The sequence below is a fragment of the Aeromonas sp. QDB39 genome (assembly GCF_027707585.1).
GTDB classification, from domain to species: Bacteria; Pseudomonadota; Gammaproteobacteria; order Enterobacterales; family Aeromonadaceae; genus Aeromonas; species Aeromonas hydrophila.
On the sequence record NZ_JAPCIV010000005.1, the window covers coordinates 1 to 57237 of the forward strand.

The window sequence follows — 57237 nt, forward strand, 5'->3', positions numbered from 1 at the left end:
TGTAAGCGCGGCGACGTGTTGAGCTAACCCATACTAATTACCCGTGAGGCTTAACCATACAACACCCAAGAAGTGTTTCGAGCCTTGTGACAAATACGAAACTACTTACATCAGCTTTCACAGATTGAAGAATTTGCCTGGCGGCCATAGCGCCGTGGAACCACCTGAACCCATGCCGAACTCAGAAGTGAAACGCGGTAGCGCCGATGGTAGTGTGGCATTCGCCATGCGAGAGTAGGACACTGCCAGGCACCCAATTAAACGGTGATGTGAAGAATCACATTACTGGCTGCGAGGATGACACCTCAATGAAGCGGCAGACAATTTAGCAAAAAGCTAACCAGACAGCGGAGCGGTAGTTCAGTCGGTTAGAATACCGGCCTGTCACGCCGGGGGTCGCGGGTTCGAGTCCCGTCCGCTCCGCCACTACTTAAGAAGCCCAGTCTAACGACTGGGCTTTTTTTCGTTTCCGATACCGCACTCATTTTCCCTCACATCAACACCGCCATCATCCGATCATCGCCCCTGAGAGAGGTTGCCGCTATAATGGCCGCCCTCAAGCAAGGTGGTGGTATGAAAGCAGAGTATCTACAGCGATTCGGGGGCATTGCCCGTCTTTATGGTCAGAGTGCGCTGCATTCTTTTAGCCAGGCGAAAGTCTGTGTGGTCGGGATAGGTGGCGTCGGCTCCTGGGCGGCCGAGGCGCTGGCTCGGGCCGGCATCAACCAGATCACCCTGATCGACATGGACGATATCTGCATCACCAACACCAATCGCCAGATCCACGCCATGCAGGGGACGGTCGGTCGTCTCAAGACGGAGGTGATGGCAGAGCGCATTCGCGCCATCAATCCGGATTGCGAAGTGATCGAGGTGGATGATTTCGTCACCGCCGACAACCTGGCCGAGTATATCAAGCGGGAGTTTGACTATGTGGTGGACGCCATTGACTCGGTCAAGGCCAAGGTGGCGCTGATTGCCTTCTGCAAGCGCAACAAGATCCCGGTGATCGTGGCCGGCGGTGCTGGCGGGCAGATGGACCCGACCCAGATCACCGTGGCCGACCTGGCCAAGACTATCCAGGATCCGCTGGCCGCCAAGGTGCGCTCCGATTTGCGTCGGTTGCACAACTTCAGCAAGAATCCGGCACGCAAGTTCGGGGTGGAGTGTGTCTTCTCAACCGAGCAGCTGAGTTATCCGGATGGCAATGGCGGCACCTGTCAGGCCAAGGCGGCCAGCGACGGCAATATGAAGATGGATTGCGCCTCCGGCTTCGGCGCCGTGACGCCGGTGACGGCTACCTTTGGCTTGGTCGCGGCTTCCCGGGTATTGAAGAAGATTGCCGAGCGGGGAGCCCGTGCCGATAAAGAGGCCGGGAATGAAGGCGCAGGGTCGATTGGCGAAGCCTAATCGACCACTGGGCAAGGCGGGTTAGACGGCCTGCTCCCGGATCGCCAACACGATAGCTCTGAGCCCGTTGCCCCGCGACGGGCTCAAGTGTTTCTCGAGTCCCAGTTCGCTGAAATAGCCCTCCATGTTGAAGGAGTGGATCGCCGCTGCGGGTTGGTGGTTGAGCGCCGCCAGCACGATGACGATAAGGCCCCGCACGATGCGGGCATCTGAATCGCAGGCAAAGTGCCAGTTACCATCCTCGCCTTTCTCCCCCTTCAGCCAGGCCTGGCTTTCACATCCCTTAAGGCGAAATGCCTCCTGCTGCCATTCGCCGGGCAGGGCAGGCAGCTGCTTGCCGAGCTGGATGATGAGCCGGTATTGGTTCTCCCAGCCGTGGGCTGCGGCAAATTGCTGACGGATGCTATTTGCGTCGGGCTCAACGCCTATCCGGGTATAGGTTGCGAGGCTGTTCATTGGATTGTCTGCCTTAGAAGAAGTCACTGAGTTTGTGCAGGGCGGCCAGCAGGGCGTCGACATCGTCCCGATTGTTGTAGCAGGCCAGCGAGGCGCGCAGGGTACCGCCGATACCGAGCGATTCCATCAGCGGCATGGCGCAGTGATGGCCGACCCGCAGCGCGATCCCCTGCATGTCGAGCAGGGTGGCGGCGTCCTGCGGGTGGATCTCGTCCAGCAGAAAGGAGACGGCGCCGGCGCGCTGGCCGGGTTCGCCGACCAGACGCAGACCCGGCACCTGTTGCAGTCCGGCAACCAGATAGTCGGCCAGTGCCGCTTCATGGCTGGCCAGTGAGTCCCTGTCCTGCTCCATCACAAAGTCGATGGCAGCGGCGAGGCCGATGGCGCCGGCAATATGAGGGGTACCGGCTTCAAACTTGAAGGGCAGGGTGTTGAAGGTGGTGCCGGCGAAGCTGACTCTGTCGATCATCTCGCCCCCCGCTTGCCAGGGTGGCATCCGCTCCAGCTGCTCGGTGCGCCCCCACAGCACGCCGATCCCGGTCGGGCCATAGAGCTTGTGACCGGAGAAGGCGTAGAGGTCGCAGCCGATGGCTTGTACATCCACCTCGAGATGGGCCACTGCCTGGGCACCGTCGATCAGCGTCACGGCGCCAACCGCTTTGGCGGCCTCTACCATCCGGGCGACCGGATTGACGGTGCCAAGGGCATTGGATACGTGGGCCACGCTCACCAGCCGGGTACGTGGCCCCAGCATGGCGCGATAGGCCGCCAGATCGAGATCGCCCCGCTCATCGAGAGGGATGACCCGGATCACGGCACCGGTACGCTGGGCAATCAGCTGCCAGGGGACGATGTTGGCGTGGTGCTCCAGGGTGCTGAGCACTATCTCGTCTCCCGCCTGAAGTTCGCTCATGCCCCAGCTCTGGGCCACCAGATTGATCGCCTCAGTAGTGCCACGGGTCCAGATTACCTCGCGACTGTGAGGCGCATTGATAAAGCGGGCAACCGTCTCGCGGGCGGCCTCGAAGGCACGAGTGGCACGGCCGCTCAGGGCATGGGCGGCGCGGTGTACGTTGGCGTTGTCGGTGCTGTAGTAATGCGCGATGGCGTCCAGCACCACCTGGGGTTTCTGGGTAGTGGCGGCGTTATCCAGATAGATCAGAGGGTGGCCGTTGACCTCTTGCGCCAAGGCCGGAAACTGGCTGCGCAGCCGGGCGTGCTGTTGCTGGTTCATGCTCCCCTCATATCATCTGGAAAAGTCGGCCATGATCCGGAAAATGGCGGTCAAACACAAGGCGCAGTGACGGGATATTGCCTGCGGTTTCGGCTGCCTGCGGGATCTCTGTTACAATGCCGCCCCTCATCATAAGCCAAGAGATCCGGCCCATGAAGCTCAACCCCAATCAGAACGAAGCGGTCAAGTTTGTCTCCGGCCCTTGCCTGGTGCTGGCGGGTGCCGGATCGGGCAAGACCCGCGTCATCACCAACAAGATTGCCTATCTGGTACAGCAGTGCGGCTACAGCGCGCGCAACATCGCCGCCGTCACCTTCACCAACAAGGCCGCGCGGGAGATGAAGGAGCGGGTCGGCCAGACCCTGGGTCGCAAGGAGGCACGGGGGCTGATGGTCTCCACCTTCCACACTCTGGGGCTCGAGATCATCCGCCGCGAGCACAAGAGCCTGAATCTAAAGGCCAATTTTTCCCTGTTCGACGACACCGACCAGCTGGCGCTGCTGAAAGAGCTGACCGAGGCGGAGCTCGACAACGACAAGGACAAGCTCTCGGCCCTCATCAGCCAGATCTCCAACTGGAAGAATGACCTCATCCTGCCGGCTCGCGCCATGCGCATCGCCCGCGGCCCGGAAGAAGTTTTGCTGGCCCAGCTCTATGAACGCTATCACCGCCAGATGGTGGCCTACAACGCGCTGGATTTTGACGATCTGATCGTGATGCCGACCCTGTTGCTCAAGAGCAACGAGGAGGTGCGCACCCGCTGGCAAAACAAGATCCGTTATCTGTTGGTCGACGAATATCAGGACACCAACACCAGCCAGTACGAGCTGGTGAAGCAGATCGTCGGCGAGCGGGCCCGTTTTACCGTGGTGGGGGACGATGACCAGTCCATCTACTCCTGGCGCGGTGCCAAGCCGCAGAATCTGGTGCTGCTGAACGAGGATTTTCCCAGCCTCAAGCTCATCAAGCTGGAGCAGAACTACCGTTCCAAGAAGCGCATCCTCAAGTGCGCCAACATCCTGATCGCCAACAACCCCCACGTCTATGACAAGGCCCTCTTCTCTGAGCTCGATGAAGGGGTGAAGCTCAAGGTGCTGTTTGCCAAGAATGAGGAGCACGAGGCGGAGCGTATCGCCGCCGAGCTGATGGGCCACAAGTTTATGAATCGCACCCGGTTCAAAGACTACGCCATCCTCTATCGGGGCAACCATCAGTCGCGCATCTTCGAGAAGGCGCTGATGACCAACCGCATTCCCTACCGTATCTCGGGCGGCACCTCCTTTTTCTCCCGCACCGAGATCAAGGACATCATGGCCTACCTCAAGCTGCTGGTGAATCCAGATGAGGACACTGCCTTCCTGCGGGTGGTCAATCTGCCGCGCCGCGAGATAGGCCCCACTACCCTCGAAAAACTGGGCCAGTATGCCAACCAGCGCGGCAAGAGCCTGTTTGCCGCCAGCTTCGAGCTGGGGCTGGAGCAACACCTCTCTGGGCGCGGTCTATCCGCCCTGCAGGCCTTCACCAACTGGCTGGTGCGGCTCGGCGATCAGGCGCTGCGTGGCAATCCGGTGGAGGCGGTGCGGGACATGATCAAGGAGATCCACTACGAGGAGTGGCTCTACGAGACCTCTCCCAGCCCGAAGGCAGCAGAGATGCGGATGCAGAACGTCTCCACCCTTTACCGCTGGATCACCGAGATGCTGGAGGGGGATGAGCTGGAGGAGGCGATGACCCTGGCTCAGGTGGTTACCCGGCTCACCCTGCGTGACATGATGGAGCGCAATGAGGGAGAGGACGAGGCTGACCAAGTGCAGCTGATGACCCTGCACGCCTCCAAGGGGCTGGAGTTTCCCTATGTCTACATGGTGGGCATGGAGGAGGGCTTGCTGCCGCACCAGACCAGTATTGACGAAGACAACGTGGAGGAGGAGCGGCGCCTCGCCTATGTGGGCATCACCCGGGCCCAGACCGAGCTGACTTTTACCCTCTGCAAGGAGCGGCGCCAGTACGGCGAGTCGGTGCGGCCGGAGCCGAGCCGCTTCCTGCTGGAGTTGCCGCAGGACGATCTGGAGTGGGAAAACCAGAAGAAGGTGACGGCCGAGGAGCGTCAGCAGAAGGGGCAGGTCGGGGTCGCCAACCTGAGAGCGCTGTTCAAGAAGGATTGAGTGGTGGTTAGCCGCGCTCATTCTTGGTCTGGGTGAGCAGGGGAGTGATATCGGCTCCGGGCATGGGCGGCGAGATATAGCGCCCCTGGCCCATCAGACAACCGAGATCGATCAGTTTCTGTAGCTGTTGCTGGTTTTCGATGCCTTCCACCACTAGGGTGAAGTCCAGATCCTGGCAGATGTCGCGCATGGCACGGATGAGGGCGAGATCTTTGGGTGACTGCAGCATGCGATGAGTGAAGCTGTCATCCACCTTGATGTAGTCCACCGGAAAGTGGAACAGGGCGTTGAGGGACGAAAACCCGGTCCCAAAGTCATCCAGACTGATCTGGATACCCTTGGCTCTCAATTCGTGCAAAGAGGTGAGGGCATCGGAGTCCTGCCGTGACAGCTCCCGCTCGTTGAACTCGAAGATCAGATAACCGGGGGCTATCCCCTCGGATTCGATGATTTCAACCAACTTCATGATCTGCTCATGGCTGACCAGATGCTTGCCGGACAAGTTGATGGCCACCTTGAACTTGCTCTGGCCTGACAGCGGCAGCCACTCCTTCAATTGTTGGCAGGTGTGGCTCAGGATCTGGTAGTCCAGCTCCTGAATGAGACCACACTGCTCCGCAAGCGGGATAAAGTCGAACGCATCCTTGAGTACCCCCTCTTCGGTGATCCAGCGGGCCATCACCTCCAGCCCGGTCAGCCGGCTGTCCTTGAGCCGGATCACCGGCTGAAAATAGGGGACGATGCGCCCTTCACGCAGCGCTCTTGCCAGCATCTCTTCCGGTGAGGCCCAGGTCTGGACCGAGCACTCTTCCGAATAGCTGACGATGCGACTGCGGCCGTTGCGTTTGGCCTGGTACATGGCCAAGTCGGCCTGATGAAGCAGCTGGCTGATGTCGGAGGTCTGTTCCGATACGCTGGCCACCCCCAGACTGACCGTGATGCCCAGCTCGTTGCCCATCAGTCGAAAAGGGTAGGAGAGGCGGCTGATGATGCGGTTGAGAACCGGGCTGATATCCTCCTCGGTCTTGCTGTTGTCCAGATAGATGACGAATTCATCCCCGCCTAGCCTGGCCACCATGTCGTTTTGCCGAATGCAGGTCTGCAGGCGGCGGCTCATCTCCTTGAGCAGCTGGTCGCCGGCGCTGTGACCCAGGGTGTCGTTGACCTGCTTGAAGTGGTCCACATCGATGAAGATCAGCGAAAAACCGGGCGACTTGTAGCGGTGAAAGTGGGTCATGGCGTGGTTGAGGTGATTCATCAGCAGGGCCCGGTTGGGCAGCTGGGTCAGCGGATCGTGCAGGGCGTCGAACTGCAGCCGCCGTTCCAGTTCCTGATGCTGCTTGAGCTGCTTTTGCAGCCGGAGGTTGGTCTGACGCAACTGCTGCAGGCGCTGGTTGATGGAATCTTCCGAGTTGATGTCGTGCAGCTGCTGGCGGATCCGCCTCAGCTCCAGCAGCAGGGTGAGCTGGCTGCGCAGGAAGTCGAGAAACAGTCGGTCATCGGTTTCCAGCGGATGCTGCAGGCTGATGAGAAAGTGGGCGAAGTACTGCTGCTGCAGGCGCAGCGGTTGGCTGTACCAGTAGAGCTGCTCCTTGTGCTGCTCCATGTTGTTGGTGCTGTGGCACAACCCGGTGATGAACTCGTCGCTGTGGGGAGGCTGCTCCGGATAGATCTTCTCGAGCCGGTGGCTGTCGATGCGCACCAGCAGCATGTCCTGAATGGCCAGCATCTGGCGCAGGACTGCCTCGAGCTGGGAAAACAGCGCCTGACTGGGCAGAGTATTGGCCAGCCGGATGATGCGGTTGATGCTCTCGATCTTCTTCTGCCAGTCAGGGTCTTTGCGGATCAGCGGTGAGGCCAGCTCCGACAGCTGGGAGCCTGCTTGGGTCTCGTTCAACCGCTTGGCCAGGCACTCCAGCAGCAGGCGCAGGGTTGGCAGCTCCTTGGGCTGGCAGCAGGCCAGCAGCCACTGGACCTGACCATGCTCGACCGGCAGCGAGCACCAGCCATCGGCTTCATCGAGCTGGGTCAGTTGATCGGTGATGCGCGACTCCTCCAGCCCCAGCTGCAACTTGAAACTGTCGGAGATCTGGTATTCGCATACCCACTGCAGGCCGGCTTCCGACAAGCCGAGCATGCCGAAATGCTGCAGCGGGCAGAGCTGGTTCAGCTGCTGGATCAGGGTGTCATAATCTTTGGAAGTGGCGGCGGAGGGGGCGGGGAAATCCATAATAGCGGAGACCAACGCCAGCAAGGGAGTCGAGTAATGGGGTGCTATTGGTTGCGCTGACATGAGTAACTCCCGGTTTGCCTACCCTACAAAGAGTAGCCGGAAGTCATCAGATTGAAAGGGCCGCAAATGCGGCCCTTTCAAACACTTAGAGCTTGTCGATCATGTAGTGAATGGCGTTTTCGATCTCTTCATCGCTACAGGTGGCGCAAGTTCCTCGTGGCGGCATCACACCGGTCTTGCCTGCGAAGCCGGCAATGGCGTGTTTCTTAAGTGTTTCAATGCCTTGGGCGATACGTGGTTCCCAGGCGGCCTTGTCGCCACGCTTGGGGGCACCGGCGATGCCGGCATCGTGGCAGGCGAAGCAGGCGCCCTTGAACACGGCTTCGCCGTCGCGCGGACCAGATGCCGCTGCCGCCGCAGGGGCTGCGCCTGCGGTCGCAATCCCTTCCAGATCCTTGGCGGTATAGACTTGACCGACAGGCTTGATCCGCTCGGCAATTGCCTCCGGTGACATATCATCGGCAGCAAGCACCACGCCGGACAAACTGGCGGCCGTCATCCCGACCGCCAGCAAATAGCTCAGTTTTTTCAACACGCTCATGTACTCCCAGCAGGCTTTTATTATCCCTAGAAAACGACTGGATTATAACCGAATAGTTACAGCCATTTAAACGCTTGTGTGTGAAGTGTTAAGCACTCTGCGTGCAAAGTTTCTTCGTCAGATCACAAACTGGCGAGGCTGGCCCGAAAAAAAGAAACCCGGTTTTCACCGGGTTTCATCTCATGGGCGGGCCGAAAGGCTTATTTGCCCCAGCTGAGGATTACCTTGCCGGACTGGCCTGAGCGCATGGCATCGAACCCTTGCTGGAAGTCGTCGACGTGGAAGCGGTGGGTGATGATGGGGGAGAGATCCAGCCCGGACTGGATCAGACTGGCCATCTTGTACCAGGTCTCGAACATCTCTCGACCGTAGATCCCTTTGATAAACAGTCCCTTGAAGATCACCTTGCCCCAGTCGATGGCCATGGTAGCGGGGGGGATGCCGAGCATGGCGATTTTGCCGCCGTGGTTCATCTTGTCGATCATGTCCTGGAAGGCGCTAGGCACGCCGGACATCTCCAGCCCCACGTCGAACCCTTCGGTCATGCCGAGTTCACTCATCACGTCGCTGAGCTGCTCCTTGGCCACGTTGACGGCGCGAGTAGCGCCCATCTTGCGGGCCAGCTCGAGCCGGTATTCGTTGACGTCGGTGATCACCACGTGGCGGGCACCCACGTGGCGGCAGACGGCGGCGGCCATGATGCCGATGGGGCCGGCGCCGGTGATCAGCACGTCTTCACCGACCAGGTCGAAGGAGAGGGCGGTGTGCACCGCGTTGCCGAACGGATCGAAGATGGCGGCCAGTTCATCGGGGACGTTGTCCGGCAGCTTGAAGGCGTTGAAGGCCGGGATCACCAGATACTCGGCGAAGGCGCCGGGGCGGTTGACGCCGACGCCTATGGTGTTGCGGCACAGGTGGGTGCGGCCGGCACGGCAGTTGCGGCAGTGGCCACAGGTGATGTGGCCCTCACCGGATACCCGGTCTCCGACCGCGAAGCCGCGCACTTCCTGGCCGATGGCGACCACTTCCCCGACGTATTCGTGGCCGACCACCATGGGCACCGGGATGGTCTTCTGTGACCACTCGTCCCAGTTGTAGATATGGATGTCGGTGCCACAGATGGCGGTCTTGCGGATCTTGATCAGCAGGTCGTTGTGGCCGAGTTCGGGGGCCGGTACGTCCGTCATCCAGATGCCGACTTCTTTGTGCAGTTTGGAGAGCGCTTTCATGGTTGTTCCTTCACGATGAATGCAGAAAGAAGGGGCGCCAGGCCCCTTGATTCAAATCAGATGATGTCGAGTTCGTGGCCGATGCGAATGAAGGCATCGATGGCCTTGTCCAGTTGCTCACGGGTGTGGGCAGCGGACATCTGGGTGCGGATGCGGGCCTGGCCCTTGGGCACGACCGGGAAGGAGAAGCCCACCACGTAGATGCCGGCAGCCAGCATGCGGCTTGCCATCTCGGCGGCCAGTTTGGCGTCACCCAGCATCACCGGAATGATGGCGTGATCGGCCCCGGCCAGGGTGAAACCGGCGGCGCTCATTCGCTCGCGGAAGTATTGGCTGTTCTCCTTGAGGCTGGAGCGCAGCGCATGCCCTTCGGCCAGCATGTCGATCACCTTGATGGTGGCGGCGACGATGGAGGGGGCCAGCGAGTTGGAGAAGAGATAGGGGCGGGAGCGCTGGCGCAACCAGTCGATCACCTCCTTCTTGCCGGAGGTGTAGCCACCGGAGGCGCCGCCAAGCGCCTTGCCCAAGGTGCCGGTGATGATGTCGACCCTGTCCATCACGCCACAGTATTCGTGGGTGCCGCGGCCGTTCTCGCCGATGAAGCCGACGGCGTGGGAGTCGTCCACCATCACCAGGGCGTCGTACTTGTCGGCCAGATCGCAGATGGATTTGAGGTCGGCAATGACGCCATCCATAGAGAAGACGCCGTCGGTGGCGATCAGCTTGAAGCGGGCGCCGTCGGCGTCAGCCTGCTTGAGCTGGGCTTCCAGCTCGGCCATGTCGTTGTTGGCGTAGCGATAGCGCTTGGCCTTGCACAGCCGGACCCCGTCGATGATGGAGGCGTGGTTGAGGGCATCGGAGATGATGGCGTCTTCGGCACCGAACAGGGTTTCGAACAGACCGCCATTGGCATCGAAGCAGGAGGAGTAAAGGATGGTGTCTTCGGTGCCCAGGAAGGCAGACATCTTCTGCTCCAGCTCCTTGTGCTGATCCTGGGTGCCGCAGATGAAACGGACCGAGGCCATGCCGAAGCCGTGGCTGTCCAGCCCCTGATGAGCCGCTGCGATCAGGTCAGGGTGGTTGGCCAGCCCCAGATAGTTGTTGGCACAGAAGTTCAGCACCTGCTCGCCGCCCACCGCAATCCGGGCCTGCTGGGCCGAGGTGATGACGCGCTCCTGCTTGTACAACCCTTCAGCCTGCACCTGCTCAAGCTGCTCGGTCAGGTGACGATAGAATCCGTTAGACATCCTCGATCCTTATTGGCTATTTCAGCTGATTATCAACAATGGGCAGTATTTTACTGCAATCTGTTGCGGTGAATTCAAATGATTGTGCTGACATTCAACAATTGTGAAACAGATCTCACCCGGCTGGTTGGGCCAGTTGACGATAGTGCTGTTCCAGCTGGCGGATCTGGTCGGCCACCTGGGGCTGCACATAGGGGCGCAGCAGGAACAGTACCCGCAAGACGCCCTGATAGAGCAACGGCTTGGTGATGCGGGTGTTGGGGGCCTGGGCAATCTGGAACGGGATCCAGCAGGTGACCACCATCTTGATGGTCTGGCCCAGATCCGGCAGATCCTCGTCGCTGACATTTATGATGCCGCCCTCGCGCAGGCTTCTGAGCAGGGCCACCACGGCGGCGCGCAACTGCTCCTGGGCCTTGAGGTATTTTTGCTGCAGTGGCTCATCGCGGCTGAGGATGTCCGGCAGATTGGCGTAGAAGAAGCGGAACTGCCACATCAGATAGAAGATGGCATCCAGATAGCCCATCAGGTTTTCCAGCTTGATCTCGTCGCTGCGCGCCGGCGTGAAGCTCTCGCTCAGGTGGCGGGCGTACTGGTCGAAGATGGAGTGGATGATGTCTTCTTTATTGCGGAAGTGGTAATAGAGGTTGCCCGGGCTGATGCCCAGATGAGCGGCAATGTGGTTGGTGGTGATGTTGCGCTCACCCTGATCGTTGAACAGCTCGGTGGCGCTGTGAATGATCCTGTCTCTGGTTTTCATCGCTGTTCCCTCTGCCGGGCCCCTGGCCGGTGAAATCGTCAAGGTCGAATCCCCTTGCGGCCCGTGATAAACTTTTCGGCAATTTCAAATTGGCTCACTATACACAGCTTTAACAGGCAGTCACACGTGGCCATCAACGTACGCGAGGCAAACTCCATGATCGTAGTAACTGGCGGTGCTGGCTTTATCGGCAGCAATCTGGTCAAGCAGCTGAACGCTCAAGGACGGACCGATGTGGTGGTCATCGATGACCTGACCGACGGCACCAAGTTCGTCAATCTGGTCGATCTGACCATTGCCGATTACATGGATAAGGATGAGTTCCAGGCGCGGATCGTCTCCGGCGACGAATTTGAAGAGTGGGATGGCGGCATCGAGGTGATCTTCCACGAAGGCGCCTGCTCCGCCACCACAGAGTGGAACGGCAAGTTCATCATGGAGGTCAACTACGAGTACTCCAAGGATCTGTTCCACTACTGCATCGAGCGGGAAATTCCGTTTATCTACGCCTCCTCTGCCGCCACCTATGGCGGGCGCAACGACAACTTCATCGAAGATCCGAAGTTCGAGCAGCCGCTCAACGTCTACGGCTACTCCAAGCAGCTGTTCGACCAGTACGTGCGTCGCTGGATGCCGGAGATCAACTCCCAGGTAGTCGGTCTCAAGTACTTCAACGTCTATGGCCCGCGCGAGCAGCACAAGGGCTCCATGGCCTCGGTTGCCTTCCACCTCAATACTCAGGTGAAGAAGGGCGAGAATCCCAAGCTGTTCGAAGGCTGCGACGGCTTCCCCAACGGCGGCCAGATGCGCGATTTCATCTATGTGGATGACGTCTGCAAGGTGAACCTCTGGTTCTGGCAGAATCCGCAGCACTCCGGCATCTTCAACTGCGGTACCGGCCGGGCCGAACCGTTCCAGAACGTGGCCGAAGCGGTGATCAAGCATCATCAGAAGGGTGCCATCGAGTACATTCCCTTCCCGGATCACCTCAAGGGCCACTATCAGAGCTTCACCCAGGCAGACATGACCAAGCTGCGCGGCGTCGGTTATGACGCCGAGTTCAAAACCGTGGCCGAAGGGGTCGCGGATTATATGGCGTGGCTCAACCGTTAACGGGTGAGTTTTACACAGCCATGTGCAGACAAGCCGGAAGCAGGCCATACCTGCTTCCGGCGCTGTTGTTTGTCACGGTTTTTCTCAGTTTCTACCGGGTAACCACGCAATGAACATATTGATGGCACTCTCCCAGCTCGAAGTGACGGGCGCTGAGGTCTATGCCACCACGGTCGGTAACGAACTGACCCGGCGTGGCCACCAGGTTTTCTACGTATCGGACACCTTGACCAAGCCCACTCTGGGTGAGGTGTTCAAGCTGCGATTCAACAAGCGCAGCATTCTGCGCCGCTTCTGGCACGTCTTCTACCTCATCTATCTGATCAAGAAGCATCATATCCAGCTGGTGCATGCCCACTCCCGCGCCTCCGGTTGGAGCAGCTATGTGGCCTGCAAGCTGACCGGCACCCCCATGATCACCACGGTGCACGGCCGCCAACCGGTGCATGCCTCCCGCAAGGCCTTCCATGCTCTCGGCTTTCGAGCGGTGGCAGTGTGTGAGGATATCGCCCACCAGATCATCGACAATCTGGGGGTGGATCCGGCCATCGTGCAGGTGCTGCGCAATGGCATCGAAACCGACAAGTTCCAGCCTGTGCCTGCCCCGACCAATGCCAGGCCGGTGATCGCCATCGTAGGCCGGCTGAGCGGCCCCAAAGGTGAGCTCTGCTATAGGTTGCTGGATGAGGTGCTGGATCTGGACGCCTGCCAGGTGAAGGTGGTGAGCGGCAGCCAGCTGCCGGCGCGTTTCCAGCGTTTTCAGGAGCGGGTCGATTTCGTTGGCTACGTGGAGGATGTCCCTGCGCTGATAGCGCAATGCGATCTGGTGATCGGGGCCGGTCGGGTGGCGATGGAGGCCCTGCTGTGCGGCCGTCCCGCCTTTGCCATCGGTGAGGCCAAGGCCATCGGGCTGGTGACCGAGCGCAATCTGGATGAAGCGCTGGCCAGCAACTTCGGCGATATCGGCCCCCAGGACCTGGCGATCGATTTTGCCGCACTGAAAGCGCAGATTACCCCGGCCCTGGCCAGTTGCACCGTTTCAGACACAATTCGTCAGCGCATTCAGGCCGAATATGGCTTGGCGGGAGTGGTCTCCGACCTGGAATCCATCTATCAGGATGCGATGGTCGAAACCCTGCGCCGCGAGATGCCGGTCATCATGTACCACCGCTTCATCGAGCATGATAGCGAGAAGGGGGTACACGGCACCTGGATGCCGATCGCCATGTTCGAGAAGCACCTGCGCCTGCTGAAGTGGCTCGGCTATGAGACCCTGACGTTCCGCGATCTGGCGGACAAGGGCTTCATTCACCGGCTGCAGTACGGCAAGAAATACCTGATGATCACCGCCGACGACGGCTATCAGGACAACCTGACTCGCATGCTGCCGCTGCTGGAAAAATATGGTTACAAAGCCGTGGTATACGTGGTCACGGGGGAAGGGTATAACCGCTGGGATGTGGAGCATGCGAGCAACCCGGACACCCGGGTGGACTTGATGAATGGCGAGCAGCTCAAGGCGCTGACGGCCTCCGGTCATGTGGAGATCGGCGGGCATACCCTGACCCACCCCAGGTTGAGCAAGCTTGCACCCGAGCAGCAAGCTCATGAAATCCAAGAGAACAAACGACAACTCGAAGCCCTGCTCGGCCACTCTCTGCTGTCGTTCGCCTACCCTTATGGCGATATGGATGAGAGTGCCAAGGCGCAGGCGATGGTGGCGGGCTACCGTTTTGCGGTTGCCACCAACAGCGGGCCCAGAGCCATGCACCAGGACCCTTTTCGGATCCGCCGCATTGCCATTTTCCCGCGTACCGATGTTTTTGGCCTGTGGCGCAAAATCCGGGGTAACTATGTGTTCAGGAAATCTTGATTGATGCCCAGTAAAAGAAGCATTGAATTGTTAGATAGAATTACCGCTGCCCTGTTTGGGCTGACCATCATCTTTTCTTTTTGTGGCCTGTTTCTGGCCCCTTTCGGCCAGAGTATTCAATCCAATCTGCTGGCCGTGACCGGTATATTCGGTTTGTTGAATTACTTTGTTGGCAAACAACGGGATGTGGGGCTCAAAGATCGTCGCATTCTCTGGGGGCTGCTGGTCTATGCTGCCATGATCTTCGTCAACCGGTTGATCCACGGTGATCAATACGGAGTCATGCGCGGGCTGTTCTATGTCCTCATCTTTGCGCTGATGATGCCGCGCAAGCCGATTCTGTTGATGCTGGGTTATCTGGCCATCGTGCTGGGCGGGATGGGATTGGGTATCCTCAGCATCTGGCAATACCAACACGGCATTGCCAGGGTGGAAGGTTTTACCAATGCCATTCTCTTTTCGCAGGCCGCGCTGACCTTAGTCATTCTCAACTGGTTCGTCTTTCAGCAGGAACGGCTGCCTGGATGGTTGAGGGGGTGGGGGCTGGTTGGTTTGATGGCAGCCCTGTTTGCACTTTATCTCTCCCAGAGCCGGGGGGTCTGGCTCGCCTTCGGGGTCATTCTTGCCTACGTCATCTGCTACAAAGCCTACTTCAAGCCGTGGAAATATGTTGCGGTAGCCATGCTTTGCGTGGCTTCAATTGGAGTTATTTATCATACCAATCAGCTGGTACAGAGCAGGGTTCACTCTGCCGTGTCGGATCTCAAGTTGGTAGAGGAAGGCTCATATGATTCATCTTGGGGCTTGCGCGTTGTGGCATGGCAGAGCGCTTGGCTAGGATTTTTGGATGCACCCTTGGCCGGGGTGGGGACAAATGGGTTTGATGCACTGAAGCGAAGCCAGGCTGAGAGCGGGGTGCTATCTCCATCGATTCTTAGCCCAGAGCTGGCCCATGCCCATAACCAATATATGCAGAATCTGGTGATCCGCGGCAGCATAGGATTTATTGCACTGGTGATCTTTCTTGGTCTGCCGCTCTATCTGGCGGCGAACAATATAAGCAGGATTTCGGCGGGTGTGCTGGTTCCCCTCGCATTTGCCATTAACTCCCTAAGCGATGTGCCGTTTGAGCATCAAGGGGTGCTCTATCTGTACACGCTCAGCCTGGTTTTCATCTGGTTTGCCCATGAGTCTAAAAAGGATACCTGTACGTCATGATTCCGGTTTTGGTCATCAGTTTGGCTCGCAGCGTTGAGCGACGGGCGATGGTTGTTCAGCAGATGGCGCATCTGGGCATAGATTTCGAGTTTGTTGATGCTACCGACGGGAAGGCGCTGAGCAGTGCCGAGCTGGCCAAGGTGGATCTGGAGCTGGCCAAAGAAGTATGTGGCCATGAACTGAGTTTTGGCGAGATTGGCTGCGCCATGAGCCATATCCGAGTTTATGAGCGCATCGTCGCCGAGGGTATTGAGCGCTGCGTGGTGCTTGAGGATGACATCTACCTGCACATGCACAGCAAGGCGATCATCGAGACGATAGTACACTCCTGCCAGTCCGAGATCGTCTTCCTGCATCATGGCAAAGCCAAGCGCTGGCCATTCCTGTCATCCCTGCCCGGTGGCTACCGGCTTGCCAGATACCTGACGCCCAGCCGCTCCTCCAAGCGAGGGGTACTCTCTACCGCTGGGTATGTGCTGACCCTGGCCGGGGCGAAAAAATTATTGCAGTGCGCCTATCCGCTGCGGATGCCCTCCGACTATCTGACCGGCCGCTTGCAGCTCAATGGCCTGTCTGCCTCCGGGGTGGAACCCTGCTGTCTGGATGTAGATCTGTTCACCACCACCATCGATGACAGAGCCTACGGCCACTATCTGAAATAGCACTGGGCGTGCCGGCAGCGGCTGTTGGTTGGCAGCCCTGTCAGCCTTGCCGACGCTGCCGGTCATACATGCTGGATAACCCATGAATCTCAAGACGTTGCTTACCCACTCCATTGCCAGATGGCTGATCGGCAGAGCGCCTGACGCCGCCCCATGCCCCGCCGGGGCGAAGGTGAAGCGGGTACTGGTGGTCGGTTATGACGCCATCGGTGATTTCATTCTCACCCTGCCCGCCATGGCCCGGCTCAGGGAGATCTACCCCGCCGCGCGCCTCGAGCTGGTGTGCAGCCAGCGCAACCAGCTGCTGGCGGCGTCGGTCGTCGGGATCGATGAGTGTCACGTGATCACCCTGAACGACACCCTGTGGCCGGCGAGCATGTGGTGCAAGCTGCGTGAACTCAGGCAACGGCAGTATGACCTGGTGATCAATCTGTTTGACGAGCCCGACGATATCGCCATGGCCAAGTTGCTGTTGCTGGCCAACGGGCGCTTGCAGTCGCTGCCCCTGCGCTTCAAGAGCGACGGGCAGCAGAAGTTGCTGCCGCTGTTCAACCAGAAGGCGACCATAGTGTCATCACGCCCAGTCCGGGATCACTTCGTCTATCGCATGCTCAGCGTGGCAGGTGATGCGGCTGGCGTGCCGGCCACAGTACCGTCACCCTGCAATGAGCAGCTCGATACCAGCGCGTATGGCCGCTATCTGCTGGTCAACCTGACGGGCAGCCAGGTTGGCAACTCGATGACGGAGGCGCAGATCGACGAGATCCTGGCCCAGTTGCCGACCTATCAGGGGATCTCCTACCTGGTATTCTCCAGGCAGCCCGTGGCGTGCCCGAGGCAGGACATGAGAGTGCTGTTTCCCGACACCATTCTCGATGCCGCCAAGATTATCAAGGATGCGCAAGGGGTCATCTCGACCGATACCTCCATCATCCATATCTCCTCTTCCTTCGGGGTGCCCACCCTGGTGTTGATGAACAACGAGCGCTGGCGCGATGCGTTCATTCCGCTGGCGGGTCGCAATATCATCCTGCGCTCGACCACGGACAATCTGGCGGCCCTGTCACCGGCGGAGATCAGCCGCCAGGTCGATGCCCTGATGGCGCTCTAGTCGCGTCAGCCTGTTATCATCCTTTTTCCAACTCAACGGCCCTTCTGGTGGATTCATGTCATTAATCAACGATCTGCAACTCCAGCGTGACATTCTTCGCCGCAAGCTGGGGCAGCTGCTGTTCGATCGCAAGCGGCCGGCCCCGCTGCATGAGCGCAAGGGGAAAATAGTGTTGCTGCGCTGGGATGCCAAGCTTGGCGATGCGATCGTCTCGTCCTGGGTGGCCCGCGAAATCAAGCGCGCCAGCCCGGAGCGGGAAGTGTGGATCGTCACGACTGCTGCCATGGCTCCCCTGTTTCGCGATCATTTCGGCATGGACAAGGTGATAGAGGTGCCCAAGCGGCCGGGTTATGGCCAGCTCAAGCGGCTGGCACACTCGCTGGGGGAGGTGGAGTGTCTGGTGCACTTTGGCAAGATGCTAAAAATGAAGGACATCTACTTCATCAGTCAGGTGAGGGCGGATTGGGTTGCCGGCATGGACGACGCCCTGCAGGCGGTCAACCTCAAGCTGGGCAAGGCTTCCAGCGGCATGCACTTCTCCGACAAGTTCGCCCTGCTGTTGCAGCGGCTCGGCGTGAGTAATCCGGACCAGCAATACATAGTCCCGACCATGAGCCCGCCCGATGCGCTGGCCAGCTGGTGGCCGGCAGAGCCGGTCCTCTGTTTCAACCCGTACGGCAGCGGCAGCTCTCGCCGCCTGCGGCCCGAGCTTATCAGCCAGATGCTTGAGCAGATGCTGGCGGCGGGCTCTTGCGCCATCTGCCTGCTCTATCCGCCGGGTATGGAGGAGGAGGTGACCGGGATCCGGGCCGGCTTGAGCCGACCGGAGCGCCTGCTGCTGTCACCGGATGCGCCCTCGCTGGCCGGGCTGTTCGCCCAGCTGCGCCAGTGTCAGGGGCTGATCTCGGTGGACACGGCGACGGTGCACATCGCCGCCGGGCTGCACAAGCCCATTCTTGGCCTCTACAACCCGGACATAGGGGGCGGCAACGAGAACTTCCTGGAGTGGCACCCCAACTCCCCGTCAGCCACCGTGCTGTTCTCGACCAATACCCGGGAGCAGGATATCAACTCCCTCGACCTGGCCGAGTTCGAGCGTACCTTCAGGGCGTGGCTGCTTGCCAACCAGGCAGCGCTGTCAGCCGTTCAATCACCAGCTCGGGCGTGATGGCGCGCAGCAGGGCTTCGTCGATGAAGTCCTTTTCCGCGTTTTGCGGCAGCTGGAAATCGGGTCCCTTGGCATCGAACACATCGATGGCCTGATAACGGGGATGGTTGACCGGGTTGGCGATGATCTTGTCGCCACCCGGGGCCACTATGGTCAGCAGGGGCAGGTCGATGGCCTGCGCCATGTGGCGGGGGCCGGTGTCATTGCCGACAAACAGCCGGCAGTGGGCGAATAGCCCCACCAATTCCCGTACCGAGCGGGTCTTGATGTGGTCGAAGACGCTGGCTTGCAGGGCGGCGGGCAGCAGCGGTTTCAGGCCGCGGTTGTACTCCTCTTCCCCCGGCCCGCAGTAGATCAGGATCTGGGCGTCGTGCTGCTCGATCAGCCACTGGGCGACCTTGGCAAAGCAGTCGATGGGCCAGCGCTTGTAGTGCCCGAGCGAGTTGACGCCCATGGCGATCAGCGGGCGGCTCAGGTCGACGCCGGCGGCCAGCAGGGCATCCTTTCCTTGTTGTTTCTCTTCTTCACTGAGCCAGAGGTAGTAGTTGCGATCCTCGCTGGCCAGCTTGAGCGGCTTGAGCAGCGAGAAGCGATCGTCAACCAGGGTGCTGTTGCCCTGGAATTCGGTGTCCTTGCGAAAACGCACGATGCGGTTGTGGCCGAGCCGCCAGGGGAAGGAGTCAAACCCGATGCGCAGGCGGGCGCCGGAGAAGAGGCAGCTGAGCAGGCCGATCATCTGGCCCTGGCTGTTGACCACCACATCGTAGCGCTCGCGGCGAATGGCCAGCAGCAGATCCTTCATGTAGCGCCACTGGTTGCGCCTGGCCTTCTCGATGATGATGAGCCGATCGATATTGGGATTGCCCTGCGCCATACCCGCGCAATAATCCATGACCAGATAGTGAACCTCGCCGCTTGGGTCATTCTGCTTGAGGTTGTTGCACAGCGCGGTGGAGATCAGCACATCCCCTATCTGTTTGGTTTGAACTACAAGGTATTTCATAAGGCAGGCCTCAACAGAGGTCATGGTTGATCGTCAGCGTGACAGCATACCGCACAAGTGAGTCAGATGCTGTCGGTGCAACGTGAAAATCCGATCTGGCGCAGGCCGCCAACCGGGCGCGTCGTCAAATGAAAGAAGCCCGTCGTTGACGGGCTTCTTGTATCGATTACTCGATGTTCTGAATTTGCTCGCGCATCTGCTCGATGAGCACCTTCAACTCGACGGCGGACTGGGTCACTTCGGCGTTGATCGACTTGGAACCGAGGGTGTTCGACTCGCGGTTGAACTCCTGCATCATGAAGTCGAGACGACGGCCACAGGCGCCACCCTTCTTCATGATCTTGTTGGTTTCGCTGATGTGCATCTCCAGACGATCCAGCTCTTCGGCTACGTCGATCTTCTGGGCCAGCAGCACGATCTCCTGCTCGATGCGGGCCGGATCCAGCTCCACCTTGGCTTCGGCCAGCCGGTCGGTGAGCTTCTGGCGCTGCCACTCGATAATCTGCGGCAGGTGCACGCGCACCTTCTTCACTTCTACCTGAATGCCCGCCAGACGCTGTTCGATCAGGGCCTTGAGGTTGGCCCCTTCGCTGGCGCGGGAAGCGAGGAAATCTTCCATGGTCAGGTCAAACCCGCCGAGCAGCTCGGTGGCGACCGCATCCATGTCCTGCTCGGCGGCAGCCATCACGCCCGGCCAGCGCAGCACGTCGACCGGGTTGAGTTGGCCCTGGCCCGCCTCTTTCATCACCCAGTTGGCGCTGTCGATGATCAGCTTGGCCAGCTCTTCATTGATGTGTAGCTGGCTGGCAGCGGCTTGGGCGGCCTCAAAGCGCAGGTTGCACTCCACCTTGCCGCGCTGCAGCTTGGCGCGGAAGCGCTCACGCAGAACCGGCTCCAGGCTGCGCAGTTGTTCCGGCAGGCGAATGTAGGTCTCCAGATAGCGCTGGTTGACCGAACGAATTTCCCAAACGGCTGTGCCCCAGTCGCCCTTGAGTTCCTTGCGGGCGTAGGCGGTCATGCTGTGAATCATTGATTGTTCCGGGCTTGATGAAGTGTGGGGCCAGTATACTCAGCCAGCCCTGCTCCGTCAGCCGACAGCGTGGTTTTAGCGGCTGATATTTGGGCTGGGATCACTTATACTCCTGCGCCAATTCAGCCAGCCCAGAGGTCCGTCCCATGTCACGTCCCAGCGATCGCACTGCCGCGCAGCTTCGTCCGGTCACCATTACCCGCCACTTCACCAAGCATGCTGAAGGGTCCGTGCTGGTGGAATTCGGCAACACCCGCGTGCTCTGCACCGCCAGCGTCGACACCAGCGTGCCGCGCTTCCTGAAAGGGAAGAATCAGGGCTGGGTCACTGCCGAATACGGCATGCTGCCGCGCTCCACCCACTCCCGGATGAACCGCGAAGCGGCCTCCGGCAAGCAGAGTGGCCGCACCCTGGAGATCTCCCGGCTGATCGCCCGCTCCCTGCGCGCGGCGGTAGACCTGACCGCGCTGGGCGAGCACTCCATCACAGTTGACTGCGACGTGCTGCAGGCCGATGGCGGCACCCGTACCGCCGCCATCACAGGTGCCTGCGTGGCGCTGGTGGATGCGCTGAACTGGATGGTCGAGAAGGGCATGCTCAAGCAGAGCCCGCTCAAACAGATGATCGCCGCCGTCTCCGTCGGTATGTATGAAGGGGAAGCCATCTGCGATCTGGAGTACATCGAAGACTCCGCCGCCGAGACCGACATGAACGTGGTGATGACCGAGGATGGTCGCATCATCGAGGTGCAGGGCACCGCGGAGGCCGAGCCCTTCACCCATGAAGAGCTGCTGGAGATGCTGGCGCTCGCCAAGGGCGGCATCGCCGACATCATTGCGCTGCAGAAGCAGTCGCTTTCATAATTTTAAAAACGCGGCATTGACCGCGTTTTTTTATACCCCACGAAAGTAAACGACAAGCCAAGCAAGGAGCCAGAATGAAAGCCTACCAGCGTCAATTTATCGAGTTCGCCCTGGAGAAGCAGGTCCTCAAATTCGGTGAATTTACCCTGAAATCCGGTCGTAAAAGCCCCTACTTCTTCAACGCCGGCCTGTTCAACAGCGGCCGCGATCTGGCCCGTCTCGGCCGCTTCTATGCCGCCGCCCTGATGGATGCCGGCATCGCGTTCGACGTGTTGTTTGGCCCGGCCTACAAGGGGATCCCCATCGCTTCCGCCACCGCGGTGCAGCTGGTGGAGCAGTACGACGTGGACGTGCCCTGGTGCTTCAACCGGAAGGAGGCCAAGGATCACGGCGAGGGCGGCAATCTGGTGGGCAGCCCGCTCAAGGGGCGCATCATGCTGGTGGACGACGTCATCACTGCCGGTACCGCCATCCGCGAATCCATGGATCTGATCCAGGCCAACGGTGCCTCCCTGGCTGGCGTACTGATCGCGCTGGACCGTCAGGAGAAGGGCAAGGGCGAGCTCTCCGCTATTCAGGAAGTGGAGCGTGACTACGGCGCCCACATCATCGCCATCATTCAGATGAGCGACCTGATTGCCTATCTGGAAGAGAAGCAGGCCGAGCAGCCGGAGCTGGCAGCGCAACTGGCCGCCATGAAGGCTTACCGCGCCCAGTACGGTATCTGAGTCGCAGTTCACACCGCGCAATAGTTGAAGGCGGCGCCCGTTGGCTCTCTGGTAGCAAACGGGCGCCGTTTTTTTCATCCGCAAAAAGTGGATCATGTGGCTTGAGCTTACCCTTACAGTAAAGGTTAGGGTTTGTTGGTCGGCGCTCATTCTGGCCGACTGGTTCCGGGGAGGAACAACATGACCACTCATCTTCAATCACCCATTCATCTGCAGTTGCCGCTCAGCGGCATGAGCTGCGCCAACTGCGCCGGCCGCATCACGACCGCCCTCAACAAGCTGGAAGGGGTCGAGGCGACCGTCAACTTCGCACTGGAGCAAGCCACCATCGACCTTGCCAGCCCAGATCATTTGCCGGCGGTGCTGGAGAGCATCAAGGCGCAGGGTTACGACTACGGCAGTGAGACCATACTGTTTCAGATCACCGGCATGACCTGTGCCGGTTGCTCGGCCCGCCTGAACAAGATGCTGGCGGCGCTGCCCGGCGTCATCTCTGCCGACGTCAACTTCTCCATCGAGCAGGCCCGTATCGTGCTGGTACCCGGGATGCAGACGCCCGCTGGCCTGCGCGAGCAGATCGAAGCGCTCGGCTTTGGCGCCCAACTGGCGCAGGGCTCAGCCAGCGGCCGCCGCCAGCAGTTGCTGGAGCGGGAAGCGCAGGAGGCCGCCAGCGCCCGTCAGGCGCAAACCCGGGTCATCGTCTCGGCCCTGCTGACCCTGCCGCTGCTGGCGGGCATGCTGGCCATGGCCGGTCTGCTGCCCTGGCATCTGCCCGCCTGGCTGGAGCTGGTGCTCGCCACCCCGGTGCAGTTCTGGATCGGCGCCCGTTTCTATCGCGGTGCCTGGCTCGCCATCAAGAACCGCTCCGCCAACATGGATGTGCTGGTGGCGACCGGTACCAGTGCGGCCTACTTCTACAGCCTCTATCTGCTGCTCAACCTGGGGATGGCCGCCAGCGGCCAGCTCTATTTCGAGGCAAGCGCCATCATCATTACCCTGATTTCCCTCGGCAAGTTGCTGGAAGCCAGGGCCAGACGCAGTACCCAGTCCGCCATTCGCGAACTGATGGCGCTGCGGCCGGAAACGGCCACCGTCTGGCGTGGCGAGAGCTGGCAGAGCGTCGCCATCGACGAGGTGCTGCGCGGCGATCGGCTGCGGGTGCTGGTGGGTGAGCGGGTGCCGGTGGATGGCAGAATCGTGAGCGGCGCCAGCGAGCTGGATGAGTCGATCCTCACCGGCGAGAGCCTGCCGGTGCCCCGTGGCGAGGGTGACAAGGTGCTGGGCGGTGCCATCAACCGCTCCGGCGTGCTGGAGATCGAAGCTACTACGGTGGGAGAGGATTCCAGCCTCAGCAAGATCATCGCACTGGTGGAGAACGCCCAGATGGGCAAGGCGCCGCTGCAACAGCTGGTGGACAAGGTCTCCGCCGTGTTCGTGCCGGTGGTGATGGCCATTGCCCTGTTCACCCTGCTGGTGTGGTACGCCATCAGCAACGACTTCGGTCAGGCGCTGCTGGCGGCGGTGGCCGTGCTGGTGATTGCCTGTCCCTGTGCGCTGGGGCTGGCGACGCCGGCGGCCATCGTCACCGGTACCGGGGTGGCGGCGCGCCACGGCATTCTGATCAAGGATGTCGATACCCTGCAAAAGGCCCATGCCATCAAGGCGCTGATCTTCGACAAGACCGGCACCCTGACCCAGGGCCGGCCGGTACTGGCCAGCTGGAGCGGCAACGACGAGCAACTGCGTCTCGCCGCCGCTCTGCAGCAGGCGAGCGAACACCCGCTGGCGCTGGCCATGCGCGAGGCAGTCGGCAAGGAGGCTACGCTGCCCCAGCCGGAGGCGGTGGAGGTGCGGGTCGGGGCCGGTATTGTCGGTCAGGTCGCCGGTCACATGGTCGCCATCGGCAATGGCTCTTTGCTGGTTCAGCTCGGCATTGAGGTACCACAACAGGATGAACAAGCCGCCGACGGCGCGACCCGGGTCTGGGTGGCCATCGACGGGGTGGTGGCCGGCATAGCCGCACTGGCCGATACCCTGCGCCCCGAGAGCCCGGATGCCATCGCCACCCTGCGCCAGCGCGGCATCGCCAGCTGGCTGGTGAGCGGTGATGCGCCGGCGCCGGTGGCCCATATTGCCGCCAAGCTGGGGCTGGACGGGGCCTTCGACTCGGTGCTGCCGGCCGGCAAGGTGGAGAAAGTGGAGGCGCTGCGGGCGCAAACTCGCGGGCTGGTGGCCATGGTGGGGGACGGGGTGAACGATGCCCCGGCGCTGGCGGCGGCGGATGTCGGCATCGCCATGGGCTCCGGCTCGGACGTGGCGATGGAGACCGCCTCCATCACCCTGATGCGGTCTGACCCGCGGCTGGTGGCCGATGCCATCGACATCTCGGCAGCCACCTGGCGCACCATCCAGCAGAACCTGTTCTGGGCCTTCGTGTTCAACATCATCGGCATTCCGCTGGCGGCGCTGGGTTATCTCAGCCCCGAGTTGGCGGGGGCGGCCATGGCCCTGAGCAGCATCACCGTTTTGAGCAATTCCCTGTTATTGAAACGCTGGCAGCCGCGGGCACTTGCCCAGGTCAGCCACAATGTCAGCACAGAATCGAACCGTTAAGGAGTCATCCATGAACATCAGCAAGGTAGCCAAGGCGACGGGACTGACCGCCAAGACCATTCGCTACTACGAGAGCATCGGCCTCATCTCGGCGCCGGTCCGCAGCGACAACGGCTACCGCAGTTACACCGAGGGGGCGCTGCGCGAGCTGCGCTTCGTCAAGCGGGCGCGGGAGACCGGCTTCAATCTGGAGGAGTGCCAGGAGCTGCTGGCGCTCTATCGGGACGAGCACAGAACCAGCGCTCAGGTAAAGAAGCTGGCACAGGAGAAGATCGTCGATCTGCGCGCCCGCATCGCCGGCTTGCAGGCCATGCTCAGCTCCCTCGAGGGGCTGGTCGGCTGCTGCCACGGGGATGAAAACCCCGAGTGCCCGATCCTCGACGAGCTGGAGCGCGGCTGAGCCGCCTCTGCCGGCAGGCTGAGGCCTGGCATCATCGACTGACTAACCGCTTAATAACGGACGGTTTATTGTTGGCTCCGAAGGGGTAGTGGTAGACTGTGCGGCTCTTGTACAGGGAGTACGCAGTTGACCCAGAGTGTGACACGTCAGGTGAAGCAGGCCATCATGGCCCAGCTCTATACCCACGCCTCATTCAGCCTGCCTTGCCTGGGTCTGCTGGCGCTTGGCTGGAGCCTGCTGTTCCACGACTACCTGCCCGCCGCCGAGGCGCTCGGCTGGCTGGCCGGGGTGTTGCTGCTGCTGATCTGCCGAGGCTGGCACCTGCGCTGGCGTCAGCCCAGGCTGGCGCAGATCCCGCTGCCGGTGCTGGAGCGTGAGCTCTTCATCGGGGTGACCATCACCTCCATCATTTGGGCGCTGGGTGTGCTGCTCTACATGGACAAGCTGCCCGACACCTATCGTGCCGCCATGATGATGCTCTCCAGCCTCATCCTCACCGGCAGCGCCATCATGCTGTTCGGCAGCCGCCGCTCGCTTTACGGCGCCGTCTTGCCGCTCGGGCTGGCCATGCTGTTCGAGCTGGGGGCGGGCAACGAGCAGGAGCGGATCGTCTCCTGCATGCTGGCGGGCTACCTGTTCGTCTTCCTGCCGACCCTGCTGCGCCGCCTGCGGCGGGATAAGGTGGCCTCGCTTTATCACCGTTTCTCCAACGCCGATCTGGTGGCCGAGCTGAAGGCGGTCTCCGAGCACCTCAAGCTTACCTCCCGCTTGGACGGGCTGACCGGCATCGCCAACCGGGCCCACCTCGACTACTGCCTCGAGCGCGCCTGGCGTCGCTGTCACCGGGCCCGGGCGCCGCTGTCGCTGGTGCTGGTGGATGTGGACTACTTCAAGCAATTCAACGACCTCTATGGCCATCAGCTGGGGGACGAGTGTCTGCAGCAGGTGGCGGGTCTGCTGGCCGAGGTGCAGCGGCGCGAGGACGATCTCGCCGCCCGTTACGGCGGGGAGGAGTTCGCCCTGCTGCTGCCCTGTACCAGCATGCAGGGGGCGCTGCAGATCGCCGAGAACGTGCGGGTGGCGCTGAAGGATTTGAGCATTCCCCATCAGAAATCCCTGGTCTCCGGCCGGGTCAGTTGCAGCTTCGGGGTGGCGACCCTGGTGCCGGATCAGAGCCTCTCCATCAGCGAACTGATTCAAAAAGCGGATGCGGCCCTCTACCAGGCCAAGCATAATGGGCGGGATCGTATCGAAGTAGCCTTGATGGGTAAGGTTGCCTGAGTTTCACAAGACAGATTAAAGAGGTCGTCTATGCAATGTCATCGTATCGAAGAGCTGCTGGAGTTGTTGCAGCCTGCCTGGATCAAGGAACAGGATCTCAGCCTGGTGCAGTTTGTTGCCAAACTGGCCAAGGAAGCGGGATTTGAAGGTCCTCTGTCCGAGCTGACCGACGACATGCTGATCTATCACCTCAAGATGCGGGAATCCGACAAGCAGGCGATGATCCCCGGCCTGGCCAAGGACCACGTGCCCGACTTCAAGGAAGCCCTGCTCAAGGCCCGCGGTATCAAGTAAAGATTGCTCCAGCTGGAGCCTTTATTGGTGTTCAAAAGAATCTCTCAAAAAGGCGTTTCGTCAACTGGCGATACGTCTTTTTTGTTGCTTGAAATTGCGACGCCACTCGAACATTAGATACATTTTACCCACACAATTAGCAGGCTGTTTAAGATATAATCCGCTCCATAACAATTAATGAGTGGAGCGAAGTGTTGCAATGGCCGACCAGGACAAGATCGATATCAAGGATGTCACCGGCGATGTAACGGGGACATACAACCCCAATACCTTCAAAGCGAGCGATGACAGGTTCAATCCCGGCAACCGCATCTACGTGAGGGCCCAGACCGGCTACTGGCAGCGGGTGCGCAAGGCCATGGGCTGGTTCTTCGTGGTGCTCTTCGTCGCCATTCCCTGGTTGCGCTATGACGGTCGCCAGGCCGTGCTGTTCGATATCGGTCACCAGCAGTTCCACATCTTCGGTGCCACCATCTGGCCGCAGGACCTGACCCTGCTGGCCTGGATCTTCATGATTGCCGCCTTCGGGCTCTTCTTCGTGACCACCTTCCTCGGTCGGGTCTGGTGTGGCTATCTCTGCCCGCAGACGGTGTGGACCTTCATGTTCATCTGGTTCGAAGAGAAGCTGGAAGGGGCGGCCAACAAGCGCCGCAAGCTGGACGCCTCGCCCTGGAACGCCGAGAAGCTGGCCCGCAAGGGGGCCAAGCATCTGGCCTGGATCCTGCTGTCGCTGGGTACCGGCCTCACCTTCGTCGCCTACTTCCAGGATGTGTTCCAGCTGGTGCCGGACTTCTTCACCCTGCAGGCCAGTGGCTGGGTCATCTTCTGGGTGGTGCTGTTCGCCGCCTGTACCTACGGCAACGCCGGCTGGATGCGCGCCATCATGTGCATTCACATGTGCCCGTATGCTCGCTTCCAGTCCGCCATGTTCGACAAGGACACCTTCATCGTCGGCTATGACGCCAAGCGCGGTGAGACCCGTGGTGCCCGTGCCCGCAAGGCCGATCCCAAGGCGCTGGGGCTGGGGGACTGCATCGACTGCGACCTCTGCGTGCAGGTCTGCCCGACCGGCATCGACATCCGCGACGGCCTGCAATACGAGTGCATCAACTGCGGTGCCTGCGTCGATGCCTGCGATCAGACCATGGAGCGGATGGGCTATCCGAAGGGGCTCATCAGCTACACTACCGAGCACAAGCTGGCCAACGACTCCACCCACGTGGCGCGGCCCAAGCTGATTGGCTATGGCCTGGTGATGGCGGTGATGCTGGGGGTGTTCGTCTACAACGCCATGTCCATCATGCCGATGGGGCTCGATATCCTGCGGGATCGCAACCAGCTGTTCCGCGAGAACAGCGAGGGGCTCATCGAGAACACCTACACCCTCAAGATCCTCAACAAGACCCTGCATCCCCAGACCTATCAGCTGGATGTGGAGGGGCTGCCGGAGCACGAATGGTTCGGCCCGCGCGAGGTGACCTTGAAGGCGGGCGAGATCTTCACCCTGCCGGTGAGCGTAGCGGTCGACCCCTTCAATCTGAAGAAGCCGACCCTGGACATCCGCTTCGTGCTGAAACGCGAAGGGGCGGCCGCAGACGACAGCAAGGGGATCCTGCGCCAGCCCAGCAAGTTCATCAGCCGGCTGTGACCGTCGCCACCATGGCCGGTTTTAGCCGGTCATCGGGCGCGGCAATGATAAGCAGTAGTGATAGAATGGGGCGCAACGGCGCCCCTTTCTCATGGTGGATGACATGCGTTTCAACTATTCCGACCTCAATCCCGATCTCATCATGGATGCGCTGGACCTCAGCGGCCTGCGTATCGACTCCGGTCTCATCGAACTCAACAGCTACGAAAACCGGGTCTACCAGTTTCAGGATGAAGATCGTCGCCGCTACGTGGTGAAGTTCTACCGTCCCGGTCGCTGGAGCCGGGCACAGATCCTCGAAGAGCACGACTTCGCCGCCCGCCTCAATGAGGCGGAGATCCCGGTTGCCGCTCCCATCGCCTTTGCCGGTGAGACCCTGCTGGAGCATCAGGGCTACCCCTTCGCCATCTGGCAGAGCGTGGGGGGCCGCCAGTTCGAGGTGGACAACCTCGACCAGCTGGAGTGGGTGGGGCGCTACCTTGGCCGCATCCACCAGATAGGTGCCAGCCGTCCCTTCCACCACAGAGTCCGGCTCGATGTGGAGAGCATGCTGCACGAACCGCGTCAGCTGCTGGCGTCCGGCGAGTGGCTGCCGAGCGGGCTGGCCAAGTCCTTCTTCGGGGTACTGGACGAGCTGATCAAGCATGTCAGTGACGCCATGACCCTGGACGTGGCCCAGATCTCCCTGCATGGCGACTGCCACCCGGGCAACATCCTCTGGCGCGACGGCCCCATGTTCGTCGATCTCGATGACTGTCGCAGCGGCCCCGCCATCCAGGATCTCTGGATGATGCTGAGCGGCGAGCGGCACGAGCAGCTGATCCAGCTCGATACCCTGTTGGCGGGCTATGAAGAATTCATGGAGTTCGACCCGCGCGAACTGGCGCTGATCGAGCCGCTGCGGGCCATGCGCATCGTTCACTACATGGCCTGGCTGGCCCGGCGCTGGGAAGACCCCGCCTTCCCGCGCCACTTCCCCTGGTTCAACACCGATCACTACTGGCGCCAGCAGATCGCGACCCTGCACGACCAGCTGGAAGCGCTCAAGGCACCGCCCCTGACGCTGACGCCTGGCTGGTGATGAGGGAAAGAGAGCGGGCGGCAGACGGGACTCGCGCACCCAGCTTGACCATTGACTGCGCAGTGGTGACGCAATAGGCTTGGCACTGCTTCGGTTCGCCGGGCGTGCCTCACAGTGATCCCTTAACAGGAAACGTCATGAAAAAAGTACTATTTTTCCTTGCTGCCATGCTGATGATCCCCATGGTTCACGCCGCCCCCGAATTCAAGGAAGGCGTCAACTACGATGTGGTCAAACAGACCGGTAGCGCCCAACCGGAAGTGCTGGAGTTCTTCTCCTACTACTGCCCCCACTGCGCCAAGTTCGAGCCGATTGCCGAGGATCTGAAGAAGAACCTGCCGGAAGGCGTGCCGATGAAGAAAAACCCGGTGGCCTTCCTGGGCCGCGAGATGGGTCCGGAGATGCAGCGTGCCTACGCCGTTGCCAGCCTGCTGAACGTTGAAGGCAAGCTGACCCCGGCCATCTTTGACAAGATCCACACCCAGCGTCAGTACCCGCAGAGCCGTACCGACGTGAAGCAGATCTTCGTGGACAACGGCGTGCCGGCCGAGGAGTTCGACGGTGCCGTCGACAGCTTCGCCGTCTCCGGCATGGTCTCCCAGTTTGACCGTAACACCGAGAGCTACAATATCCGCGGTGTGCCGGCCTTCCTGGTCAACGGCAAGTACATGGTGAAGATCGAATCCATTACTTCCCAGGAACAGTTCAACCAGCTGGTGAAATTCCTGCTGGCCAAGAAAGACTGATCCCGCCAGACCCGATGAAAAAAGCCCGCCGGTGCAAACCGGCGGGCTTTTTGTTTGCCTCAGATTGGCCGAAGTCAGACCCCGACGTGGAACGCCTGCTTGAGGTTGCGGATGAAGTCCGCATCCCGGCACAGGGTCTTGCCGGGGCTGTCGGAGATCTTGGCGACCGGGCCGCCGTTGCACTCCATCAGCTTGAAGACGATGTTCATCGGGCTGACGCCGGGCAGATCGCAGGTGAGCTTGGTGCCGATGCCGAAGCTGGTGTTGATGCGACCACGGAAGTGGCGGAACAACTCGACCGCCTTGTCGAGGTTGAGGCCATCGGAGAACACCAGCGTCTTCTCGGTGGGATCGATGCCGAGCCGCTGATAGTGGCTGATGGCCTTCTCGCCCCACACCACGGGATCGCCGGAGTCGTGGCGCAAGCCCTGGTAGCGGCTGGCCAGCTCGAAGTCGAAGTCGCGCAGGAAGGCATCCATGGTGATGCAGTCGGTGAGCGCGATGCCGAGGTGATTGGTGAACTCATCCAGCCAGCTGGTGAGGGCGGCCCGCTGGCTGTGCTCGAGCGGGAAGCCGAGCTGCTGGTGGGCCTGGAACCACTCGTGGGCCTGGGTGCCCACTGCCGGCAGGCCGTATTTCTGGGCCAGCAGGTAGTTGCTGGTGCCGCGAAACGCCGGCAGCCGCTCCTTGAGACGACCCACCACCGCATCCTGCACCGCGAGGGAGAAACGGCGCCGGGTACCGAAGTCGATGAGGTTGAATTCGTTCATCTCTTCCCGGCTCAGCTCCCGCTCCAGCTTGTCGATCTTCTGATCGAGCCGCTCCAGCGCCTGAGTGACACCGAACTGGGGATAGCGGAAGCGGTTGCGCATCTCGCTGATGATGGCGAGCACCGGGATCTCCCACAGGATCACGTCCTGCCAGGGGCCCTCGACCCGCACGTTGATGCGGCCGTCCTGCTCGAACACCTTGAGCAGGGAGGCATCCAGCGGCTTGCGGCGCAGGTGGTCGAGGTAATCGGCGGTAAAGAAGGGGCGCTCGGCCAGGAAGTTGAGCTCGGGCCTGGTCAGCCGCAGCGAGCCGGCGAGGTGCAGCTGCTCCTCGATCTGGCCCATCATGGGCAGCAGATCCTCTTCGTTGCGGCTGTGGAACTCGGCCACCACCTCGGCATCCGGATAGCGATGGAACACCGCCTGCTGCATGTGCAGCTTGTAAGCATCTGTATCGAGCAGGCTGTTGAGTATGGGTGGCATATCAGACTCCCCGCAGGCGGGTGAACGCAAGAGCGCTCCCCTGCCGCTTTTGTAGATTGCAGACGCCGGTATCGGGCAGGCTGATGAGAATGAGGGGCATATCAGGCGTCCAGCAGGCGTTGTACATCGATCAGGCTCTGGGCGAGTTCGGCGCCGGCCTCGATCATCTGGGTGTGGGCGCTGGCAACTGTCTCGGGGGCGATACCACGACAGGCATCGAGATGGACGATCACCCGGAAGCCGGCGCGGCGCAGCTGTAGCACGCTGGTCTTGACGCAGTAGTCGGTGGCAAGGCCGCCGGCCAGCACGGTAGTGACGCCGCGGGCGTGCAGAAACTCGATGAGTCCGGTGCTGCGGCGCTCGGCCAGATCGTGGAAGCAGGTGCCGTAGGGGTGCAGATCCGGCTCGACCCCCTTCCAGACGAAGAAGTCGTAATCGACCGGGGCTGGCAGGCCGTCGAGCAGTTCGAAACCGCGGGTACCCGGCACGCAGTGCACCGGCCAGGTGAGGTCGGCATTGGGCAAGTCCAGCGGCAGCAACATGCCGGCGGGATCGCTGACAGCCCAGGCGGCGTTGGCGGGATGCGAATCCTTGCTGCCGATCCGCAGGCTGGCGAGGGTGGCCTGAGCGTTGAGCGCAGCCACAATATCATCCCCGCCCGTGACGGGCAGTTCGTTCGGGCAGAGGGGGGTAAAGCCCTTCTGCGCATCAATATCCAGGCTGGCGACGGTTCCCATGGAGTGGCTCCTGCACATACTATTCGTGTGATATTATCTACCAAACATTAATCGAAGGCGAGCAGGGCGATCGGCATGTTGAGAATGAGTCTGGATATGGTGGTGCTGCGGTTGAACGAGGAGGGGCTCGAGCTGCTGCTTGAGACCCGTGATCGCCCGCCCTTTGCCCACTGCTGGCAACTGCCGGCGCTGCGCATCGACGAGACCCGGGATCGGGATCTGGACGCGGCTCGCCATCGCCTGCTGACCGAGTGGGGGCTGGGTCACTGCTACAGCGAGCAGGTCTGCACCCTCGGCAACCTGGAGCGGGATCCCCGTGGCTGGTCCACCACCCTGGTCTATCTCTGTCTGGTGGACTCCGAGGTCGAGGCCGTGCACGGCTGCTGGCACCCGCTCTGTGACCTGCCGGGGCTCAGCCTCGCCTTCGACCACACCCAGCTGATCGCCCGGGGGCTGGAGCGGCTGCGGATCAAGAGCCGCTACAGCACCTTGCCGCTGCAACTGCTGGGGGCCGAGTTCACCCTCTCCGAGGTGCAACGGGCCTTCGAGATCATCCTGCAGACGCCGATGAACACGGCGGCCTTTCGCAAGCGGATCCACCGCGCCGGCATCCTGGTGGATACCGGCCGCAAGCGTACCGGCAAGCAGCGCCCCGCCATCCTCTACCGGATGGAGAGCCCCTGCTGCGTGATGTTCGATCAGGTGATGAACGGAGCGGAAGCATGAGTGGCGCAGGCGTGCACAAGGTATTGGTGAGTGCCTGCCTGCTGGGCCCATGTTCGTTGCGCTACGATGGCCCAGGTTCTAGCCAGCGGGGGAGCAAAGCATGAGTGAGACCAGCGTGCACAAGGTGCTGGTCAGCGCCTGCTTGCTGGGTCAGCCGGTGCGCTACGACGGTCAGAGCAAGGGCATTGTCAGCGACTGGCTGCGCGAGCTGGGGGCTGAAGGGCGAGCGCTGGCGTTTTGCCCCGAGGTGGCGGGCGGTCTGCCGACCCCGCGCCTGCCTGCCGAACGGCAAGGCGAGCGGGTGGTGACCGAGGGTGGACTGGATGTGACGGCCGAGTTCGATCACGGCGCCCGGCTGGCGCTGCAACTCTGCCAGGCTCAGGGCATTCGCTTCGCCCTGCTGAAGGAGGGGAGCCCCTCCTGCGGCAGCGGCCGCATCTACAACGGCCGCTTCGAGGGTGTCTCTGTGTCGGGCGAGGGCATGACCACGGCCCTGCTGCGCTGCCACGGCATCCGGGTGTTCAGCGAGGATCAGCTGCCCGAGCTGGCCTCGGCACTCGCCTTGGCTGCCTGCGGCTCGGCCTGAGCCGCCGCATCGGCTGCCTGCCACTGCGCCAGCACGGCGTCCTTCTCCTGCCAGCGCTGGTTCAGCCACTGCTGGAAGCCGCGTTTGAACTGCTTGTCGTTGAAATAATCCCCCACCAGCTGCTCATCCACCGGCAGCTCCTCGATCCGTACCCGGATGCGCTTCATCCGTCCCATCAGGAAATCCTTGAAGGGGGTTTCGGGGTTATCCGGGTAGCTGATGGTGACGTTGATCAGGCTGTCGAACTGCTCTCCCATGGCCGCCAGGGTGAAGGCCAGCCCTGCCGCCTTGGGCGACATCAGGTGCTGGTAACGGGAGCGGGAGGCGTCGCGCTTCGCCTCGGTGAAGCGGGTCCCCTCCACGAAGTTGATGACAGTGGTGGGGATGTGGCGAAACTTCTCGCAGGCGTTGCGGGTGGTTTCGATGTCCTTGCCCCGCAGGTGCGGGTTCCTCAGCAAAAACTCCCGTGAGTAGCGACGCATAAAGGGCATGTCGAGCCCCCAGCAGGCCAGCCCCAGCAGCGGGATGTAGATGAGCTCGTGCTTCATGAAGAACTTAGGCACCGGCAGTCGGTCGCGAAACAGATGACCCAGCACCACGATATCGGTCCAGCTCATGTGGTTGCTGATGATCAGATACCAGCCATCCTTGCGCAGCCGGGTGTCGTCCTCCACCTGCCAGTCGATGCGGGTGGTGAGGCGGATCACCAGGGCGTTGCAGGCCAGCCACAGGCGCATGAAACGGTTGTTGAGGCGACTGCAGGCACGGCCAAAGGCCGGGATCGGCAGCAGCAGCTTGGCCAGTGACACCAGCAGGATCAGGCTGGCGCACAGGGCGGTAAACAGTATGGTCAGGCCGGCGCTGATGAGCAGCACCAGCGGACCCGGGAGCAGGGTTAGCATGGCGTCGTTGAGGGCGTCTTGTCCGCCAGCAGCTGGTCCAGGGTCTGGTCTTTCTCGTGCCAGATCCCGTTCAGCCACTGTTGAAACTCTTGTTGGAACTCGGGGTCATTGAAGTAATCCCCCACCAGATTGCGTTCGATCGGCAAAAAGCGGACTCGAACCTTGATCTCCTTGACCCGACCGCACATGAAGTCCCAGTAACTGGGGATGCCGTCCGGATAGGCGATGGTCACATCCACCAGCTTGTGCAGCTGATCACCCATGGCCGCCAGGGTGAAGGCGATGCCGCCAGCCCGCGGGTGCAGCAGGTGGCGATAGGGTGCTGCCTGTTTGTCGTGTTTGCGGGCGGTGAAGCGGGTGCCCTCCACGAAGTTCATCACACTCACCGGAATATGGCGGAACTTGGCACATGCCTGGCGCGTGGTCTCTATGTCTTTTCCCTTCAGATGCGGCTTCTTTTCCAGCAACTTGCGCGAATATCGCCGCATGAAGGGGAAATCCAGCGCCCACCAGGCCAGACCGAGAAAAGGTACCCAAATCAGTTCTTTCTTGAGGAAAAACTTCAGGAAGGGGATTTTTTGATTAAAAATCCGCTGCAGTACCAGTATGTCGACCCAGGATTGATGGTTGGCAATCACCATATACCACTCATTCCGGCGCCCTTTGTCCACTCCGACCACATCGAAAGGGGTTCTGATGATGGTTTTCTGGATCAGGTTGTTGAAACCGATCCAGCAGCCGGCACTGCCATCCAGCAGCGCGTTGCAGAGGGGGCGCCAGCCCTTGAAGGGCAGCAACAGCTTGAGCAGGCCCAGCGTGAGGATGGGGATAAACCAGAACAGGGTGTTGAGAAAATAGAGCAGGGTCGAGAGGCTGCCGCGCAGTCGCTCAATCAGCTTGTTGGGCATGGGTCGGGTCCGTCTTGCTGTCGATAAGGGGCCATCAAGTGGTCAGATCTGTGGCCATAATATCAGCCGATGGCCCGCGAGACCATGTAAGGGGCCATCGCGGTCGCTTCCTGCCCCGTATCAGCCGCTGCGCAGCCGCGACAGCAGCCGGTCCATGGCCCGGTAGCCGAGCGCCTCGATCAGGTGCTCCTTCTCGATGGCCTGCCGTCCTGCCAGATCGGCGATGGTGCGCGACACCCGCAGGATGCGATGCCAGGCCCGGATGCTGAGCCCCAGCTTCTGGATGGCGTTCTCCAGAAACTCGGCATCCTGCGGTGATAAGCGGCAAATTTCTTCGATTTCACGGCTATCAAGCAGGTTGTTGAGCTTGCCGTTGCGGTTCAGCATCTGCTCCCGTGCCGCCAGCACCCGTTCGCGGATCTGCTGGCTCGACTCTCCCCGCTCCGCCTTGCCGGTCAGGCTGCCCTTGGGCAGCAGTGGCACCTCCACCGTCAGGTCGAAGCGGTCGAGAAAGGGGCCGGAGAGCTTGCCGAGGTAGCGCAGGATCTGATCCGGGCTGGAGCGGGTCTGGCCATCGCCATAGTGGCCGCAAGGGCTGGGATTCATGGCGCCGACCAGCTGGAAGCGGGCGGGAAAATCCACCTGGCGGGCGGCCCGACTGATGGTGATATGGCCGGTCTCCAGCGGCTCGCGCAGGGAGTCGAGCACCTTGCGCTCGAACTCGGGCAGTTCATCCAGAAACAGCACCCCATTGTGGGCCAACGAAATTTCGCCGGGCCTTGGGTGGCTGCCACCACCCACCAGCGCCACCGCCGAGGCGCTGTGATGGGGCGTGCGATAGGGCCTGTGATGCCAGTGACCGGCGCGTGGGGTGAGGCCGCCGATGGAATGGATGGCGGCGGTCTGCTGCGCTTCCTGTTCGCTCAGCGGCGGCAAGATACCGGGCAAGCGGCTGGCCAGCATGCTCTTGCCGGTGCCGGGCGGGCCGATGAACAGCAGGTTGTGGCTGCCGGCGGCAGCGATCTCCAGCGCCCGCTTGGCCTGAGACTGGCCGATCACGTCCTGCAGGTCCGGCACATCGGGCAGGGCCTCCGTGGTCTGGGGATCCGGCAGCGGCAGCTCGTACTGGCCCGCCAGCCAGGCGGTGACGGCCAGCAGCTGATGGGCGGTGCGCACTTCGGCGTCCTGGATTAGCGAGGCTTCGGGGCCGTTCTCTCGCGGCACCAGCAGAGTGCGCCCAGCATCCCGGCAGGCGAGCACGGCGGGCAGCACCCCGAGCACGGGACGGATCTCGCCGGTCAGGGCCAGCTCACCTAAAAATTCGTGATCGAGCAGGTATTTTGCGGGTATCTGCTTGGAAGCGGCGAGAATGCCGATGGCGATGGCCAGATCGAAACGGCCCCCCTCCTTGGGCAGATCGGCGGGAGCCAGATTGACCGTGATGTGTTTGCTCGGGAACTCGAAATTGCCGTTGAGCAGGGCGCTGCGCACCCGATCCCGCGACTCCTTCACCGAGGTTTCCGGCAGGCCCACCATGTTGAAGGCGGGCAAACCGTTGGAGAGGTGCACCTCCACCGTCACTTGCGGGGCCGCGACACCTAGGCTGGCACGGCTATAAACCACAGCTAATGACATAAATCCCGTCCTTGGTTTGATGTATATGCTGGTTAACCGTTTTTTATTAGTTTTTTGTTCCAATCGACGCGTTCGGACTCAGTCAAAATCAGAGTCTTGTCAGGCAAAAAACGCTTGCCCAATAAAAAACACCGTGCTAGTTCTAATAGCCATTCGCGGTAAAAACCGCCCAATTTCACAGGATTTCCGGTTGTAACTATGAACATGGCCTCCCGTTTCGTCAGCATTATTGTGGTCCTAGTGGTGATTATTATCTCACCGCTCGGGGCTCGTTTAGCTGCACGGAACAAGGGATAGACCCACCACCGGACAGAACGAAACAAGCGACCCCCGAGCCTCACAGCTCGGGGGTTTTTTTTCGACCACAGGACAGGATTTTCCAGATGAACGGCGCGCAGTTTTTGGTACAGGCTCTCAAGCAACAGGGTGTGACTCAGGTGTTTGGTTACCCGGGCGGGGCCATCATGCCGGTCTACGATGCCCTGTATGACGGTGGCCTGGCCCACCAGCTCTGCCGCCACGAGCAGGGTGCCGCCATGGCGGCGGTGGGTTATGCCCGTGCTTCTGGTCAGGTGGGCGTCTGCATCGCCACTTCCGGCCCTGGCGCCACCAACCTGGTGACTGGCCTCGCGGAGGCGCTGCTCGATTCGGTGCCGCTGGTGGCTATCAGCGGTCAGGTGTCCTGCGCTGCCGTGGGCACTGATGCGTTTCAGGAGGTCGACGTGCTCGGCATGTCCCTCTCCTGCACCAAGCACTCCTTCATGGTGACTGACGTGGCCGATCTGCCGCAGGTCATCGCCGAAGCCTTCGCCATCGCCAGTGAAGGGCGCCCGGGCCCGGTGCTGATCGACCTGCCCAAGGATGTGCAACTGGCCAAGGTGCCAACCCAGAGCCCGCTGTTTGCGGTGGCTGAGCCCGAACATCTGAGCCAGGCCGAACTGACGGCCGCCCGCACCCTGCTGGCCACCGCCGAGCGCCCGGTGCTCTACGTCGGCGGCGGAGTGGGCATGGCCAATGCGGAGCAGCAGCTGCGTGACTTTGCCGCCGCCACCGGCATGCCGGCGGTCACCACCCTCAAAGGGATCGGTGCGCTCGACCCTGACAGCCCCGTTTATCTCGGCATGCTTGGCATGCACGGTACCAAGGCTGCCAACTATGCGGTGCAGCAGTGTGACTTGCTGCTGGTGGTGGGTGCCCGTTTCGATGATCGGGTGACCGGCAAGCTGGAGGAGTTCGCCCCCGAAGCCAAGGTGATCCATCTGGATGTGGACGCCGCCGAGTTCGGCAAGCGCCGCGCCGCCGAGGTGGGCATCACTCAGGATCTGAAACAGGTGCTGCCGCGCCTCGCCATGTCCCTTGCCATCGACCCATGGCGTGAGCACTGCGCGAACATGGCCCGCGAGTATGCCTTTCGCTACGACCATCCCGGCCAGCCCATCTATGCTCCGGCGCTGCTCAAGCAGCTCTCCGCCAGATTGCCGGAGACCAGCGTGGTGGCCTGCGACGTGGGTCAACACCAGATGTGGGTGGCCCAGCACATGCGCTTCACCAGCCCGCGCAACCACCTCTCCAGCGCCGGTCTCGGCACCATGGGCTTCGGTCTGCCGGCCGCCATCGGCGCCAAGATGTCGCGCCCGGAGGATGAAGTGGTACTGGTGAGCGGTGACGGCTCTTTCATGATGAACGTGCAGGAGCTTGGCACCATCCGCCGGGCCCAGCTCAAGGTGAAGATGGTGCTGCTGGACAACCAGCGTCTCGGTATGGTGCGCCAGTGGCAGGAGCTGTTCTTCGACGGCCGCTACAGCGAGACCATCCTCTCCGACAACCCCGATTTCATCGCCCTGGCTGCCGCCTTCGGCATCCCCGGCGAAACCATCACATGCAAGGACCAGATAGCCGGCGCCCTCGATCGCCTGCTGGCAAGCGAGAGTGCCTACCTGCTGCATGTGGCCATTTCAGAGGAAGAAAACGTCTGGCCCCTGGTTCCGCCAGGAGTCGCCAACCACCAGATGATGGAGCAACGCCCATGAGTCAGTTCAATACCTTGCAAATCCATGCCCAGCCCAGACCCGAAGTGATGGAGCGGGTGCTGCGGGTGGTTCGTCACCGCGGTTTCAACCTCTGCGCCCTCAACATGGAGCAGGATTGCCAACAACTGCGGATCACGGTTACTGTCGAGTCGGTGCGTCCCATCCAGCAGTTGTGGAGCCAGCTGGTGAAGCTGGTGGACGTTTCCCGGGTCGATGCACTGGAACAGCAACCCCGGATCAGAGCTTAAGGAGCCAAGCCAATGTCACAGCCTTCCCAATCCGCCACTCATCCCCAATACATCTGGTTCAACGGCAAACTGGTGCCCTGGCAGGACGCCCAGGTGCACGTGATGAGCCACGCCCTGCACTACGGTTCCTCGGTGTTCGAAGGGGTGCGTGCCTACGACACCCCCAAGGGCACCTGCATCTTCCGCTTGCAGGAGCACACCCGCCGCCTGTTCGACTCCGCCAAGATCTACTGGATGGACGTCCCCTACAGCGAGGCCGACGTGAATGAAGCCTGCCGCACCGTGGTGCGCGAGAACGGCCTGAAGAGCGGCTACCTGCGCCCGCTGGCCTTTGTCGGCAACGTGGGGCTGGGGCTGCATCCGCCGCTGGATGCCAAGGCCGACCTGATGGTGGCCGCCCTGCCGTGGGGCGCCTATCTGGGGGAAGAGGGGCTGAAAAACGGGGTGGATGTGTGCGTCACCTCCTGGAACCGGCTCGCACCCAACACCATTCCCACCGGCGCCAAGGCGGGCGGCAACTATCTCTCCTCCCAGCTGATCAGTCGCGAGGCCAAGCGCAACGGCTTCGCCGAGGGGCTGGCGTTGGACGTGAACGGCTACCTGAGCGAAGGGGCGGGGGAGAACCTGTTCCTGGTGAAGAACGGCGTGCTGTTTACCCCGCCCGCTACTGCCGCCATCCTGCCCGGCATCACCCGTGACACCATCATGACGCTGGCCCGCGATCTCGGTTACGAAGTGCGCGAGCAGGCGCTGCCCCGCGAGGCGCTCTATGTGGCAGACGAGATCTTCATGACCGGTACGGCGGCAGAAGTGACCCCGGTGCGTTCCGTCGATCGGATGAAGGTGGGTGCTGGCTGCCGCGGTCCGGTGACCGAGCAGCTGCAAAACGCCTTCTTCGGCCTGTTCAACGGCCAGACCGAAGACAAGTGGGGTTGGCTGACGCCCGTCAACGACTGATGAGAGAGGGGAGGCGTCATGCCTCCCCGAGTCGCTTCCGGTCAGGGCACTGCGCTGTGCCCTTACCAGGATCGATTCCCGATCCGAGAGTCACTTTTTCATTTCCAAAGATAATGAGCCCGCTGGGCATTCAGGGAGTAGAGACAATGCCGAAGTTGAGATCCGCCACCACCACCCACGGACGTAACATGGCCGGGGCCCGCGCCCTGTGGCGCGCCACCGGAATGACCGATCAGGATTTCGGCAAGCCCATCATCGCCGTGGTCAACTCCTTCACCCAGTTCGTGCCGGGCCACGTCCACCTCAAGGATCTGGGCCAGCTGGTTGCGCGCGAGATCGAAGCTGCCGGCGGGGTGGCCAAGGAGTTCAACACCATCGCCGTGGATGACGGCATCGCCATGGGCCACGGCGGCATGCTCTACTCCCTGCCATCGCGGGAGCTTATCGCCGATTCGGTGGAGTACATGGTCAACGCCCACTGCGCCGACGCCATGGTCTGCATCTCCAACTGCGACAAGATCACCCCGGGGATGCTGATGGCCGCCCTGCGCATCAACATCCCGGTGATCTTCGTCTCCGGCGGCCCGATGGAAGCGGGCAAGACCAAACTCTCCGACCAGATCATCAAGCTGGATCTGGTGGACGCCATGATCCAGGGCGCCGACCCCAAGGTCTCCGATGCCCAGAGCGAACAGGTGGAGCGCAGTGCCTGCCCCACCTGCGGCTCCTGCTCCGGCATGTTCACCGCCAACTCCATGAACTGCCTGACCGAGGCGCTGGGTCTGTCCCAGCCTGGCAACGGTTCGCTGCTGGCAACCCACAGTGACCGCGAGCAGCTGTTCAAGCTGGCGGGCCAGCGCATCGTGACCCTGGCCAAGCGTTGGTATGAGCAGGACGATGCCTCGGCACTGCCGCGCAACATCGCTACCAAGGCGGCGTTCGAGAACGCCATGGCGCTGGATATCGCCATGGGCGGCTCTACCAATACCGTGCTGCACCTGCTGGCGGCGGCCCAGGAGGCGGGTGTCGACTTCACCATGGCCGACATCGACCGCATGTCGCGCAAGGTGCCCCAGCTCTGCAAGGTGGCGCCCTCCACCCAGAAGTACCATATGGAAGATGTACACCGCGCCGGCGGCGTGGTCGCCATCTTGGGCCAGCTGGAAAAAGCAGGCCTGGTGCACGGGGATACCCGCAACGTGCTGGGAACCTCGCTGGTGGAGCTGCTGGCCGAATACGACGTCAGCCGCCAGCCCAGTCAGGAGGTGGTGGACTTCTACCGCGCCGGGCCGGCCGGGATTCGCACCACCAAGGCGTTCAGCCAGGATTGCCGCTGGCCGGAGCTGGATCTGGACAGAGCAGAAGGCTGCATCCGCTCGCTGGACAACGCCTACAGCCTGGAAGGGGGCCTGGCCGTGCTCGCTGGCAACCTGGCGCTGAACGGTGCCATCGTCAAGACCGCCGGGGTGGATGAGGAGAACCTCACCTTCCGTGGCCCGGCCCGGGTATTCGAGAGCCAGGACACGGCGGTCACCGGCATTCTGGATGGCACCGTCAAGGCCGGTGAAGTGGTGGTGATCCGCTACGAAGGCCCGAAAGGGGGCCCAGGCATGCAGGAGATGCTCTACCCCACCACTTATCTCAAGTCCATGGGGCTCGGCAAGGCGTGCGCCCTGATCACCGATGGCCGCTTCTCCGGCGGCACCTCGGGTCTCTCCATCGGCCACGTGTCGCCGGAGGCGGCCTCCGGCGGCACCATAGGTCTGGTGGAGGACGGCGACATCATCAACATCGACATCCCGGCCCGCAGCATGGTGCTGGAGGTAGCCGACAGCGTGCTGGCTGCCCGCCGCGTCGCCGTCGAGGCTCGTGGCTGGAAGCCGCTCGATCGTCAGCGTCAGGTCTCCTTTGCCCTGCGCGCCTACGCCATGTTCGCCACCAGTGCCGATAAAGGTGCGGTGCGCGATCGCACTCTGCTGGGGGAATAAACCATGGTCTCTGCGGCGGATTATCTACGCAAGGTGTTGCTCTCCCCCGTCTATGAGGCGGCGCGGGTCACCCCCCTGCAAACCCTGAAGAAACTCTCCGAGCGGCTCGGCAATCACGTCAGCCTGAAGCGGGAGGACCTGCAACCGGTCCACTCCTTCAAGCTGCGCGGTGCCTACCACAAGATTGCTACCCTGACCGAGGAGCAGAAGGCGCGCGGCGTCATCGCCGCCTCCGCCGGCAACCACGCCCAGGGGGTCGCCCTGTCGGCCGCCAAGCTCGGTATCAAGGCGATCATCGTGATGCCCAAGACCACGCCGGACATCAAGATCGACGCGGTGCGCCGTCAGGGCGGCAACGTCATGCTGTTTGGCAACAGCTTCGATGAGGCCTACGGCGAGAGCCGCCGCCTCGCCGAGTTGGAGGGCTACACCCTGATCCCGCCGTTTGACGACGTCGAGGTGATCGCCGGGCAGGGCACCATCGGCAAGGAGCTGCTGGAGCAGGATACCCACCTCACCCACGTGTTTGTGCCGGTGGGCGGTGGCGGGTTGGCCGCCGGGGTGGCGGTCTACATCAAGCAGCTGCTGCCGGATGTGAAGGTGATCGGGGTGGAGGCGGAGGGTTCCGCCTGCCTCAAAGCCGCGCTGGCGGCCGGCGAGCCGGTCAATCTGGAGCGGGTCTCGTTGTTTGCGGACGGGGTGGCGGTCAAGCGCATCGGCGAGGAGACCTTCCGCCTGTGCAACCAGTATCTGGACGAGGTGGTGACCGTCTCCAACGACCAGATCTGCGCCGCGCTCAAAGACATCTTCGACGACTGCCGCGCCATCGCCGAGCCGTCGGGGGCCCTGTCGCTGGCGGGCCTCAAGGCCTACAGCGAGCGGGAGCAAGTGAAAGGGGGACGGATGGCGGCCATTTTGTCCGGCGCCAACGTCAACTTCCACAGCCTGCGCTACGTGTCGGAGCGCTGCGAGATCGGCGAGAAGCGTGAGGGCATGCTGGCGGTGACCATCCCCGAGCGCAAGGGGGCCTTCCTCGACTTCTGTCGTCAGCTCGGGCCGCGCATGGTGACCGAGTTCAACTATCGCTATGCGGATGCCGAGCAGGCGTCGCTGTTCGTCTCGGTGCGCCTCACCGGCGGTGACGAGGAGCTGGGCCAGATCATCGATCAGCTCGGCGGCAACGGCTATCCGGTGGTCAACATGACCGAGAGCGAGTTGGCCAAGAACCACGTGCGTTACATGATTGGCGGCCGCCCGGCCCGGCCCCTCGGTGAACGCCTCTACAGCTTCAAGTTTCCGGAGCAACCGGGCGCCCTGATGCGCTTTCTGGAGACCCTCGGCTGTCGCTGGAACATCAGCCTGTTCCACTACCGCAACCACGGTGCCGACTATGGCCGGGTGCTCTGTGCGTTCGAGCTGCCTGATGAAGACGTGGCGGCCTTCCACGACTACCTGCACGAGATTGGCTACGGCTGGAAAGAGGTGAGCGACGACCCCGCCTACCGGCTGTTTCTGGCCAGCTAGGTGGGTTGCAAGCAGCAAGAGGGAGGCCATTGGCCTCCCTTTTTCATGGCGCTGGCCGGCACATCCGCGGATACCCCCTGCATGGGGCGTTTTCCTGCCGGGAATGCCGGGCGCTTCACACTCTTGAGTCCCAAGTCATTTGAGGCTGGCAACAGATGGGATAACCTGATGGACGGGGCCGGGTTTGCCCCATCAGGGAAGAGAGGCGCAAGAGCGCCCATCACGACTCATTGCAGAGGCTTTCACCATGAACAAATCGATACTTGCCGTGCTGGTCAGCGGCCTGCTCGTCAGCGGGGCCGTGCAGGCTGCCGCTCAGGACAACACCTGGTACGCCGGCGGCAAGGCCGGCTGGTCCAAGTTCTTCGACGTGGATCAGAAGCAGGTCGTCTCCGACACCCTGGGGGCGCTGCAGAACACCAGCACCAGCAAGGATACGCTCGGGCTGGGCGCCTTTGCCGGCTATCAGCTCAACCCCAACCTGGGCTTCGAATTCGGTTATGACTGGTTCGGCAAGTACACCTCGTCCGGCGAATTGAGCGGGGTGAGGGTGGAAGGGGAAGCCAAGAGCCAGATGATCCAGACCACCATGAAGATAGGGTTCCCGGTCAACGATGCGCTGGATCTCTACGGCCGGATCGGCGGCGGTTACGCCTGGACCAACAGCGAACTGTCGGCCCAGACGGCCACCGACTTCATCAAGGATACCGGCAACAAGCATGGCGCCGTGTTCGTCGGGGCGCTGGGGGCCGAATACGCCATTGACCGTGACTGGGCCGCCCGCCTCGAATACCAGTACACCACCCCGCTCGGGGATACCTCCCTCGATCGTTCCGGCATCGAGATGGACAACGGCATGCTGGCCTTCGCCATGCTCTATCGTTTCGGCCAGCAGGGCGGCGAAGTGGCGGCGCCCGCACCGGCCCCCGCTGCGGCGCCTGCTCCCGCCGTGGTGGTGGTGCCCAAGACCTTCAGCCTGAGCTCGGACGTGTTGTTCGAGTTCAACAAGGCGACCCTCAAGCCGGCTGCCAGCCAGGCGCTCGACAACCTGTTCAGCCAGATAGTGGCGGCCAATCCGAAAGACGGGGTGGCAACCGTGATCGGCCACACCGATCGCATAGGCTCCGACGCCTACAACCAGGCGCTCTCCGAGCAGCGCGCCCGCAGCGTCGCCGATTACCTGATCGCCAAGGGACTGTTTGCCGACAAGGTGCGGGTCGAGGGGCGCGGCAAGTCCTCTCCGATCACCGGCAACAACTGCAGCAGCGGCTCCAAACCGGCGCTGATCGCCTGTCTGGCACCGGATCGGCGGGTGGAAGTGCGGCTGGAAGGTGTCTCCCAACCGGCGCAATGACCACGGTGACAACATGAACGACAAGGGAGGCTCAGGCCTCCCTTTTCATTGCCGCCAGCGGGGGCGGTTATGTGCGGATGCCGATGCAGCAGCCCCCTGATATAGCCAATCGGTGTTAAGCCCCCCTCGGCAACTGGTCGATAACTGACCAGATGTATGGCGCCGAGGGCGAAGATATGCGCATCGATCACTACGACCTCCAGGGGGAGGTGCAATACCTGCAGCAACAGGCGCAGTCCCGCAAGGTGCGCCGGCTCGGCCCCGTACCGGCTGCCAGCCAGGCGCAGTCCCCTGCCACGGCGCCGGCGGACTCGACGCCCGCTGCCGGCGGCAGCCAGCTCACCTTCACCCGCAGCAGCCTGCTGACGCTGCAGATGGCCAGCCGCACTGCTGCCGGCCCGGTGCCAGCGGCCCCCGCACCGGCCCCCGCCAAGCCTGCCGAGACCGGCAAGGGCGAACAGGATGGCATTCCCAACGACGGGCTCGACAACCGCCAGCGGCTCATCAAGCTGATGATCGAGGCGATGCTGGGCCACGAGATAGAGCTGCCGGACCCGATCAAACCGGCCGACCAGAGCGCGGAGGGAGTCCCCGTGCCGACGGGTGAGGGGACCCCGTCCGCCACCGAGCCGGATCAGCTGGTGGAGGTGACCGACAGTCTGCTGCAAAAAGAGCAGCTCAACGTGGTGGCGGCGGCGAACTTGCAGACCCAGGATGGTCAGACCCTGCAGCTGGATCTCGGTTTTGTGCTGGACTGGCGCCAGCTCGACATCAGTCAGCGCCGCACCACCCTCAATGCCCTCAAGGATCCGCTGGTGCTCAGCCTGGACGGCAAGATAGCCGGCCTGACCGACGCCCGGGTCAATTTCGACATCGATCAGGATGGCAAGGCGGACAGCCTGCCCGGCCTGAGTGAAGGGAGCGGCTTCGTGGCGCTGGATCGCAACGGCAACGGCACCATAGATGACGGTGGCGAGCTGTTTGGGGCCCGCTCTGGCAACGGTTTTGGTGAGCTGGCGACCCTGGATGAGGATGGCAACGGGGTGCTGGACGAGCGGGACAGCCAGTTCTCGGCGCTGCAGTTCTGGCAGCCGGAACAGTCCCCCATCGCCCTGGTGGAGCTGGGGATCGGCGCCATCCTGCTGCATCCTCTCGATACCCCCTTCAACCATCTGGGGGAAAGCTGCAATCAGGGGGTGTTGCGCCAGTCCGGTCTCTATGTGACCGAGCAGGGCAAGGGAGGCTGGGTGCAGCAGGTCGACCTGCGGGTCTGACCCCTGCACCCGCATGGCAAACCCGGTCGCTGACGCCGCGCGCCAGCGGGCGCTTCACCATCAGCGACCAGAATCCGACTCAGTTCAGCTCGGTGGGGTCGATGTCGAGGCTCCAGCGCACCCGCTTGGTCTCGGGCCACCCCTCCAGCTCCTTCACCGCCCAATCCAGCAACTGGGCCAGTGGCGCCCGGTTTGGCCCCTGCACCAGCAACTGCATGCGGAACTTGCCCGCCTTGCGCTCCATGAAGCCGCTGATGGGCCCCAGCACCTGAACATGGGGATAGCGGGCGCTGCGCAGGGTATCGGCGAGACGGCTGAGGAACAGCTGCACCTCGTCGCGGCCGTTGGCCTCGGCCCGAAACAGCCCCTGATAGCTGAACGGTGGCAGCCCCAGCAGGCGGCGCTCTTTCAGCGCCGTGTCGGCGAAGTGGCCATAGCCGTTCTGGGTCAGATCCTGCAGCAGGGCGTGCTCCGGATGGTGGCTCTGCAGCACCACCAACCCCGGCTTGCTGGCGCGGCCGGCGCGGCCCGCCACCTGGGTGTAGAGCTGGGCCAGCTTCTCGGCGGCGCGAAAATCGGCGCTGAACAGGGCGCCATCCACATCCAGCAGCCCCACCAACGTCACATCCGGGAAGTGGTGGCCCTTGGCCAGCATCTGGGTACCGATCAGGATCTTGTACTTGCCCGCCTTGATGTCGCCGAGGTGGGTTTCCAACTCCCCCTTGCGACGGGTGTTGTCCCGATCGATGCGCACCACCGGATATTGCGGGAACACGGTGCTAAGCAGCTGCTCCAGCTGTTCGGTGCCAACGCCGGAGCCGATTAGTTCGTTGCTGCCGCACTCGGGGCAGTGGTGGGGAAGGGGTCGGACGCTGTCGCAGTGGTGGCAGTGCAGCCGCCGCCCGGCCTGGTGCCAGGTGTACCAGGCGTCACAACGCTCGCAGGCGGCGCTCCAGCCGCATTGGTGGCAAATCAGAGCCGGGGCATAGCCACGACGGTTGAGAAACAGCATCACCTGGTTGCCCGCCGCCAGATGTTCCGCCATCAGCTGCTCCAGCTGAGGGGAGAGACCGGCCTGCAGCCGCACGTTCTTGATGTCCAGGATCACCTGACGAGCAGTCTGGGCGTTACCGGCGCGGCGAGTGAGCGTGAGGTGGTGATACTTGCCGCTGCGGGCGTTGTGCAATGTCTCCAGCGACGGGGTGGCCGAGCCGAGCAGGATGGGAATGCCGGCACGATGGGCCCGCATCACCGCCAGATCCCGCGCGTGGTAGCGAAAACCGTCCTGCTGCTTGAAGGAGCCGTCGTGCTCCTCGTCGATGATGATGATGCCGAGGTTGTGAAACGGGGTGAACACCGCGGAGCGGGTGCCGATCAGGATGGCGGCACCGCCGTCGCGGCAGGCGAGCCAGGCGTCGAGCCGCTCCCGATCGTTCATGGCGGAGTTCATCGCCACCACCGGCACGTTGAAGCGGCGCCGGAAGCGGTTGATGGTCTGCGGAGTGAGGCCGATCTCGGGTACCATCACCAGTGCCTGCTTGCCTGCCTTGAGCAGGGGCTCGAGGATGCTCAGGTAAACCTCGGTCTTGCCGGAGCCGGTGATGCCGTCCAGCAGGAAGGCGCCAAACTGGTCGCTCTGGCTGGTGACGGCGGAGACCGCCAGCGCCTGTTCGCCGTTGAGGCGCAGCCCCTCACCCGGCTCGAAGCGGGCAACCCAGTCGCCGTCATGGCTCGGTTCCAGCGAACGCTTCTCCAGCAGCCCCTTCTTCTCCAGCGCGGTGAGTGCGGCGCTCTGGATCTCCTCCTGCTTGAGGGCGGAGGGGGTCTGCGGCCCCTTGCGCAGCAGGGCGAGCGCCTGCTGCTGCTTGGCCGCTCGCTTGAGCTCGTTGAGATCGACCGCCATGCCGGCCTCGGTGGCGAACCAGAACTCCAGCTCTCGATAGGCGGCGGGCTCCCCCTTGCGCACCAGCACCGGCAGGGCGTGGGGCAGCACCTCCCCCAGCGGGTGCTGGTAGTAGCTGGCGCTCCAGTTCATCAGCGCCAGAATGTCGGGCCCCAGCACGGGAGCGCCATCAAGCACGCGTTTGATCGGCTTGAGCTTGTTGCGCGGCACCTGGCTGTCGGCCGGGTGATCCACCACCAGCCCGACCAGGGTTTGCGGGCCGAACGGGATCTCGACCCGGCAGCCGGGAGCAGGCAAAGGCAGGGGGGAGAGATAGTCAAAGTGACGGCGTAACGGCACCGGCACAGCCACACGAACCAGATCCAGCGTTTGGGAAGAATTCACCAGAGATTGCCTATTTTTTCTGCGAAGCCACTTGCCTGAACTCAGGCATTTCCTATATTATTCGCAGCCTTTGAAACTGTGTTCAACAATCGTGTGGTGTCCGACAGAAGATCGGATAGCGACACGGCCTGATAATTGAGGTTGTCCATGAAAGCTGGTATCCATCCTGACTACGTAGCCATCACCGCCAAGTGCTCTTGCGGTAACGTCATCAACACCTTCTCTACCCTGGGTAAAGATCTGAACCTGGACGTGTGCTCCGAGTGCCACCCGTTCTATACCGGCAAGCAGAAAGAAGTTTCTAGCGGCGGCCGCGTAGACAAGTTCAACAAGCGTTTCGGTGCGATGACCACCAAGAAGTAATTCTACTTCTGAAGAATTCTGAAAAAGGCGCCCAATGGGCGCCTTTTTTATTGGTCGGCGTTCTGTAACGGCCCGCTTTGCCCTATGGTGGGACTCTCCTCTCTCCCTTTGCGGGAGCAGAGGCGAAGATGAGGGGCGGTAACATGGGCAAGACAGGGAGTGTGCAGATGCGTGATTGTCTGGTGATGGGGGCGGCGGGCTACATAGGTTCTTACCTGGTGCCCCATCTGCAAGAACTGGGTTATCGGGTGATTGCCGGGGCGCGGCGCCCCTGCCGTCTGCCGCCCGGGGTGGAGTTTCGCCTTGCCGACAGCCTCAAGCCGATCACATTGCTGCCCGCCCTGGCCGGCATCGACACCGTCTTCTATCTGGTGCACGCCATGGGGGCGGGGGCCGACTTCCACCGGCTGGAGCAGCAGGGGGTGAAGAACTTCGCCGCCGCCGCCCGCGCCGCCGGGGTGCGTCGCATCATCTATCTGGGCGCGATCCAGCCTGAGCAGTGCAACAGCCGCCACCTCAACTCCCGCCGTTATTGCGGCGAGCTGTTTCGGGGCGCCGGCGTGCCGACGGTGGAGCTGCGCGCCGGCATCATAGTGGGGCCCGGCTCCGCGGCCTTCGAGGTGATGCGGGATCTGGTGTTCAACCTGCCGATGATGGTGACGCCCAAGTGGGTGCGCTCGCGTACGCCGCCCATTGGGCTTTCCAACCTGCTGCACTATCTGGGCGGACTGGTGGAGGCCGATGGGGTGGACGGCCAGATCTTCAATGCCGCCGGTCCCGAGCTGCTCAGCTATCAGCAGCAGTTGCAGAAGTTCGCCGCCCATATCGGCAAGCGCTGCCCCATCATCCCGCTGCCGTTTCTCAGCCCGCGCCTCTCCGCCTGGTGGCTGCAGTTTGTCACCTCGGTGCCACAGCCGGTGGCCAAGGCGCTGGTGGGTGGCCTCAAGCACGACATCCCGGCCGACGACGGCCCGCTGCGGGCCCTGCTGCCACAAACCCTGCTCAGCTTCGACGAGGCGCTGGCCGAGAGCCTCTCCCTGGAGCAGCAGCTGGGCGCCGAGCAGCAGGGGGAGGAGACCCCGCTCGGCCTGCGCTGGCGCCATCCCGAGTACGGTTTCTATGACCGCACCGCCAGCGGCGATGCCATCTGCCTCGCCTCGCCCGAGGTGGTGTGGCAGGTACTGCAGCAGCTGGGGGGCGAGCAGCGCTACTTCTACATGAATCAGCTGTGGGTGGTGCGCGAATGGATGGATCACCTGATCGGCGGCCCGGCGCTGACCCGCGGTCGCACCAACCCGGATCGCTTCGTGAAGGGGGACATGCTGGACTCCTGGCAGATCCTCGGAGTGGACGAGGGGCGCAGGCTGGATCTGCTGTTCAACATGCGGGCCCCCGGCGTGGGCCGGCTGGAGTTCAACATACTGCCGGAGGAGTCGGGGCTGACCCGGCTCAAGGTGACGGCCCACTGGCATCCACAGGGGGCCTGGGGACTGGCCTACTGGCTCGCCATGCTGCCGTTCCACCTCTTCATCTTCCAGGGCATGACGGAGGCGATCGCCAGACAGGCGGAGGCGAAAGCCGGCATTCCTGTGATGGGGTGAAACCATATCTATAACTAAATGGGTATTCGCGGTTGGCATGACATGCTAATTACTGGCTTGTCAGTGGCTGGGTGACGATACTTTCCTCTGTGAAAGCCCGATGGTTTTCTTTATGATCCCCAGCCCTCGCCCGTGGGCGAGCCAATGCACCACTCAATTCACTACCGTATCGGGGTCCCCCATGTCCGATCAGCGTCACGATCTTCGTCAACAAGCACTCGATTACCACGCCCAGCCCGTGCCGGGCAAAATCGCCATCGCCCTCACCAAGCCCGCCGAGACCGCCCGCGATCTGGCGCTGGCCTACAGCCCGGGCGTCGCCGAGCCGGTGCGCGAGATCGCCGCCAACCCGGCCGATGCCTACCGCTACACCGGCAAGGGCAACCTGGTGGCCGTCATCTCCAACGGCACCGCCATTCTGGGGCTGGGCAATCTGGGTCCACTGGCCTCCAAGCCGGTGATGGAGGGCAAGGCCCTGCTGTTCAAGCGCTTTGCCGGCATCGACGCCATCGACATCGAAGTGAAGCACGAGACCAGCGCGCAGTTCATCGACACGGTCGCCGCCATCGCCGACACCTTCGGCGGCATCAACCTGGAAGACATCAAGGCCCCCGAGTGCTTCGAGATCGAGCAGGCGCTGATCGAGCGCTGCGACATCCCGGTGTTCCACGATGATCAGCACGGTACCGCCATCGTCACCGCCGCCGGCCTGCTCAACGCGCTGGAAGTGCAGGGCAAGCAGATTGGCGACAGCCGCATCGTCTGCATGGGCGCCGGGGCTGCCGCTACCGCTTGCATGGACCTGCTGATCAAGTGTGGCGCCAAGCCCCACAACATCTTCATGCTGGATCGTCAGGGCGTCATCCACAGCGCTCGCACCGATCTGAACCAGTACAAGCAGCGCTTCGCCAATGACACCCCCCTGCGCACCCTGATGGAGGTGATCGACGGGGCGGACGTGTTCGTCGGTGTCTCCGGCCCGGATGTGCTGCCCGCCGAGGCGGTGGCGCTGATGGCCCCCAACCCGGTGATCTTCGCCTGCTCCAACCCGGATCCCGAGATCAAGCCCGCACTGGCTCACGCAGTGCGCGGTGACCTCATCATGGGTACCGGTCGTTCCGACTATCCGAACCAGATCAACAACGTGCTCTGCTTCCCCTTCATCTTCCGCGGCGCCCTCGACGCTCGTGCCAGCCGCATCAACGATGCCATGAAGATCGCCGCGGTCGAGGCGATCCGTGGTCTGGCCAAAGAGCCGGTACCGGCCGAGGTGCTGACCGCCGCCGGCGTCAGCGAGCTGGCCTTCGGCAAGGACTACGTCATTCCCAAGCCGATGGATGCCCGTCTGCTGCCGCGCGTCGCCCGTGCCGTGGCACTGGCGGCGGTGGAGTCCGGGGTGGCCCGCATCGCCCTGCCGGCGGACTACATGCTGGGCTGAGCCAGGGCAAGCGCGCAGAAAACAGAAGGGGCCCCATGTCGGGGCCCCTTTTTATTACGGGAAGCTTGTTGGTCGATTACTTGGTCTTGGGAGCAACCTTGACGGCTGGCGCCTTGGCGTGGGCAGCCTTGTGGTGTTTTTTCACGACCTTGGTCTGGGTAGCCTGGGGAGCGGCAGCCTTGGTCGGGGTGGCAGCCATGGTGAAGCCGGAGGTCAGGGCGAAGACAGCAGCCAGGCTCAGGGGGATCAGCTTGTTCATATTCCAGTTCCTCATTCGGGTTGATGACATGGAGCGTTTCTCCATGACTTCATCCTAGGGCTGTTCGACCTGCGGTTCAGTGAGTGACTGGTGACGGTTTGTATCCAAATGTACAGGCAGCATCAGGCAGAAACGGGCACCGCTGCTGCTTGGCAGCAGTTGCACCTCACCGCCGTGGTGGCGGGCGATGCTGCGCACGATGGCCAGCCCCAGCCCGGCACCGCCGGTGCGTCGGTCGCGGCTCTGATCCAGCCGTACGAAGGGCTCGAAGATCTGCGGCGCCAGCGCGGGATCGATGCCGGCGCCGTCGTCGGCCACCTCCAGCAGATAGAGATCCTGCTGACGCGCCATGCTGAGGGTCACCCGGCCGGCGGCGTGGCGCAGGGCGTTGCCGATGAGGTTCTCCAGCGCCCGATCCAGCAGGCGCGTATCGCCGCGCCAAGGCAGGGCCATGGCCGGGCGCACGAAGTCGAGCCGCTTGTCCGGCCGCAGCGCCTGCCAGTCGGCGAGGCGGCTGCCGGCCCAGCTGCCGAGCTCCAGCTCGCTGCACTGCAGCGGCAGCTCGGGGCGATCGAGCCTGGCGTAGGTGAGCATCTCCTCGATGAGGGCGTCCAGCGCGCCGAGATCCCGCTCCAGCCCCTGCTGCTCCTCGGCCGAGGGTGCCGGATCCAGCATGGCGAGCCGGTAGCGCAGCCGCACCAGCGGGGTGCGCAGCTCGTGGGCGATGGCGTCGGTCAGCTGCTTGCGGCTGGCCAGCATGGCCTGCAGCTGCTCGGTCATCTGGTCGAAGGTGCGGCCGACCCGGCCCAGGCTGCTGCCGGGCGGCAAACGGGTGCGACAGGAGAGATCGCCGTCACCGACCCGGCGGGCGGTCTGTTCGAGCTGTTGCAGGCCGCGCCAGTGCGGGCGCAGCCAGAGCAGGATCGGCAGCCCCAGCGAGAGGCCGATGACCAGCAGCAGCCCCACATCGACCCAGTGCAGCTCGTGCAGGTAGGAGAGATAGGGGACTGGGCCGACGATCAGCACCTGATCTGTGCCCGGGATGCGCTGCAGGAAGGTGTCATCCTCCTCGACGATGACGATGTTGCCGGCCTCCAGAAAGGCCTGATCCTCGTTGGCCAGCGGCTGGTTGGCGAGGGCGCCGATCTGCAGCGGCAGGGTGAGCTGGCGGCTCTGCTCGGCCATGCGGGCGGGCCAGTGCTCCGGCGGCAAGCGGGCCAGCTCGCCGGTGAGCAGGCCGAGGGAGCCCTGCATCATCCGCTCCAGATAGCGATCTCCCGCCCGCTCGGCGGTGACCTGATAGACCATGCCGACCAGCAGGATGGCCAGGGTGAAACAGCCGATCAGCAGCAGATAGAACTGGATGAACAGGCGGCGCATGGGGGCTCTCCTCTTGCCTGGATTGCGTCTGGGCATTGCCTTGCTGCCCCCTCATCCCCAACCCTTCTCCCGCAAGGGGAGAAGGGAGCAGAGAGCATCAAGGTCATTCGGCGGGGCTTATTCCCAGGCCTGGGGCACCAGCAGGTAGCCTTTCTGGCGTACCGTCTTGATGCGGGTCGGGTTGCTGGTGTCGTCCCCCAGCTTGCGGCGCAGGCGGGAGATGGCCACGTCCATGCTGCGATCCTGGCCGTCGTAGTCGCGACCGCGCAGGCTGCGAAACAGCGCCTCCCGTCCCAGGATCTGGCCGGCGTGGCAGGCCAGCTCCCACAGGAGATCGAAATCGGCGGTGGAGAGCGGAATGCTGTCGCCGTCGAGGCGCACGTCCCGGCCCGGCCCGTCGATCTGCAGCCGGCCAAACTGCAGGCGCTGGGGAGGCGTGCTGGCGACCACGGGTTGCGGGGCCTGTTGCCCCTGCTGGCGGAACTGGACCCGCAGCCGGGCCAGCAGCACAGGGGGCGGCGTGGTCTTGAGGATGTAGTCGTTGGCGCCCAGCTCCAGGCTCAGGATCTGGTTCATGTCGCTGTCCAGCGAAGTGAGCATGACGATGGGGCCGGCAAAGCGCGGGCGCAGATCCCGGCACAGGGAGAGACCATCCTGACCCGGCAGCATGATGTCGAGCAGCACCAGGTCCGGCTGCTCGGCCTCGACCCTGGCCAGCGCCCGATCGCCCCTCGGCTCCAGCAGCACTTCCATGTCGTGGCGGGCCAGCCAGCTGCTGATGAGCTGGCCTATCTCGGGATCATCTTCAACAAAAAGAATGCGTTGCATGGTGGCATGACACCCAGACTGTGGCGCGGATGCGCGTGCCGCCAGCATAGCGGCTCCGGCCGCCCCATGCACAGGGTTAAATAATCAAACAGGGCCCGCGGGCCCTGTCTTGTTTTGCTGGTCGAGTGGGAGCTGCCTCCCCTGTGACATCAGCTCGCCTTACGTTTGAGATAGACGCCGGCTTCCATATGGTGAGTCCAGGGGAACTGATCGAACAGGGCGAAGCGGGCGATTTCGTGGGTTTCGCCGAGCACCGCCATGTTGGCCTGCAGGGTCTCTGGGTTGCAGGAGATGTAGAGGATGTTGTCGTAATCCTGCACCAGCTTGACGGTGGCGTCGTCGAGGCCGGCCCGGGGCGGGTCGACGAAGATGGTGTTGCACTGGTAGGCGCCCAGATCCACCCCCTTGAGGCGGTTGAACTCCCGCTCACCGCGCATCGCCATGGTGAACTCCTCGGCTGACATGCGCAGGATGATCAGGTTGTCGACGCCGTTGGCGGCGATGTTGAACTGGGCGGAGTCCACGCTCGGCTTGGCGATCTCGGTGGCCAGCACCTTGCGGAAGTTCTGCGCCAGGGCGATGGAGAAGTTGCCGTTGCCGCAGTAGAGCTCCAGCAGGTCGCCCTCGCTCCCCTTGGTCACGTCCAGCGCCCAGCCCAGCATCTGTTCGTTGATGGCGGCGTTGGGCTGGGTGAAGCTGTTTTCCACCTGCTTGTAGACCAGCTCGCGGCCCTGCACATTCAACCGTTCGATGACGAACTCCTCCCCCAGGCAGATCTTCTGCTTGTGGGCCCGGCCAATCAGCTGCAGCTCGAATCCCTTGGCCCGCAGGTCGGCCTGCAGCGCTTCGGCGGCCTGCTGCCACTCGCTCTCCAGCTTGCGATGGTAGAGCAGGCTGATGCAGATCTGGCCTGACTGGGTCGAGAGGTAGTCGATCTGGAACAGCTTGCGGCGCAGCACGGGGTGCGGGCGCAGCCCCTCCAGCAGCATCGGCATCAGCTGGTTGATGAGGCGGCTGGCGGTGGGGAACTGGTCGACCCGGATGATCTCCTTGGTGGCCGGTGCATACATGCAGTGGTACAGGTCGTCACCGTCGTGCCAGATGCGAAACTCGGCGCGCATCCGGTAGTGTTCGGCGGGGGAGGCGTGCACTTCCAGCGCAGGCAGGGTGAAGTCGGCAAACAACCCGCAGAGGCGCTCGCGCTTCTCGTCGAGCTGGGCCTGATAGTCGGCCGGGGTTCGAAGGGGCGCCGGATCGGCGGAAACCTGCTGGGATTGGGTCATGATTTACCTCACATGCACACCGGTCTGGCCGGGTCGAAATCGGGGGAAGCCTGCAGCCACCCAAAGGGGCCCGATTTTAAAAGGCCGCCGCAGATTGTCCAGTATTTTGTGGTCAAGAAGTGTGCAGTCAGGCCGATAGCTGATCTACAGGCATGGTGGGAGGACACATTATGCAGATCGACGGAGTGGGCGCGGCCCAACCCAAGGGAGTGGGTGTTGCTCCCAAATCGCCCCAGCAGGCGGACTCGAAGCCGGTAAACAACGAGGACGAAGTCTCGTTGCACAAGGCGCCGAAATGGGCGCAGGTGCTGGTGCAGCAGGCGCTGCAGTTCGCGCTGGAGATCAATGGCCAGGGTTACAAGGCGCCCAAGGCGCAGGATCAGCCGGAGGCGGTGACCCCGGATACCCTGTTCGACTTCCAGTCGGTGGCCGACAACGTACTGCAGTTTGTCACCGGGCGGCTGGGGGCTGCCCGGGCCGACGGCAAGTCGGACGACAGCCTGACCGGCATGATGGAGCAGGCCCGCAAGGGGGTGGACAAGGGCTTTGGCGACGCCAGGAAGCAGCTCGGCGACTGGGCGGACAATTCCGACATCAAGACTGGCATGGATCAGAGCTACAAGCTGATCCAGGAGGGGCTCGATCAGTTCGAGAAGGAGTTCTTCGGCAAGGTCTCCACTACCGACATGGGCCAGGCCGAGATGGCCAGCCGCCAGCAGGGCTCGCTGGAGATCCAGACCAAGGATGGCGACAAGGTGGTGCTGCGCTTCAACGACAGCTGGCAGACCAAGTCCCAGAAGGATGACAGCGGCAGCCAGTTCAGCCTCAAGTCGAGTCAGAGCTTCAGCTTCTCGCTGGAGGGCAACCTGAGCAGCGAGGAGATGGACTCCATCGGCAAGCTGGTCAAGGGGATCGACGATCTGGCCGGCAACTTCTTCTCCGGCAATTTCGACGACCTGTTGAAGAAGGCGGGCGAGCTGAAGCTGGATGACAGCCAGCTGGCCTCCTATTCGCTCAAACTCAAGCAGAGCCTCAAGCTGAGCCAGACCTATCAGGGGGCGCACTCCCTGCAGGAGATGCTCAAGCCGCTGGCCGACTACCTGCCCAAGCTGGATCAGGTGCAGCAGCAGGCGGATACCCTGCTGCCGGCATCCCAGCAGCAGGCGCTGACACCGGCGGTGCTGGCAGCTCGTGGCCAGAGCGATCCGGCCCAGGTGGGCAGCTTCACCAGCTTCAACCAGCGGATGCTGGATGCGCTGCGGATGATCGGCCAGTTCCAGCCGGCGACGGATGCCAGCAGCAAGAGCGTCTGAACCGTTTCGAATCGAGGACCATGACCGGCCGTTTGCCAGCTCCTGCGGGGGCTGGCAAACTGGCCTTTTTCCCGATCCGGCCAGCCCATGAACCCGAAAAAGCCCAGAGACAAGCGCGAGCTTTGCTACCCCTTCATCTTCGAAACCCAGTTCCAGTGTGACTACGAGATCGCCACCGACGAGCTCTGCTGCCAGG

50 protein-coding genes, 1 tRNA gene and 1 rRNA gene (1 of these 52 only partly in view) are annotated in these 57237 nt (G+C 62.4%); 33 read left to right on the plus strand and 19 right to left on the minus strand.

Features of this window, described 5'->3' with window-relative positions; translation table 11 throughout:
- Positions 1-136 precede the first annotated feature (136 nt).
- The 3 genes from rrf to tcdA all read left to right on the plus strand — a co-directional run bounded on the left by rrf (position 137) and on the right by tcdA (position 1410).
- Positions 137-251, plus strand: a 5S ribosomal RNA gene (gene rrf / locus PG899_RS03945).
- A gap of 98 nt (positions 252-349) precedes the next feature.
- Positions 350-426 (plus strand) — tRNA-Asp (locus tag PG899_RS03950).
- 147 nt (positions 427-573) lie between these two features.
- The gene (tcdA, locus tag PG899_RS03955) at positions 574-1410 is read left to right on the plus strand and encodes a tRNA cyclic N6-threonylcarbamoyladenosine(37) synthase TcdA (protein WP_077096270.1); all 837 of its coding nucleotides are present in this window, start codon (positions 574-576) and stop codon (positions 1408-1410) included.
- Positions 1411-1431: 21 nt separating this feature from the next.
- On the opposite strand, the gene PG899_RS03960 is transcribed toward tcdA, so the two are convergent.
- The gene (locus PG899_RS03960; RefSeq protein ID WP_016352382.1) at positions 1432-1866 is read right to left on the minus strand and encodes a SufE family protein; all 435 of its coding nucleotides are present in this window, start codon (positions 1864-1866) and stop codon (positions 1432-1434) included.
- Positions 1867-1879: 13 nt separating this feature from the next.
- Complete coding sequence (locus PG899_RS03965; RefSeq protein WP_077096272.1) at positions 1880-3100, minus strand: aminotransferase class V-fold PLP-dependent enzyme; 1221 nt, start codon at positions 3098-3100, stop codon at positions 1880-1882.
- A gap of 152 nt (positions 3101-3252) precedes the next feature.
- Here PG899_RS03965 and rep point away from each other — a divergent pair, with 152 nt between their 5' ends.
- Positions 3253-5265, plus strand: a complete 2013-nt coding sequence (rep, locus tag PG899_RS03970; protein ID WP_077096273.1) for a DNA helicase Rep — start codon at positions 3253-3255, stop codon at positions 5263-5265.
- Between the two features lie 7 nt (positions 5266-5272).
- Here rep and PG899_RS03975 read toward each other — a convergent pair whose 3' ends face one another.
- From PG899_RS03975 to PG899_RS03995, 5 genes are all read right to left on the minus strand, one after another.
- Positions 5273-7558 (minus strand): putative bifunctional diguanylate cyclase/phosphodiesterase, encoded by a 2286-nt coding sequence (locus PG899_RS03975; RefSeq protein WP_041216899.1) that lies wholly within the window; start codon positions 7556-7558, stop codon positions 5273-5275.
- A gap of 85 nt (positions 7559-7643) precedes the next feature.
- Positions 7644-8099, minus strand: coding sequence for a c-type cytochrome (locus PG899_RS03980; RefSeq protein WP_024945508.1), 456 nt, complete (start codon positions 8097-8099; stop codon positions 7644-7646).
- 200 nt (positions 8100-8299) lie between these two features.
- Complete coding sequence (gene tdh / locus PG899_RS03985) at positions 8300-9328, minus strand: L-threonine 3-dehydrogenase (protein ID WP_077096274.1); 1029 nt, start codon at positions 9326-9328, stop codon at positions 8300-8302.
- A 56-nt stretch (positions 9329-9384) separates the two neighbouring features.
- Complete coding sequence (locus PG899_RS03990) at positions 9385-10575, minus strand: glycine C-acetyltransferase (protein ID WP_029302358.1); 1191 nt, start codon at positions 10573-10575, stop codon at positions 9385-9387.
- Positions 10576-10690: 115 nt separating this feature from the next.
- The gene (locus PG899_RS03995; protein ID WP_011707886.1) at positions 10691-11335 is read right to left on the minus strand and encodes a TetR/AcrR family transcriptional regulator; all 645 of its coding nucleotides are present in this window, start codon (positions 11333-11335) and stop codon (positions 10691-10693) included.
- A 156-nt stretch (positions 11336-11491) separates the two neighbouring features.
- On the opposite strand from PG899_RS03995, the gene rfaD reads away from it, so the two are divergent.
- The 6 genes from rfaD to PG899_RS04025 all read left to right on the plus strand — a co-directional run bounded on the left by rfaD (position 11492) and on the right by PG899_RS04025 (position 18480).
- The gene (gene rfaD / locus PG899_RS04000; RefSeq protein WP_029302357.1) at positions 11492-12448 is read left to right on the plus strand and encodes an ADP-glyceromanno-heptose 6-epimerase; all 957 of its coding nucleotides are present in this window, start codon (positions 11492-11494) and stop codon (positions 12446-12448) included.
- Positions 12449-12557: 109 nt separating this feature from the next.
- The gene (locus PG899_RS04005) at positions 12558-14321 is read left to right on the plus strand and encodes a polysaccharide deacetylase family protein (protein WP_179101418.1); all 1764 of its coding nucleotides are present in this window, start codon (positions 12558-12560) and stop codon (positions 14319-14321) included.
- A gap of 3 nt (positions 14322-14324) precedes the next feature.
- Positions 14325-15539 carry an O-antigen ligase family protein gene (locus tag PG899_RS04010; RefSeq protein WP_077096309.1) on the plus strand — a complete coding sequence of 405 codons (1215 nt, stop codon included), beginning with the start codon at positions 14325-14327 and terminating at the stop codon, positions 15537-15539.
- Positions 15536-16201, plus strand: coding sequence for a glycosyltransferase family 25 protein (locus PG899_RS04015; protein ID WP_077096276.1), 666 nt, complete (start codon positions 15536-15538; stop codon positions 16199-16201). Before PG899_RS04010 ends, PG899_RS04015 begins: the two co-directional genes overlap by 4 nt.
- Before the next feature lie 82 nt (positions 16202-16283).
- On the plus strand, positions 16284-17312 hold the full coding sequence (locus tag PG899_RS04020) for a glycosyltransferase family 9 protein (RefSeq protein ID WP_179101419.1): 1029 nt from the start codon (positions 16284-16286) through the stop codon (positions 17310-17312).
- Positions 17313-17367: 55 nt separating this feature from the next.
- Complete coding sequence (locus PG899_RS04025; RefSeq protein WP_077096277.1) at positions 17368-18480, plus strand: glycosyltransferase family 9 protein; 1113 nt, start codon at positions 17368-17370, stop codon at positions 18478-18480.
- On the opposite strand, the gene PG899_RS04030 is transcribed toward PG899_RS04025, so the two are convergent.
- Entirely contained in the window at positions 18416-19483 is a 1068-nt protein-coding gene (locus PG899_RS04030) for a glycosyltransferase family 9 protein (RefSeq protein ID WP_077096278.1), read from the minus strand. The genes PG899_RS04025 and PG899_RS04030 overlap by 65 nt on opposite strands.
- A 166-nt stretch (positions 19484-19649) precedes the next feature.
- Positions 19650-20513 carry a YicC/YloC family endoribonuclease gene (locus PG899_RS04035; protein WP_011707879.1) on the minus strand — a complete coding sequence of 288 codons (864 nt, stop codon included), beginning with the start codon at positions 20511-20513 and terminating at the stop codon, positions 19650-19652.
- 146 nt (positions 20514-20659) lie between these two features.
- Between PG899_RS04035 and rph the strand changes: the two genes are divergently transcribed.
- The 9 genes from rph to PG899_RS04080 all read left to right on the plus strand — a co-directional run bounded on the left by rph (position 20660) and on the right by PG899_RS04080 (position 30167).
- Complete coding sequence (rph, locus tag PG899_RS04040) at positions 20660-21376, plus strand: ribonuclease PH (protein ID WP_024945517.1); 717 nt, start codon at positions 20660-20662, stop codon at positions 21374-21376.
- A gap of 74 nt (positions 21377-21450) precedes the next feature.
- The gene (gene pyrE, locus PG899_RS04045) at positions 21451-22104 is read left to right on the plus strand and encodes an orotate phosphoribosyltransferase (protein ID WP_077096279.1); all 654 of its coding nucleotides are present in this window, start codon (positions 21451-21453) and stop codon (positions 22102-22104) included.
- Between the two features lie 180 nt (positions 22105-22284).
- Positions 22285-24717 carry a heavy metal translocating P-type ATPase gene (locus PG899_RS04050; protein ID WP_190283828.1) on the plus strand — a complete coding sequence of 811 codons (2433 nt, stop codon included), beginning with the start codon at positions 22285-22287 and terminating at the stop codon, positions 24715-24717.
- Positions 24718-24727: 10 nt separating this feature from the next.
- A complete protein-coding gene (gene cueR / locus PG899_RS04055; RefSeq protein ID WP_010635698.1) occupies positions 24728-25117 on the plus strand; it encodes a Cu(I)-responsive transcriptional regulator in 390 nt (129 codons plus the stop codon).
- 126 nt (positions 25118-25243) lie between these two features.
- A complete protein-coding gene (locus PG899_RS04060) occupies positions 25244-26398 on the plus strand; it encodes a GGDEF domain-containing protein (protein ID WP_179101420.1) in 1155 nt (384 codons plus the stop codon).
- 30 nt (positions 26399-26428) lie between these two features.
- Positions 26429-26692 carry a YihD family protein gene (locus PG899_RS04065; RefSeq protein WP_026457260.1) on the plus strand — a complete coding sequence of 88 codons (264 nt, stop codon included), beginning with the start codon at positions 26429-26431 and terminating at the stop codon, positions 26690-26692.
- Between the two features lie 199 nt (positions 26693-26891).
- Positions 26892-28340 carry a cytochrome c oxidase accessory protein CcoG gene (gene ccoG, locus PG899_RS04070; protein WP_016352365.1) on the plus strand — a complete coding sequence of 483 codons (1449 nt, stop codon included), beginning with the start codon at positions 26892-26894 and terminating at the stop codon, positions 28338-28340.
- A 91-nt stretch (positions 28341-28431) separates the two neighbouring features.
- Positions 28432-29421 carry a serine/threonine protein kinase gene (locus PG899_RS04075; RefSeq protein ID WP_017409685.1) on the plus strand — a complete coding sequence of 330 codons (990 nt, stop codon included), beginning with the start codon at positions 28432-28434 and terminating at the stop codon, positions 29419-29421.
- Positions 29422-29558: 137 nt separating this feature from the next.
- On the plus strand, positions 29559-30167 hold the full coding sequence (locus PG899_RS04080; protein ID WP_043126077.1) for a thiol:disulfide interchange protein DsbA/DsbL: 609 nt from the start codon (positions 29559-29561) through the stop codon (positions 30165-30167).
- Between the two features lie 74 nt (positions 30168-30241).
- On the opposite strand, the gene pncB is transcribed toward PG899_RS04080, so the two are convergent.
- Together pncB and PG899_RS04090 are read right to left on the minus strand one after the other, a co-directional pair.
- A complete protein-coding gene (pncB, locus tag PG899_RS04085; protein WP_011707868.1) occupies positions 30242-31420 on the minus strand; it encodes a nicotinate phosphoribosyltransferase in 1179 nt (392 codons plus the stop codon).
- 101 nt (positions 31421-31521) lie between these two features.
- On the minus strand, positions 31522-32157 hold the full coding sequence (locus PG899_RS04090) for a nicotinamidase (protein WP_077096281.1): 636 nt from the start codon (positions 32155-32157) through the stop codon (positions 31522-31524).
- Between the two features lie 75 nt (positions 32158-32232).
- On the opposite strand from PG899_RS04090, the gene PG899_RS04095 reads away from it, so the two are divergent.
- Together PG899_RS04095 and PG899_RS04100 are read left to right on the plus strand one after the other, a co-directional pair.
- Entirely contained in the window at positions 32233-32883 is a 651-nt protein-coding gene (locus PG899_RS04095; RefSeq protein WP_077096282.1) for an NUDIX hydrolase, read from the plus strand.
- A 100-nt stretch (positions 32884-32983) separates the two neighbouring features.
- Complete coding sequence (locus PG899_RS04100; RefSeq protein ID WP_077096283.1) at positions 32984-33469, plus strand: DUF523 domain-containing protein; 486 nt, start codon at positions 32984-32986, stop codon at positions 33467-33469.
- Here the strand turns inward: PG899_RS04100 and PG899_RS04105 are convergent.
- The 3 genes from PG899_RS04105 to PG899_RS04115 form a co-directional block, all read right to left on the minus strand.
- A complete protein-coding gene (locus tag PG899_RS04105) occupies positions 33415-34371 on the minus strand; it encodes an acyltransferase (protein WP_024945523.1) in 957 nt (318 codons plus the stop codon). The two genes, PG899_RS04100 and PG899_RS04105, sit on opposite strands and share 55 nt — an antisense overlap.
- Positions 34365-35279: an acyltransferase gene (locus PG899_RS04110; RefSeq protein ID WP_077096285.1), complete on the minus strand. Its 915-nt coding sequence runs from the start codon at positions 35277-35279 to the stop codon at positions 34365-34367. The genes PG899_RS04105 and PG899_RS04110 overlap by 7 nt, the downstream gene beginning before the upstream one ends.
- A gap of 120 nt (positions 35280-35399) precedes the next feature.
- On the minus strand, positions 35400-36914 hold the full coding sequence (locus PG899_RS04115; RefSeq protein ID WP_045525911.1) for a YifB family Mg chelatase-like AAA ATPase: 1515 nt from the start codon (positions 36912-36914) through the stop codon (positions 35400-35402).
- A 383-nt stretch (positions 36915-37297) separates the two neighbouring features.
- Here PG899_RS04115 and ilvG point away from each other — a divergent pair, with 383 nt between their 5' ends.
- The 7 genes from ilvG (at position 37298) to PG899_RS04150 (ending at position 46289) form a co-directional block, all read left to right on the plus strand.
- Entirely contained in the window at positions 37298-38944 is a 1647-nt protein-coding gene (gene ilvG / locus PG899_RS04120; RefSeq protein WP_077096286.1) for an acetolactate synthase 2 catalytic subunit, read from the plus strand.
- Positions 38941-39192 (plus strand): acetolactate synthase 2 small subunit, encoded by a 252-nt coding sequence (gene ilvM / locus PG899_RS04125; protein WP_005306810.1) that lies wholly within the window; start codon positions 38941-38943, stop codon positions 39190-39192. The genes ilvG and ilvM overlap by 4 nt, the downstream gene beginning before the upstream one ends.
- A gap of 12 nt (positions 39193-39204) precedes the next feature.
- Positions 39205-40149 carry a branched-chain amino acid transaminase gene (locus PG899_RS04130; RefSeq protein WP_024945526.1) on the plus strand — a complete coding sequence of 315 codons (945 nt, stop codon included), beginning with the start codon at positions 39205-39207 and terminating at the stop codon, positions 40147-40149.
- Between the two features lie 146 nt (positions 40150-40295).
- Complete coding sequence (gene ilvD, locus PG899_RS04135; protein ID WP_077096287.1) at positions 40296-42137, plus strand: dihydroxy-acid dehydratase; 1842 nt, start codon at positions 40296-40298, stop codon at positions 42135-42137.
- Positions 42138-42140: 3 nt separating this feature from the next.
- Positions 42141-43661 carry a threonine ammonia-lyase, biosynthetic gene (gene ilvA, locus PG899_RS04140; RefSeq protein WP_011707857.1) on the plus strand — a complete coding sequence of 507 codons (1521 nt, stop codon included), beginning with the start codon at positions 42141-42143 and terminating at the stop codon, positions 43659-43661.
- Positions 43662-43908: 247 nt separating this feature from the next.
- A complete protein-coding gene (gene ompA / locus PG899_RS04145; RefSeq protein WP_043164013.1) occupies positions 43909-45015 on the plus strand; it encodes a porin OmpA in 1107 nt (368 codons plus the stop codon).
- Between the two features lie 152 nt (positions 45016-45167).
- Entirely contained in the window at positions 45168-46289 is a 1122-nt protein-coding gene (locus PG899_RS04150; protein ID WP_179101421.1) for a hypothetical protein, read from the plus strand.
- Positions 46290-46368: 79 nt separating this feature from the next.
- Here the strand turns inward: PG899_RS04150 and priA are convergent, their stop codons facing one another.
- Positions 46369-48576, minus strand: a complete 2208-nt coding sequence (gene priA, locus PG899_RS04155; protein ID WP_076362181.1) for a primosomal protein N' — start codon at positions 48574-48576, stop codon at positions 46369-46371.
- A 147-nt stretch (positions 48577-48723) separates the two neighbouring features.
- Between priA and rpmE the strand changes: the two genes are divergently transcribed.
- The 3 genes from rpmE (at position 48724) to PG899_RS04170 (ending at position 51978) form a co-directional block, all read left to right on the plus strand.
- Complete coding sequence (gene rpmE, locus PG899_RS04160; RefSeq protein ID WP_016352348.1) at positions 48724-48939, plus strand: 50S ribosomal protein L31; 216 nt, start codon at positions 48724-48726, stop codon at positions 48937-48939.
- Between the two features lie 167 nt (positions 48940-49106).
- Positions 49107-50540 (plus strand): DUF2867 domain-containing protein, encoded by a 1434-nt coding sequence (locus tag PG899_RS04165; protein WP_179101422.1) that lies wholly within the window; start codon positions 49107-49109, stop codon positions 50538-50540.
- 181 nt (positions 50541-50721) lie between these two features.
- Positions 50722-51978, plus strand: a complete 1257-nt coding sequence (locus PG899_RS04170; protein ID WP_077096289.1) for a malic enzyme-like NAD(P)-binding protein — start codon at positions 50722-50724, stop codon at positions 51976-51978.
- Positions 51979-52054: 76 nt separating this feature from the next.
- Here the strand turns inward: PG899_RS04170 and PG899_RS04175 are convergent, their stop codons facing one another.
- From PG899_RS04175 to trmA, 4 genes are all read right to left on the minus strand, one after another.
- The gene (locus PG899_RS04175) at positions 52055-52237 is read right to left on the minus strand and encodes a hypothetical protein (protein WP_010635722.1); all 183 of its coding nucleotides are present in this window, start codon (positions 52235-52237) and stop codon (positions 52055-52057) included.
- 54 nt (positions 52238-52291) lie between these two features.
- Positions 52292-53617 carry a two-component system sensor histidine kinase RstB gene (gene rstB / locus PG899_RS04180; protein ID WP_017409702.1) on the minus strand — a complete coding sequence of 442 codons (1326 nt, stop codon included), beginning with the start codon at positions 53615-53617 and terminating at the stop codon, positions 52292-52294.
- A gap of 117 nt (positions 53618-53734) precedes the next feature.
- Positions 53735-54445 (minus strand): two-component system response regulator RstA, encoded by a 711-nt coding sequence (gene rstA / locus PG899_RS04185; protein ID WP_026140869.1) that lies wholly within the window; start codon positions 54443-54445, stop codon positions 53735-53737.
- Between the two features lie 149 nt (positions 54446-54594).
- Entirely contained in the window at positions 54595-55728 is a 1134-nt protein-coding gene (gene trmA, locus PG899_RS04190) for a tRNA (uridine(54)-C5)-methyltransferase TrmA (protein WP_077096291.1), read from the minus strand.
- 170 nt (positions 55729-55898) lie between these two features.
- Between trmA and PG899_RS04195 the strand changes: the two genes are divergently transcribed.
- Both PG899_RS04195 and PG899_RS04200 read left to right on the plus strand, forming a co-directional pair.
- Complete coding sequence (locus tag PG899_RS04195; RefSeq protein ID WP_077096292.1) at positions 55899-57041, plus strand: DUF5610 domain-containing protein; 1143 nt, start codon at positions 55899-55901, stop codon at positions 57039-57041.
- A gap of 87 nt (positions 57042-57128) precedes the next feature.
- Positions 57129-57237: the start of an ATP--cob(I)alamin adenosyltransferase gene (locus PG899_RS04200; protein ID WP_077096293.1), read on the plus strand. 425 nt of this gene lie beyond the right edge of the window; the window shows 109 of its 534 coding nt (coding positions 1-109); the start codon lies at positions 57129-57131; its stop codon lies beyond the right edge, outside the window.

Bases quoted from the DNA above. Each gene is read 5' to 3' on its own strand.
- PG899_RS03980 (WP_024945508.1), bottom strand. From the start codon at position 8,099: ATGAGCGTGTTGAAAAAACTGAGCTATTTGCTGGCGGTCGGGATGACG.
- PG899_RS04015 (WP_077096276.1), top strand. From the start codon at position 15,536: ATGATTCCGGTTTTGGTCATCAGTTTGGCTCGCAGCGTTGAGCGACGG.
- PG899_RS04095 (WP_077096282.1), top strand. From the start codon at position 32,233: ATGTTGAGAATGAGTCTGGATATGGTGGTGCTGCGGTTGAACGAGGAG.
- tdh (WP_077096274.1), bottom strand. From the start codon at position 9,328: ATGAAAGCGCTCTCCAAACTGCACAAAGAAGTCGGCATCTGGATGACG.
- PG899_RS04075 (WP_017409685.1), top strand. From the start codon at position 28,432: ATGGTGGATGACATGCGTTTCAACTATTCCGACCTCAATCCCGATCTC.
- ilvD (WP_077096287.1), top strand. From the start codon at position 40,296: ATGCCGAAGTTGAGATCCGCCACCACCACCCACGGACGTAACATGGCC.
- PG899_RS04090 (WP_077096281.1), bottom strand. From the start codon at position 32,157: ATGGGAACCGTCGCCAGCCTGGATATTGATGCGCAGAAGGGCTTTACC.
- PG899_RS03975 (WP_041216899.1), bottom strand. From the start codon at position 7,558: ATGTCAGCGCAACCAATAGCACCCCATTACTCGACTCCCTTGCTGGCG.
- PG899_RS03990 (WP_029302358.1), bottom strand. From the start codon at position 10,575: ATGTCTAACGGATTCTATCGTCACCTGACCGAGCAGCTTGAGCAGGTG.
- PG899_RS03965 (WP_077096272.1), bottom strand. From the start codon at position 3,100: ATGAACCAGCAACAGCACGCCCGGCTGCGCAGCCAGTTTCCGGCCTTG.
- cueR (WP_010635698.1), top strand. From the start codon at position 24,728: ATGAACATCAGCAAGGTAGCCAAGGCGACGGGACTGACCGCCAAGACC.
- PG899_RS03960 (WP_016352382.1), bottom strand. From the start codon at position 1,866: ATGAACAGCCTCGCAACCTATACCCGGATAGGCGTTGAGCCCGACGCA.
- tcdA (WP_077096270.1), top strand. From the start codon at position 574: ATGAAAGCAGAGTATCTACAGCGATTCGGGGGCATTGCCCGTCTTTAT.
- PG899_RS04005 (WP_179101418.1), top strand. From the start codon at position 12,558: ATGAACATATTGATGGCACTCTCCCAGCTCGAAGTGACGGGCGCTGAG.
- PG899_RS04080 (WP_043126077.1), top strand. From the start codon at position 29,559: ATGAAAAAAGTACTATTTTTCCTTGCTGCCATGCTGATGATCCCCATG.
- rep (WP_077096273.1), top strand. From the start codon at position 3,253: ATGAAGCTCAACCCCAATCAGAACGAAGCGGTCAAGTTTGTCTCCGGC.
- PG899_RS04110 (WP_077096285.1), bottom strand. From the start codon at position 35,279: ATGCCCAACAAGCTGATTGAGCGACTGCGCGGCAGCCTCTCGACCCTG.
- PG899_RS04010 (WP_077096309.1), top strand. From the start codon at position 14,325: ATGCCCAGTAAAAGAAGCATTGAATTGTTAGATAGAATTACCGCTGCC.
- PG899_RS04035 (WP_011707879.1), bottom strand. From the start codon at position 20,513: ATGATTCACAGCATGACCGCCTACGCCCGCAAGGAACTCAAGGGCGAC.
- rph (WP_024945517.1), top strand. From the start codon at position 20,660: ATGTCACGTCCCAGCGATCGCACTGCCGCGCAGCTTCGTCCGGTCACC.
- ompA (WP_043164013.1), top strand. From the start codon at position 43,909: ATGAACAAATCGATACTTGCCGTGCTGGTCAGCGGCCTGCTCGTCAGC.
- rpmE (WP_016352348.1), top strand. From the start codon at position 48,724: ATGAAAGCTGGTATCCATCCTGACTACGTAGCCATCACCGCCAAGTGC.
- PG899_RS04020 (WP_179101419.1), top strand. From the start codon at position 16,284: ATGAATCTCAAGACGTTGCTTACCCACTCCATTGCCAGATGGCTGATC.
- PG899_RS04030 (WP_077096278.1), bottom strand. From the start codon at position 19,483: ATGAAATACCTTGTAGTTCAAACCAAACAGATAGGGGATGTGCTGATC.
- rstA (WP_026140869.1), bottom strand. From the start codon at position 54,445: ATGCAACGCATTCTTTTTGTTGAAGATGATCCCGAGATAGGCCAGCTC.
- pncB (WP_011707868.1), bottom strand. From the start codon at position 31,420: ATGCCACCCATACTCAACAGCCTGCTCGATACAGATGCTTACAAGCTG.
- PG899_RS04065 (WP_026457260.1), top strand. From the start codon at position 26,429: ATGCAATGTCATCGTATCGAAGAGCTGCTGGAGTTGTTGCAGCCTGCC.
- PG899_RS04130 (WP_024945526.1), top strand. From the start codon at position 39,205: ATGTCACAGCCTTCCCAATCCGCCACTCATCCCCAATACATCTGGTTC.
- PG899_RS04195 (WP_077096292.1), top strand. From the start codon at position 55,899: ATGCAGATCGACGGAGTGGGCGCGGCCCAACCCAAGGGAGTGGGTGTT.
- PG899_RS04170 (WP_077096289.1), top strand. From the start codon at position 50,722: ATGTCCGATCAGCGTCACGATCTTCGTCAACAAGCACTCGATTACCAC.
- PG899_RS04105 (WP_024945523.1), bottom strand. From the start codon at position 34,371: ATGCTAACCCTGCTCCCGGGTCCGCTGGTGCTGCTCATCAGCGCCGGC.
- PG899_RS04175 (WP_010635722.1), bottom strand. From the start codon at position 52,237: ATGAACAAGCTGATCCCCCTGAGCCTGGCTGCTGTCTTCGCCCTGACC.
- PG899_RS04100 (WP_077096283.1), top strand. From the start codon at position 32,984: ATGAGTGAGACCAGCGTGCACAAGGTGCTGGTCAGCGCCTGCTTGCTG.
- ilvA (WP_011707857.1), top strand. From the start codon at position 42,141: ATGGTCTCTGCGGCGGATTATCTACGCAAGGTGTTGCTCTCCCCCGTC.
- PG899_RS04025 (WP_077096277.1), top strand. From the start codon at position 17,368: ATGTCATTAATCAACGATCTGCAACTCCAGCGTGACATTCTTCGCCGC.
- ilvG (WP_077096286.1), top strand. From the start codon at position 37,298: ATGAACGGCGCGCAGTTTTTGGTACAGGCTCTCAAGCAACAGGGTGTG.
- PG899_RS04050 (WP_190283828.1), top strand. From the start codon at position 22,285: ATGACCACTCATCTTCAATCACCCATTCATCTGCAGTTGCCGCTCAGC.
- ccoG (WP_016352365.1), top strand. From the start codon at position 26,892: ATGGCCGACCAGGACAAGATCGATATCAAGGATGTCACCGGCGATGTA.
- pyrE (WP_077096279.1), top strand. From the start codon at position 21,451: ATGAAAGCCTACCAGCGTCAATTTATCGAGTTCGCCCTGGAGAAGCAG.
- rfaD (WP_029302357.1), top strand. From the start codon at position 11,492: ATGATCGTAGTAACTGGCGGTGCTGGCTTTATCGGCAGCAATCTGGTC.
- PG899_RS04165 (WP_179101422.1), top strand. From the start codon at position 49,107: ATGCGTGATTGTCTGGTGATGGGGGCGGCGGGCTACATAGGTTCTTAC.
- PG899_RS04150 (WP_179101421.1), top strand. From the start codon at position 45,168: ATGTATGGCGCCGAGGGCGAAGATATGCGCATCGATCACTACGACCTC.
- trmA (WP_077096291.1), bottom strand. From the start codon at position 55,728: ATGACCCAATCCCAGCAGGTTTCCGCCGATCCGGCGCCCCTTCGAACC.
- PG899_RS03995 (WP_011707886.1), bottom strand. From the start codon at position 11,335: ATGAAAACCAGAGACAGGATCATTCACAGCGCCACCGAGCTGTTCAAC.
- PG899_RS04115 (WP_045525911.1), bottom strand. From the start codon at position 36,914: ATGTCATTAGCTGTGGTTTATAGCCGTGCCAGCCTAGGTGTCGCGGCC.
- rstB (WP_017409702.1), bottom strand. From the start codon at position 53,617: ATGCGCCGCCTGTTCATCCAGTTCTATCTGCTGCTGATCGGCTGTTTC.
- ilvM (WP_005306810.1), top strand. From the start codon at position 38,941: ATGAGTCAGTTCAATACCTTGCAAATCCATGCCCAGCCCAGACCCGAA.